The sequence below is a fragment of the Streptomyces sp. NPDC017529 genome (genome assembly GCF_044329785.1).
In the GTDB taxonomy this organism is placed as follows: domain Bacteria; phylum Actinomycetota; class Actinomycetes; order Streptomycetales; family Streptomycetaceae; genus Streptomyces.
In genome coordinates, this window is the sequence record NZ_JBIRJY010000035.1 from 1 (window position 1) to 44,916 (window position 44,916).

The 44,916-nt window shown below is 68.4% G+C and carries 31 protein-coding genes and 8 pseudogenes; 12 read left to right on the top strand and 27 right to left on the bottom strand.

Annotation, left to right across the window (positions count from 1 at the left end; translation table 11 throughout):
• Positions 1-653 precede the first annotated feature (653 nt).
• From ACH4K4_RS37580 to ACH4K4_RS37590, 3 genes are read left to right on the top strand one after another with little or no spacing between them, the layout of a single operon-like run.
• Entirely contained in the window at positions 654-1,592 is a 939-nt protein-coding gene (locus tag ACH4K4_RS37580) for a hypothetical protein (RefSeq protein WP_398174498.1), read from the top strand.
• A complete protein-coding gene (locus ACH4K4_RS37585) occupies positions 1,589-2,278 on the top strand; it encodes a hypothetical protein (protein ID WP_398174501.1) in 690 nt (229 codons plus the stop codon). Before ACH4K4_RS37580 ends, ACH4K4_RS37585 begins: the two co-directional genes overlap by 4 nt.
• A gap of 37 nt (positions 2,279-2,315) precedes the next feature.
• Positions 2,316-4,994, top strand: a complete 2,679-nt coding sequence (locus tag ACH4K4_RS37590) for a Helicase associated domain protein (protein ID WP_398174503.1) — start codon at positions 2,316-2,318, stop codon at positions 4,992-4,994.
• Between the two features lie 100 nt (positions 4,995-5,094).
• Here ACH4K4_RS37590 and ACH4K4_RS37595 read toward each other — a convergent pair whose 3' ends face one another.
• Both ACH4K4_RS37595 and ACH4K4_RS37600 read right to left on the bottom strand, forming a co-directional pair.
• Entirely contained in the window at positions 5,095-6,222 is a 1,128-nt protein-coding gene (locus ACH4K4_RS37595; RefSeq protein WP_398174506.1) for a hypothetical protein, read from the bottom strand.
• 56 nt (positions 6,223-6,278) lie between these two features.
• Positions 6,279-6,500 carry a hypothetical protein gene (locus ACH4K4_RS37600; protein WP_398174509.1) on the bottom strand — a complete coding sequence of 74 codons (222 nt, stop codon included), beginning with the start codon at positions 6,498-6,500 and terminating at the stop codon, positions 6,279-6,281.
• Between the two features lie 194 nt (positions 6,501-6,694).
• On the opposite strand from ACH4K4_RS37600, the gene ACH4K4_RS37605 reads away from it, so the two are divergent.
• Entirely contained in the window at positions 6,695-7,756 is a 1,062-nt protein-coding gene (locus tag ACH4K4_RS37605) for a hypothetical protein (protein ID WP_398174512.1), read from the top strand.
• Between the two features lie 101 nt (positions 7,757-7,857).
• Here the strand turns inward: ACH4K4_RS37605 and tpg are convergent.
• Positions 7,858-8,160, bottom strand: a pseudogene (tpg, locus tag ACH4K4_RS37610) (telomere-protecting terminal protein Tpg); the annotation flags it as partial.
• A 262-nt stretch (positions 8,161-8,422) separates the two neighbouring features.
• On the opposite strand from tpg, the pseudogene ACH4K4_RS37615 reads away from it, so the two are divergent.
• From ACH4K4_RS37615 to ACH4K4_RS37635, 5 genes and pseudogenes are all read left to right on the top strand, one after another.
• Positions 8,423-8,667: pseudogene (locus ACH4K4_RS37615) on the top strand (helix-turn-helix transcriptional regulator); the annotation flags it as partial.
• A gap of 320 nt (positions 8,668-8,987) precedes the next feature.
• Positions 8,988-9,098 (top strand): annotated as a pseudogene (locus ACH4K4_RS37620) (IS5/IS1182 family transposase); the annotation flags it as partial.
• Positions 9,099-9,280: 182 nt separating this feature from the next.
• Positions 9,281-10,375, top strand: a complete 1,095-nt coding sequence (locus tag ACH4K4_RS37625) for a hypothetical protein (protein WP_398174579.1) — start codon at positions 9,281-9,283, stop codon at positions 10,373-10,375.
• 174 nt (positions 10,376-10,549) lie between these two features.
• Positions 10,550-11,120, top strand: a pseudogene (locus ACH4K4_RS37630) (transposase); the annotation flags it as partial.
• Between the two features lie 103 nt (positions 11,121-11,223).
• Positions 11,224-11,511, top strand: coding sequence for a hypothetical protein (locus tag ACH4K4_RS37635; protein WP_398174515.1), 288 nt, complete (start codon positions 11,224-11,226; stop codon positions 11,509-11,511).
• 4 nt (positions 11,512-11,515) lie between these two features.
• Here ACH4K4_RS37635 and ACH4K4_RS37640 read toward each other — a convergent pair whose 3' ends face one another.
• The 9 genes and pseudogenes from ACH4K4_RS37640 to ACH4K4_RS37680 all read right to left on the bottom strand — a co-directional run bounded on the left by ACH4K4_RS37640 (position 11,516) and on the right by ACH4K4_RS37680 (position 22,037).
• Positions 11,516-12,487, bottom strand: coding sequence for a hypothetical protein (locus ACH4K4_RS37640; RefSeq protein WP_398174518.1), 972 nt, complete (start codon positions 12,485-12,487; stop codon positions 11,516-11,518).
• 166 nt (positions 12,488-12,653) lie between these two features.
• Positions 12,654-13,265 carry an SMI1/KNR4 family protein gene (locus ACH4K4_RS37645; RefSeq protein ID WP_398174521.1) on the bottom strand — a complete coding sequence of 204 codons (612 nt, stop codon included), beginning with the start codon at positions 13,263-13,265 and terminating at the stop codon, positions 12,654-12,656.
• 291 nt (positions 13,266-13,556) lie between these two features.
• Positions 13,557-14,687, bottom strand: coding sequence for an RHS repeat-associated core domain-containing protein (locus ACH4K4_RS37650; RefSeq protein WP_398174524.1), 1,131 nt, complete (start codon positions 14,685-14,687; stop codon positions 13,557-13,559).
• Between the two features lie 854 nt (positions 14,688-15,541).
• Entirely contained in the window at positions 15,542-17,746 is a 2,205-nt protein-coding gene (locus tag ACH4K4_RS37655) for a hypothetical protein (protein WP_398174527.1), read from the bottom strand.
• Entirely contained in the window at positions 17,743-18,465 is a 723-nt protein-coding gene (locus ACH4K4_RS37660; protein WP_398174530.1) for an ABC transporter ATP-binding protein, read from the bottom strand. The genes ACH4K4_RS37655 and ACH4K4_RS37660 overlap by 4 nt, the downstream gene beginning before the upstream one ends.
• A 124-nt stretch (positions 18,466-18,589) precedes the next feature.
• Entirely contained in the window at positions 18,590-18,940 is a 351-nt protein-coding gene (locus ACH4K4_RS37665) for a hypothetical protein (protein WP_398174533.1), read from the bottom strand.
• A 534-nt stretch (positions 18,941-19,474) separates the two neighbouring features.
• Positions 19,475-20,630, bottom strand: a pseudogene (locus tag ACH4K4_RS37670) (UvrD-helicase domain-containing protein); the annotation flags it as partial.
• A 65-nt stretch (positions 20,631-20,695) separates the two neighbouring features.
• The gene (locus tag ACH4K4_RS37675) at positions 20,696-21,343 is read right to left on the bottom strand and encodes a hypothetical protein (protein WP_398174536.1); all 648 of its coding nucleotides are present in this window, start codon (positions 21,341-21,343) and stop codon (positions 20,696-20,698) included.
• A gap of 148 nt (positions 21,344-21,491) precedes the next feature.
• The gene (locus tag ACH4K4_RS37680; RefSeq protein ID WP_398174542.1) at positions 21,492-22,037 is read right to left on the bottom strand and encodes a helix-turn-helix domain-containing protein; all 546 of its coding nucleotides are present in this window, start codon (positions 22,035-22,037) and stop codon (positions 21,492-21,494) included.
• A gap of 129 nt (positions 22,038-22,166) precedes the next feature.
• Between ACH4K4_RS37680 and ACH4K4_RS37685 the strand changes: the two genes are divergently transcribed.
• Positions 22,167-23,027 carry an alpha/beta hydrolase gene (locus ACH4K4_RS37685; protein WP_398174545.1) on the top strand — a complete coding sequence of 287 codons (861 nt, stop codon included), beginning with the start codon at positions 22,167-22,169 and terminating at the stop codon, positions 23,025-23,027.
• An 11-nt stretch (positions 23,028-23,038) separates the two neighbouring features.
• On the opposite strand, the gene ACH4K4_RS37690 is transcribed toward ACH4K4_RS37685, so the two are convergent.
• The 10 genes and pseudogenes from ACH4K4_RS37690 to ACH4K4_RS37735 all read right to left on the bottom strand — a co-directional run bounded on the left by ACH4K4_RS37690 (position 23,039) and on the right by ACH4K4_RS37735 (position 36,647).
• Positions 23,039-24,373, bottom strand: coding sequence for a hypothetical protein (locus tag ACH4K4_RS37690; RefSeq protein WP_398174548.1), 1,335 nt, complete (start codon positions 24,371-24,373; stop codon positions 23,039-23,041).
• Between the two features lie 1,018 nt (positions 24,374-25,391).
• The gene (locus ACH4K4_RS37695; RefSeq protein ID WP_189787542.1) at positions 25,392-25,718 is read right to left on the bottom strand and encodes a helix-turn-helix transcriptional regulator; all 327 of its coding nucleotides are present in this window, start codon (positions 25,716-25,718) and stop codon (positions 25,392-25,394) included.
• Between the two features lie 127 nt (positions 25,719-25,845).
• Positions 25,846-26,850: pseudogene (locus ACH4K4_RS37700) on the bottom strand (tyrosine-type recombinase/integrase); the annotation flags it as partial.
• Positions 26,811-27,221, bottom strand: a complete 411-nt coding sequence (locus ACH4K4_RS37705) for a hypothetical protein (protein WP_398174551.1) — start codon at positions 27,219-27,221, stop codon at positions 26,811-26,813. The gene ACH4K4_RS37705 and the pseudogene ACH4K4_RS37700, both read right to left, overlap by 40 nt.
• A gap of 1 nt (position 27,222) precedes the next feature.
• Complete coding sequence (locus ACH4K4_RS37710; RefSeq protein ID WP_398174554.1) at positions 27,223-31,623, bottom strand: hypothetical protein; 4,401 nt, start codon at positions 31,621-31,623, stop codon at positions 27,223-27,225.
• 190 nt (positions 31,624-31,813) lie between these two features.
• A complete protein-coding gene (locus ACH4K4_RS37715) occupies positions 31,814-33,085 on the bottom strand; it encodes an ABC transporter permease (protein WP_398174557.1) in 1,272 nt (423 codons plus the stop codon).
• The gene (locus ACH4K4_RS37720) at positions 33,082-33,798 is read right to left on the bottom strand and encodes an ABC transporter ATP-binding protein (RefSeq protein WP_398174560.1); all 717 of its coding nucleotides are present in this window, start codon (positions 33,796-33,798) and stop codon (positions 33,082-33,084) included. The genes ACH4K4_RS37715 and ACH4K4_RS37720 overlap by 4 nt, the downstream gene beginning before the upstream one ends.
• On the bottom strand, positions 33,795-35,114 hold the full coding sequence (locus ACH4K4_RS37725) for a peptidoglycan-binding protein (RefSeq protein WP_398174563.1): 1,320 nt from the start codon (positions 35,112-35,114) through the stop codon (positions 33,795-33,797). Before ACH4K4_RS37725 ends, ACH4K4_RS37720 begins: the two co-directional genes overlap by 4 nt.
• A 4-nt stretch (positions 35,115-35,118) precedes the next feature.
• On the bottom strand, positions 35,119-35,904 hold the full coding sequence (locus ACH4K4_RS37730; RefSeq protein WP_398174566.1) for a hypothetical protein: 786 nt from the start codon (positions 35,902-35,904) through the stop codon (positions 35,119-35,121).
• A gap of 260 nt (positions 35,905-36,164) precedes the next feature.
• Positions 36,165-36,647 (bottom strand): hypothetical protein, encoded by a 483-nt coding sequence (locus ACH4K4_RS37735; protein ID WP_398174569.1) that lies wholly within the window; start codon positions 36,645-36,647, stop codon positions 36,165-36,167.
• Positions 36,648-37,254: 607 nt separating this feature from the next.
• On the opposite strand from ACH4K4_RS37735, the gene ACH4K4_RS37740 reads away from it, so the two are divergent.
• Complete coding sequence (locus ACH4K4_RS37740) at positions 37,255-37,386, top strand: hypothetical protein (protein ID WP_398174585.1); 132 nt, start codon at positions 37,255-37,257, stop codon at positions 37,384-37,386.
• A 367-nt stretch (positions 37,387-37,753) separates the two neighbouring features.
• On the opposite strand, the pseudogene ACH4K4_RS37745 reads toward ACH4K4_RS37740, so the two are convergent.
• The 5 genes and pseudogenes from ACH4K4_RS37745 to ACH4K4_RS37765 all read right to left on the bottom strand — a co-directional run.
• A pseudogene (locus ACH4K4_RS37745) lies at positions 37,754-37,882 on the bottom strand (TetR family transcriptional regulator); the annotation flags it as partial.
• A gap of 295 nt (positions 37,883-38,177) precedes the next feature.
• Positions 38,178-39,764, bottom strand: a complete 1,587-nt coding sequence (locus tag ACH4K4_RS37750; RefSeq protein ID WP_398174573.1) for a class I adenylate-forming enzyme family protein — start codon at positions 39,762-39,764, stop codon at positions 38,178-38,180.
• Between the two features lie 649 nt (positions 39,765-40,413).
• Positions 40,414-41,058, bottom strand: coding sequence for a hypothetical protein (locus tag ACH4K4_RS37755; RefSeq protein WP_398174588.1), 645 nt, complete (start codon positions 41,056-41,058; stop codon positions 40,414-40,416).
• Between the two features lie 138 nt (positions 41,059-41,196).
• Positions 41,197-41,472 (bottom strand): annotated as a pseudogene (locus ACH4K4_RS37760) (hypothetical protein); the annotation flags it as partial.
• A gap of 529 nt (positions 41,473-42,001) precedes the next feature.
• Positions 42,002-42,910, bottom strand: a complete 909-nt coding sequence (locus ACH4K4_RS37765) for a ribosome-inactivating family protein (RefSeq protein WP_398174582.1) — start codon at positions 42,908-42,910, stop codon at positions 42,002-42,004.
• Between the two features lie 698 nt (positions 42,911-43,608).
• Between ACH4K4_RS37765 and ACH4K4_RS37770 the strand changes: the two genes are divergently transcribed.
• Positions 43,609-44,262 carry a hypothetical protein gene (locus ACH4K4_RS37770; protein WP_398174576.1) on the top strand — a complete coding sequence of 218 codons (654 nt, stop codon included), beginning with the start codon at positions 43,609-43,611 and terminating at the stop codon, positions 44,260-44,262.
• Positions 44,263-44,916: the final 654 nt, after the last annotated feature.

Below are 44,916 nucleotides of genomic sequence, written 5' to 3' on the forward strand. Positions count from 1 at the left end.
CCCGCGGAGCGGGTACCACATCGCTGCGCGATGTGCAAGCGCAGCGGTTCGCTGCGCTCACCGCACCCACCGCGGAGCGGTGGGTGATCCCCTGCGCTGCGCTTCGGGGATCGGTGGGGCCGGCCGCTGCGCGCCCGGCGGCCGCGCGGTGCGCGGCCCGAGTTGGTCGGGTGTGCCTGGTGCGGCTTGTGGGGCCTCCTGTGGGGGTGTTGCTGAGTGCTGCGCACTCCGGGGCGGGTCCGCTGCGCTCCCCCGCCCTGACGGTCCGTTACGGCTGCGCCTTCACTTCCCGAAGACCCGCTCCGCGGGTCCGGCTGGCTACGGGGATGGGGGTCGCTCGTTCGAGGCCGGGTTTCAGTGTAGCGTGTGCAGCAGAGTGATGCAGCATGTAGCGTTGGCGAAAACACGGGACACCCCCGGAGCGGCCGGGGGTGATACCGGAAGGAAGGTTGGTATGGCACGTGCAAACTTTCCGATTCTGGAAGCGTTACGCGGAAGCGGTCGAGAAGGAATTTCGCGCTAGTGAGTTCTCCGGAGGATCATTCTCGGTACAGCGCGGACCGGGCAACGATGAAGCCTTTACCGCTTCCTGGTCCTGGGTGAAGCCGGTGCATTTCCTTGCTGGCCCGTCGGAGGATCAGCCGGGTGTCACCTTGTCGTGGTCGTCGCGCCAGGGGCCTTCGGGAGACTGGTCGTACACGGTCGTCGGCGAGTCCGGGCGTAAGGACTCCGGGCTGCTGCCCGTCCCCGCTCTGGCAGCTCCCACTGCGATCGTGGGGCTGATGACCGCGCTCTGGCGTGGCCGGCACCAGTTGCTGCGCGCCACGGACGACCTGTGGGAGCGGGCCCGGGAGACGGAGTCGGCCGTCGAAAGTGCCCGTCTGCTGAGCGAGGACAAGTACGACCTCGACTACCAGCTGGACGAGGAGGAAGGCGAGAGCTTCGACCAGTGGCAGTCCGAACTGGACGGCACCAGCACTCTGGAAGGGCACGCGCCCGTGGCGCGGGCCGAGACCGAGCCCGGGCCCGACAGCGACCTCCCGCAGGACGGTGGGGAGCCCACTGACCTGATCCGCTACCGGATCGTGGCGCTATGCAATGACCCGGCGCACCCGGGCGCTGCCATGGTGACGAACTATGCCTACGGGCGGTCGGTTGAGGAGGCCGTCGCCAAGGCCCGGAAGGTTCTGGAGAGGCCGGATGGCCTGTACGGGGACCAGGGCATGTACCGGGTGGTGCAGGTGGCCGAGGAGAGTCCGTCCAGCGAGCTGCGGCAGCAGGAGGAGGCGCGCCAGCGGTACCTCACCACCATCCTGGAGAACGCCACCACCACCGTGCGCAGCCGAGAGCCGGACAACCCGGATGCGGAACTCCTCAGCCTCCTGGACGACTTCTTCACCCGCGCCGTCGTCTTCCCCGACCCGCACATCAACGGCGTTCACCCCCGGCTCCACCAGGCCACGTTCGGCTGGACCAGCGAGCCGCCCGGGATTCAGCACGCCAGTGACCCCGGACGGGCCCTGGCCCTGTTCCTCCTGGCCTACCTCGACCACCACGGCCTGGCCGTCACAAGCCCGAGGAGCGAGCAGTGAACGGGCACCAGGACACTCCCGCGCCTGCCGGCGACCTGAGCGAGGACCCCGTACGGCGGGTGAGCCAGTACCAGACGGCCGGCGTGAACGCCCGGCTGCGAATGTTCGCGCTCCTGGCCGCCCAGGGCGTGCCCGCGAACGAGGCGGACGACCTGGTCGCCGCACTGGAAGCCGGAGCAGTCGCCGGGGCGCAGTGCGAAGTGGTCGGGCTGGGCGGCAGGGCACCGGCCTCCCTGGGCGCAGATTTCGCGGACGGCTGGGACGACGGCGTGACGGCCGTGAGCAAGGCCCTGGTGGGCATCGCCGACCGGGACTGGTCACGGCGTGGCGGCCGGTCGGCCGGGGCTGCGGAGCTGGCCGTACACCTCGCGGACGTGCGCCAGCGTGAGCGGGCCGACCTGGAGCGCCTGCAGGCGTTCGTCCGAGAGACCGTGCTACCGCGTACCCACCCGTACACCACAGCGCGGCGCCGGGCACTGGAAGCCCTGGGCGAGGCCAGCGGCCTGTGCACCGCACGCACGAGGAACGCCGACGGGGACGTCATCGTCTGCACGCTCGATGCCGGGCACTACGACCCGGACGACAAGCCGCCCTTCAAGGACGGAAAGCCCGGCGGCTGGCACAAGGCCGGTGCGTCGATCTGGAACGACTCCGGCGCGGCCTGCATTCCGCACGCGGCTATCTGAAAGACCACAGGAATTCCGGCACCGGGAAGGCAAGGAAATGTCAGCGATTCCGCTCAAGGAACACCAGGTAGACCAGCGGGCCGCGTTCCGTAAGTGGGTAGGATTCCCTGCAAGATCGTCTGTGCCTCCGGAGGGTGAGCGGGGCACGATCGTGTCCGCGACCGGCTCCGGCAAGACGATCATGGCAGCCGCGAGCGCCCTGGACTGCTTCCCGGGCGGCCGGATCCTCGTCACCGTGCCGATCCTGGACCTGCTCGTGCAGACCGCCCAGGCGTGGCGGGCCGTGGGGCACACCGCGCCGATGGTCGGGGTGTGCGGGCTGGAGAACGACCCGGTGCTCAACGAGCTGGGGGTGCGCACTACCACCAATCCGATCCAGCTCGCCCTGTGGGCCGGGCACGGGCCGGTCGTCGTGTTCGCCACGTACGCCTCGCTGGTGGACCGGGATGACCCGGAAGACCCGTCCGGCCAACGGAAGGTGCGCGGGCCGCTGGAGGCCGCGCTGGCGGGCGGGGAGCGGCTGTACGGGCAGCGGATGGACGGCTTCGACCTGACCATCGTGGACGAGGCCCACGGAACCGCCGGGGACCTCGGGCGGCCGTGGGCGGCCATCCACGACAACCAGCGGATCCCCTCTCTCTTCCGCCTCTACCTCACCGCCACCCCGCGGATCCTGGCCGCGCCCCGGCCCCGGAAGGGCAAGGACGGCAAGGAGCTGGAGATCGCCAGCATGGCCGACGACCCGGACGGGACCTACGGGCGGTGGCTGGCCGAGCTCGGCCTCTCAGAAGCCATCGAGCGGGGCATCCTCGCGGGTTTCGAGATCGACGTGCTGGAGATCCGCGACCCCTCCCCCGCCCTCGGGGAATCCGAGGAGGCGCAGCGCGGCCGGCGCCTGGCCCTGTTGCAGACGGCGCTGCTGGAGCACGCCGCGCGGTGGAACCTGCGCACCGTGATGACGTTCCACCAGAGCGTTGAGGAGGCCGCGGCGTTCGCGGACAAGCTGCCGCACACGGCGGCGGAGCTGTACGTCAACGACGCCTCGGACGAAGACCTGGCGGCCGCGGACCAGCTCCCCGCGTCGTCGATCGACGCACAGTTCTACGATCTGGAGGCCGGCCGCCACGTCCCGCCGGACCGCGTGTGGGCGGCGTGGCTGTGCGGCGACCACCTCGTCAGCGAGCGGCGCGAGGTGCTGCGCCAGTTCGCCAACGGCATCGACGCGGCCGGCCGCCGGGTGCACCGCGCCTTCCTCGCCTCCGTACGCGTGCTCGGAGAGGGCGTGGACATCACCGGCGAACGAGGAGTCGAAGCGATCTGCTTCGCCGACACCCGCGGCTCCCAGGTCGAGATCATGCAGAACATCGGCCGGGCGCTGCGCCCCAACCGCGACGGCCGTACGAAGACCGCCCGCGTCATCGTCCCCGTCTTCCTCCAGCCCGGCGAGAACCCGACCGACATGGTCGCCTCCGCCAGCTTCCGCCCCCTCGTAGCCGTACTCCAGGGCCTGCGCTCCCACGACGAGCGCATGGTCGAACAGCTCGCCTCCCGCGCCCTGACCCGCAGCAAGCACCAGCGGCGCAAGGTGCACGTCAAACGCGACGAGCAGGGCCGGATCATCGGCGCCGGCACCGAAGGCGACGGTGAGGACCAGGAGCAGGACGACACGGACGCGGCGGCCGAGTCGGCGCTGCTGCACTTCTCCACCCCGCGCGACGCCACCACCATCGCAGCATTCCTGCGCACGCGGGTCTACCGGCCGGAGCCCCTCGTATGGCTGCAGGGCTACCAGGCCCTCATCCGCTGGCGCGCCGAGAACAAGATCACCGGCCTGTACGCCGTCCCCTACGACATCGAGACGACCGTCGGCGTCACCGAGGACTTCCCGCTTGGGCGCTGGGTCCACCAACAGCGGAAGGCGTTGCGGGCAGGTGAGCTGGAGCCGCGGCGCAAGGAACTCCTGGACACCCCGGAGGCCGGGATGGTGTGGGAGCCGGGCGAAGAAGCCTGGGAGAACAAGCTCGCCGCGCTGCGCTCCTACCGGCGAGCCACCGGACACCTCGCCCCCCGGCAGGACACCATGTGGGGCGAGAGCGACGCCGAGGGCCTGATGCCCGTCGGGCAACACATGGCCAACCTCCGCAGGAAGGGCGGCCTGGGCAAGGACGCGGAACGGGCGGCGGAGCGCGCGAAGCAGCTGACCACGATCGACCCGGACTGGAACTGCTCCTGGCCGCTGGACTGGCAGCGGCACTACCGGGTGCTCGCCGACCTCCTCGACGCCGACGGCCCCACCATCCTGGCCGAGATCCAGCCCGGCGTGCTCTTCGACGGTGACGATCTCGGGCGGTGGCTGGAGCGGCAGGCGAACGCGTGGGCGGAGCTGTCGGAGGAACAGCAGCGGCGGCTGTCCGAGCTGGGCGTCAAACCCGCCGAGCGGCCCGCTGCGGCCCCGGCGGCCAAGGGCGCCGGGAAGACGGCCGGGAAGACGGCAGCGGCCTTCCAGCGCGGTGTTGCGGCCCTCGCCCAGTACATCGCCCGCGAAGGCCACCACCGCGTCCCCAGAAACCACACAGAGCAGCTCACCCTCGAAGGCGAGGACGCGCCGGTGACCGTGAAGCTGGGAGTGTGGCTCTCGAACACCAAGAGCCGGCGGGACAAGCTCACCCCCGAACAGCGGGAAACGCTGCGGGAACTGGGCGTCGAATGGGCCTGACTCGGTACCTGCGACCTCATCGAACAGTACGGGCCGCCCTCCGAACAGGGCTACTACTGAGACAGTCACCCGATCGGGGAAGCACGTTCGGCGCCACGGCTCAGGCGAGGCTCCGCGACGCGATCAGCCGGTTGGTCAGCTCTACCGTGGCGAGGTACCACCAGAAGATCCAGTCGAGGAATGCTTCGTCGTACTCGCCGCGCTGGTCGGCCCGGCGGTGGCGCAGGTCGAAGCGGTTGGCGATCTCGAACAGCGCGCCTTCGTCCTTCCCGAGGTGCTGCTTGATCAGGGCACGGCGTTCCTCAAGGATGCGGGCGAGGTTGAAGATGGCTGATCGCTTGCTCTCGGCTGACGTGTCACGCCCTCGGAAGAGGGCGATGGCGTGGCGGACGCCGGCGGTGGTGTCGGGTGGGCTGTCGTTGAGGGCGCGGTGCACCAGCTGGCTTCGGGCATCGTCGGTGACGGCGACCAGGCGCCCGAGGTCCTCGCCCTCGGCGGCCAGTTCGTAATCGATGTCGGCCTCGCGCAATAGCTGGTTGACTTTCCACCGGTACAGGACGCGTGCCGGGCCGTTGTGAAACTCCGAGTGGTGCCATCCGCAGCCGCTGTAGGAGTGGAAGCGCCGTGTACGGGGGCGGCTCACCAGGTCGTGGAACACCTCGATCAGCCCGTAGAAGGTGTCTTCGCCCCACGTCTCCGGCGCCAGCGGCCACAGATCAGGGATGCCAAGTCGCCTGTCGATCACGTCGGAGGGGTCAGGCAGCTCGCTGTGATCGTCGATGCATTCCTCGCCGAAGGCTTCGACCAGGTAGCCGTTGTCGGCGAACTCGCCGATGAGCCGTGCGAAGTCCCGTCGGGTGTCCCGCACAGTACTGCCATCGTGAGCGAGCCCATTGCCGCGGCGCTGCGGCCAGTACGGCCGGGGCGCGGACGCATGCCTGAGCTCGGGCGCCCGGCGGATGAGTTCGGTGAACCAGTCGTGCTGGTCCATCACGGTCCGTTTAGTGCCCCAGCCGGTGGCGGTGGTCGCCCAGGGATCGGATGTTGGCGCGGTGTGGTTGGGCAGGTCCTCGAAGTCGGCGACTGCGGTTGTGCCGGCCAGGGCCTCCGTCATGAGCCAGATAGCCCGGTCCTGCCAGAAGCCCGCGGACCGGAGCACGCGCTCGCCCTCGGATATGAACAGCGATGCGGGCCAGCGGAGTTCGTAGTTGCTCAGATCCAGACTCATCACAACATCATCACCCATAGGAGATGTGTCCCGCCCCTGGGCGATGAATTCCCGTATCAGTTCCGGATGAGCTCCTGGAACTGCGGACATCCCACCGCGTGCCACTCCCGGACGAGGACTTCCCCGGCAACGACCACGACCTCCGCGTGCCACGGCAGACAGTCGTGGCACGCACGGATCTCGTACGAGTTGCCGTCTTCGTCGAACGCCTTGAGATCGACGGAGCCGACCGGCGCCCGGTAGGTGACGTCCTGCTGCGGATCGGTGCCTTCTGCCATGGCGGCCAGTATCTACCAGCGCTCAGGTGGCCTTCGGGGCAAGGAACGTGACCCGTCCGCCACGATCGTCAGCGGGACCGCACAGGACTGCCCGCTTTGCCGCCACACCTGCAGGAACGCTGCGGGAAGCGGCGAGGGCGTTGTCAGTGGGTGGCCATAGCCTGGCGAGACGGGAACCGCAGAGAGGCACGCCTATGAATGCCAGTTACTACCGGAGCCAGCTGGACAGAAAGAACAGGGCTCGCGCTGACGCGGAGAAGAAGGTCGGCGAGTTCCGCAAGAAGGAAGCCGACAAGCGCGCGAAGGCCACGAAGGAGAAAGCCGCAGCCGCCAAGGCGAGCAGTCAGGGCACCGTCAACAGCAAGCAGCGTGCTGCCCAGCGGTACGAGGACGAGGCCAACAAAGCTGGCCAGGACGCCAGCACGTGGAGCGCCAAGGTCGGCAAGCTCTCGAAGGAGGCAGCTGACCTGTCGGCCAAGCTGGCGAAGGCGGAGCAGGCTGAGCGGGCGGCCGCGGAGAAGGCTCGCCAGCGTGAACAGCAGAAGACGGAGCGGCGTGCCGCGGCTGAGCAGCAGAAGCTCGAGAGCCGCCTGTCGACGACGGAGGGTCAGGTGCGCACGGTGATGAGGGAACTGCGGGCGCCGAAGCCGGAGAAACTGCGGGTTCTGCTGCTGGCAGCCGCCTCCGCCGGTGACCTGCGAGTCGGCCAGGAACAGCAGAGGATTCGCGCGGCCGTGCAGAGTGCCACCCATCGGGACCTTGTCGACCTGGATCTTCACCCGGCCGCGACGGCGGATGTCTTCCTGGACGCACTGACCCGGTTCCGTCCCCACGTCGTGCACTTCTCCGGTCACAGCACGCAGGACCTGATCGCATTCGAGAAAGGCGAGGACGGCTTCCACGAAGGTGCCATCGTCAGCGCCGGCGCCTTCGCCCGGGCCATCGCCGCCGTGGACGACAAGCCGCTGCTGGTCCTGCTCAACTCCTGCCACTCCGCAGCCCAGACCGGGAAGCTGGTCGACACCGTGCCGTTCGCCATCGGCATGTCCGACAGCATCGGCGATGTCGACGCCATTACCTACGCCGCCCGGTTCTACGCCGCCGTCGCCGACGGCCAGTCCGTCCAAGCCGCCCACCTGCTCAGCCGGGCGGCCATCGAAATGAACGGCCTGCTCGACCGCGACCTGCCGACCCTGGCCTGTGCAGCGGACGTCGACCCGAGCGCTACGAAGCTGGTGACGCCGCCTCCGGAGTAGGACGTGGGCATCTCGTGCATGAGCATCCGATCCCCTGCTGTGGATACGTCGGCGAGCCCGGACCGATCGGTCCGGGCTCGCAGGCTGTTCGGGCGCTGTTGCTACAGGTCGGACTCGAGATGCTCGATGTCCGTGAAGCGGGCTTCCTCCAGTTGGCCCGCGCGGTGGCCGTTGTCCTGGAAGTACATCTCTTTGAGTGCTTCGGCGGCGCCCCGCTGGAGCTGCTGACCGCTGGCCTCCTGCTCCTGGGCATCGAAAAGGCGGGCGGCGTAGCGGGGCGGCAACGCGACGGTCAGGTGCCGGAGGCGGTCCTCGTCCGTCGTGCCGATGAGTGCGGTGTAGCCGGTGCGGGCGCGGGTGTCGATGACGATGCCGCCGGTTGTCGCTGCCTTCTGCCGCGCCTGGGGAGGTCCTGCTGGACGGCCTGGAGACCGCGCATCCGTCTCAGCCGGGGAGCAGCCGGAAGCGGGCAGTGGGGCCGGACAGGGTGTTCCTCCGGCCGGCTGCGCTGTCGTCGGGTCAGCCGAAGCCGAGCGTCTCGCGTGCGAAGTCGGCTGGGGCAGCGGCAGGACGGGGAACCCAGCACGCGCACATGCACGCCCTACCCTCCGCTACCTCAAACCCCCACGGCCCCGTGCAAAACACCCCAATGATCGAGGACGCTCCATGACACCGCCCGATCCGGACCTCGACGCGCTACGGCGACACCTCGCGCACCTGCGGGCCGCCCGCGGGTGGAGCTACGACAAGCTCGCCGCCCGCAGCGGCCTGGCCCGCCGCACCCTCATCGACATCGAACAGGGCCGCACCACCGGCTCCCTGAAAACCTGGCACGCCCTCGCCCACACCCTGAACACCCCCTCGAAGACCTCCTCGGCACACTGTGCCGAGGACACCACCCACCAGCGCCGGACAACGGACAACACCCCGACGCCAAAGCCGTCACCACACAGCAGGCGACCACACCGCCACCCGGCCCCCACCCGACCCACCACACCCTGACCCGCGAAAACACCATCCGAGCCTTTACACCCGGACCACCACCTCCAGCACACCAACATCAATCCCTCCACACCCCGCACAACACCAGCCCACACCCCACCCCGGCCCACCCGCACCCCCAACAACCCATCCCAGAAAACCCACAACACCCCAGCTCACACCCCGCCCCTCACCCCAACCACACCCCCCGAAAATCACAGCAGGTCTGGCCGAGCACAGCCGGGACGTGACCGTGCTCGGCAACGGTGCGTACGCCCATACGGGCCTGGTCGTCCCGCACCGCAAACGTCGTGGCCGACCGCTGCTGCAAGGCGAGGAAGAGGACAACGACGGACAGCGCGGCGAACTGACACTTTACCCACTTACCCGGCATGCCAGCGGCTTGCTCACGCGAGCATGCGGGCGGCTCTCGGTCGACGGTGCACAATCAACCGATCGCCTGATCGAATCATCGGGCGTCGAGCAATCGGGCGAGAATGGGAGTGCGGTGTGAGTGGGGCTGGGGAGCGGGACGGGTCGTCCGTGTCCGACGAGGAGTGGGAACGGTTCTTGCGTGAATCGGTGACGGGTGCAGCCGGGGCCCCTGTGGAGCCGTCGGCGCGTGCCCGTGAGGTGCAGCGGCGGCTGCGGGAGCGTCCCAGGCAGGCGGAGGGCTGGCGTTCGTACTCACCGGCCCGGCCCCGGCGCAGCAGAACAGGCTGGTACGTGACCGGGCTGGTGGCGGCTGTGGTCCTCTTGGTCGTGGGGGTCTTCCCGCAGCAGGTCGTCGGCTGGTTCGGTGGCAGCGACGGCGGGCGGGACGGGGCGCCGTCGGCCGCCGAGTCGGAACGCCTGCGGGAGGCGCCCGGCGCCGGGACGGCTTTGCGCCCTACCCTCGCCGAACCGTTCCGGGGTTCACCTGCCGCCCGCTGGGCCGACGGAGCGGCAGGGATCACGGTGCCACCGGCCAGGGCGACCGGCTGGATGGACGCCGCTCAGGTCGAGCGGGCACTGCGGCAAAGCCGTGACTTCCTGGTGGCCGCAGGTCTCGACTCCGGCGTGCTGCGTGGCGAGCGGCCCGCGACGGCGATCGCGCTGCTGAACCCGCACCAGACGGACGTCCAGGAGTATCTCCGTAGAGCCCTGTCGTCGACGGCGCCCGCTCCCCAGGCCGACCCGTTGCTGTTGTTCAGCCGCTTTCGGCCGGAGCAGGCCCGGCTGGTCGGTGACGTGGTCAAGACGCGCGGCCGGCTCACATACCAGGAAGGGAAACGGGGGGCGGTCGAGGTGACGGCGGACGTCACCTTTGTCTACCCGGTCACCCCAGCGGGCGACGGCGGGCGGGATGCCGAGGTCGTCCGTACGATCGTGCGGCGCAAGGTGGTGATGAGCTGGGACGACCCGGCCAAGGTCATCACTGAACCGGGCACGATGTCCCTCGTCTCGTACGCGCTCGATATGACCAACGGCGGCTGCTCCGCCCCGACCGGCTACTTCGTGCCGCCCTTCGGCACAGCGCACGAGCAGCCCGCCGACGAGGCCCACCGGGTCGACCCGTACGACCGCAGCAAGCCGATCGACTCGAGCAATCGCACGACAGCCATGGGCAGCGACTGCGCGACTGCCACCCGCTCCTAAAGCCGGCCGTCGCGAGGGCAGCGCCGAGGCTCAGGGCCGATTGACGATGACGAGGACGTAGGTCAGCCCCACGACGCACGGCGCCAGGCAAGCGAAGGCCACTCGGCGGGCGGCGTTGCGCTGCCCGCCGGGCCAGCACCCAGGACGAACCCAGGGACAACCCGTCGCGGCAGCTTCCCGGACCGCGTGTTCACGTTCGACGAGTTCGGGCCGCTCGGTATCCGCACCACCGCCGGGGCCGGCCGGACTCCGCCAGTCACCCCGAGCGCCATCCCGCGACCTACCACCACACCAACGGGGTGCGGTACTTCCATGGCTGCTATGCCGTCGGCGACGACTGGTTGTGGGGCGTCAACCGCCGCAAGAGCGGTGCGGTGAACGCCCTCGCTGCACCAAGGCCGATCCTGGCCGCGCGCCCGGACGGCGCCCCGATCTGCGTCAACCTGGACAACGTGTCCGCCCACAAGGGCGACAAGATCCGTCGCTGGGCGAAGAAGAACCGCGTCGAGCTGGGCTTCAGCCCGGCCTACGCCTCTTGGGCCCACCCAATTGAAGCTCATCTCTGGCCACTGCAGCAGTTCACGGCCGCCAACTCCAACCACCGCAACCACAGTGTGCAGACCCAGGCCCTGCACACTCACCTCCGCTGGCGCAACGCCAACGCTCGCCGCCCCGAGTCCTCGCGGCGCAGCGTCGCGAACGCGCCCGCATTCGCATTCGCAGCGGGAGGAAATCGGCAGGCTGACCGTCTTCGCCGAGTCCTTCGCGACCCACACTGTCTGAGCGCCGAGCTGGCCAGCCTCTTAGCTGGCCGGTGCTGAATGAAGAGGACAGTTTCCTGGTCGGGGGTGCGGGACGTTGAGGTTGGACACTGGCTGCAGAGGCAAGGACCAGGCGCGGCGGATGGTTTTGATCAGTCGACGGGCGCTGTGCGGGGAGATGCCGAGTTCCTGCCGTGCTTCGGCCAGCCGTTCTGCATCACCGTCCGGGCCGTGGGCGGCGGCTTGTTGGGCACGGTGGGCGAGTCGGCTGGTGCTGAAGATGTCGAGCAGGGTGAGGGAGAAGTAGGCGTATGCGGAAGCTTCGTCGATGAGCTGGCGGGCATCGTCGGCCAGCTCACCGTCGTTCAGCCGTGAGCGGTCATCGCCGGTGTGGAAGGCGAAGTCCTCCAGGGCCTGCTGCAGGGCGCCTTCCGTGCACGGACAAGGGGGTGCGCAGGTAGCCGCACAGGGTGCGGAAGGCGCTGAGGATGCCGCTGGTGTCGTCGGTCCAGCGCTGGTTGCTGAGCAGGGTGCGGAAGCCGGCGAGGGTTTCGGAGAGCTCTTCCATGATCAGGTGGCGGGAGATGACGGTGAGCTCGTGGGACTGCGACTTGTCCTGCATCTCCTTGATCTGCAGCCCGTAGCGCAGGAGGTCGCGCAGGACGCCGCCGGACAGGGCGTGGGCGAGGGCGGCGTAGGGGCCAGCCAGGGTTTCGGAGCGTGTGGTGAGGATGGTGCGCGACTCGGCGAGGGTGCTGGGCTGGACGTGGAGGATGTCGTCCAGAGAGCTGTCGGTGACATCGCGGTGAGGCAGGCCGCGGCGCACGAAGGCGGCTCCGACGTCTTCGGCGACCGAGATCAGGTAGTAGACGTGAGGCACGCCGAGGATGGCTTTGATCTCGCTGAGGAAGGCCAGGGCCTGGGGGGCGGAGCCGAGGCGGTCCACCTCATCGATGGCGATGACCACGGCTTTGCCCTGCGCGGCGTTCTCCGCGGCGATGCGTGCCAGCAGGGTGCGGAAGTCCTCCACCAGGGCGGGGAAGTTCGGGGGGATGGTGGAGATGGAGGACATGTGGGAGGTGCCCAGGCTCAGCATCTGGGAGGCGCCGGTGGTCAGCGCGTGCGAGGAGGTCTGGGTGGTCTGCAGGCGGTAGAGGTGGTTGCGGCAGCGGGTCACCAGTTGCGGTTCTGCCGGGCGCGGACGCCAGTGTCCCACACGGGCCAGGAGGGCCCCGGCCACGATGCCCGTCAGGCGCAGCGGGTTTTCGGGGTCCGCCAGGAGTGCGTAAGTGCTCGGGTTGCGGACGAGGATGAGCAGGAAGGCGACTCCGGCAGCTGTGTCGGAGGCCACGGCCGTGTCGGTGACGGGCGCGGCCTCCGGAGTCATTCATCAGGGGCGGTCTGGGGCCGGTTTTGGGGTTACCGAGAAGATGCGTAACCAGCAACGTGTACCTCTGTCCCCCTTGGAGCACACGTCAGATTCCGGTTTCGGTGAGGGAGGAACCCTTCGCAGTGTTTCAGTCGTCAACGTCCGTTTGCGCGTAGGGGTTGGCTTCTCCGGTCCAGGGGTTGATCCCTTGGGCGCGGAGTCGCTTTTCTTCACGGCGACAAAGGAAGGTGATGTGACTTTCGCCCCACAGGTCCGTGCCGCTGAGTGGGCACTCGGCGAATTCAGCCCTGAACATTTTCACCAGGAATTCCGCCATGTTGCATTCGTAGACGGTCCACGGAGTGTCCGCGTGTCGCCCCCAGACGGCTACGGGCCACTGGTCCGGGTCATTACCGGTGGTCAGCCAGCACAGGATGTCGCCGTTAGCGTCTACGCCCCATGCGATCAGCGGGACGGCATCTGGGCCGCCGACGGGAACTGGCTCCCATTCGCCGCGTGCGTTGGCCGTCTCTTGCGCCATCTCTGACTCAAGGCCGTTATCGCCTGTCGTCCGCGGCGAAAGTACCGCCAGGAAATTATTGAGGCCACCTTCTCCGTAGACCGTGATGAATCTGCGGTAATCGCCTGGAAGGCGTGTACCCCAGGCATTTTCAACGTCTACCCAATCGATGCCGCTGTCTCCTGCGCCGGCGTGCGGGGGCATCACACGGATCAGTTCACCCCACGTCGCTTCGTCCATTTCTGCTTCTCCCTTTCTTGTCATCGTGTTCCTCCGGTGGGAACCGGGTTCCCTCCGGAGGTGAACAATCCCAGATTCTTCCACCCGCGCTGGGGGCTGAAGAGTGAGTTCGGCACCGGTTCATCGAACGACAGGCCGCCTGCCCTGCCGTCCGGGAAGGACCCATGCGCCCGCAGGTGGAAGGCGACCGGAACGGTGCGGGGCCCGGAGTACTCAGGTGTCACTTGGTATTCGACAACCTGGCCGGCTTTCACGGCCTGTTTGACCCGTGACTCGAAGCTCACCATGTGGTCAACCAGGCGTCCTTCCCCGCGCGGAGCGGCAGCCGTTCCAGGCGAAGCTGTACGATCCCGTCCCGGTGACGCCGCCCGTGTGGTTGCGGGACCACTCGTCGTAGGTCAGGGCTCCCCCGCCGGCGCCGATGCTGATTGCGGTACCCCACCCGACGGCTTCCCAGATTGCGATGCCTCCGATTACCGGAGGGATGACGTGTCCGCTCGGGTCCGTGTGGTCCACCGGGTCTCCGTTGCCGTACACGTAGCGGTTGGCCTGGGCCGAGGGTGTCGGCTGCAGTCGCCAGGTGTCGCGTGAGGCGAAGGCGCCGGTGTTCGGCTGGTACCAGCGGGCGGCCATGTTGACCTCTTTGGTGGACGGGTCGGTCCAGCCGGACTGGTAACCCAGGGACGCGGTGGCGCCTTCGTGGGCGGTGACCGTGCCGAAGGGGTCGTAGGCGGTGGAACCGGTGATCTCGGAGCCGTCCGGGAACAGGCCGGCCACCAGGTCGGTGTGCTGGTCGGTCAGTGCGCGGCGTGCGCTCTCGCCCTTGCCGCCCATGGCGAGCAGGGCGCCGTCGGGGGTGCGGCTGTAGGTGTGCATGCCGTCGCCGACGAGGTTGTTGGATCCGCCGTCGTGGGTGAATTCGGTCTGTCCGCGTCCGGTGACGCGGTCCAGGGAGTCGTATCCGTAGCTGGTGCCGCCGTCGGTGATCCGGCGTTCGAAGGCGTCGGTCGTCAGCTCACGCGCCGTGCCCGATGCGGGGGTGGCGGAGGCCAGGGTGCCTCGGGCGGTATAGCGGTAGGTGGTGTTGCCTTCCTGGAGCAGCCGGTTGCGTTCGTCGTAGCTGGCGGTGGTGCCGCCGTTCTTGACGCGATTGCCGGCTGCGTCCCACTCGTAGGTGGTGGTGGCGTCGCCGCTGGTCCATGAGGACAGGCGGCCTGCCTGGTCGTAGGTGTAGGTATTGTCGCCGGCGCCAGCGGTGCCGCGGGGCGTCTTGTGGGTCAGGCGGCCGTCGGGGTCGTAGGCGTAGTGGACCGTGATCGGTACCCCATCGCCGTCGTAGCACTCCGGCCGTGTGCTTTCCGGGAAGACCACGACTCGTACCCGCAGGAACCCCGCGCCGGGCAGCAACCCGACGCTCCCCACCGGACAACGGCAGCTGGCTTCCAGCCGGTTCGCCGCGTCCGGCCGGGGCGAAGGCCTGGCGAAGCCACGCGTGACCGAGGCGCGAAGCCGGCGGCCAGGGCGGGTGAGGGGACGCCGGGCGGGTCCATCGCGGTGCCGATTGCCGCACCAACCGGGGCGCAGCCCCGTCCCGGACTCATTAGAGTCGGCGGCATGGTGACACCAGCACTGTGAGCCCGCACATGGAGTGGTCAAACCTTCGACAATCCCACCAGGGACACGCTGCTCGACCTGCTGAGCGAGATGAACCGGCGCCACCGCTGCGTGACCGTGGAACGCCTCTCCACTGAGCCGCCCGGCCAGGACTGCATGCAGGTCCGTCTCAATGACGACTGGAGCTGCCGGCTGGAATATTGGGGCGGCGGCCCCAAGCAACACTTCCAGGCCCACGTGCCGGGCCCGTTCGAGATGGCGGGGCACGATATTGCGGCCCGCGTCCTCACCTCCTGGGCCTTCGACCTCCCCGGATGGAAGGAAGCCCTTTCGTGGGTGCGGTGCCAGGCCCCTCACAGCCAGCCATAGGCACACAGAACGACCCACTCCTCACCGGCGCCGTGCAAGGCCCTGCCCTCCCGGACTATAGGCCGCACGAACTCGACTCACCGGACAAGAGCTGGCCGGACAGAACCCGGCATCCGGGCTGAGCTCCGCGGCCGAGCCCGGCCCGGTCCGCCATCCAGACACTGTGTTTGGATAGCGCTGGCCGAAACGGGCTGCCAAATTGTCTCGTGGACGGACAACATGGTGGGCGGCCACGTTATGTGGCCGCCCACGGGGTTACGCGGTTTGTTACGTACATGGTGCCGACTGTGCGGTCAGTCGGCTCGTGGTCGCCATCTGCCGGCGGTGCGTGTGGATATCGAGGCGGCCCAGAGCCAGAACAGAACAGCCAGAAATTCCACAACGACAATGCCGGATCCGAGTACGGGCCATGACATTTGTGCACCACCACCGGGGCGGGTGAGCGGGCTGCCCAGCCATACGGCGGCGAGGGCGCCCAGGCAGCCGGCGAGCAGGAACGGCACCAGGATGGCCCAGGCAGCCACGGAGTAGAAGACCGTACGCCGACCGGTGAGCACGCTGATCGGCGCCACGGTGGAGGCGAAGCGCAGGAAGTCGGAGAGGTTGTTCAGCGCAGCTCCGAGGGCCAGGAAGAGCACGCCGGTAACACCGAGGAACATCACCCAGGTGGCGAGGCGCTCCTGGGGCGCCGCGCCTTTGAGCCAGTCTCCTCCGAGGACGTCCACGTCCGGTGCCACGGACAGTTTGGCGTATGCGAGGTGGCGGAGCCGCTCGACGGAAAGATCTGATTGGTCGGTCGATACGGCGACCAGGAGGGCCGGGATGCGGTCCGCCGTCACGGCGGCGTTCTGCGGGAGCACCGTGGCCTTGTCGGCTGCCCGTCCATACCAGCGGATCAGTTCTTGCAGGGCGGGTGTGCCGTCCGATGCCTGGACGGTGCGTTGCTTGCCGTCACAGGCCAGGCCCAGGGAGATGAAGGCGGGGCAGGTGCCGGTGAGGGTAGGTACGCCTCCCGGCCCGGGGGTCAGGCCGATGACCTGCGCTCCGCCGGGCGAGATGCGCTGGACCGCCGTGGTGAAATCCGCCGCGCGTTGTGGGGTGAAGGTACCGCGGGCCGTGACCACCTGGTCGCCGATTCGACTGTGGGTGGTGGCGGCCGCCTGCATGTCGGGGTTGAGCCGGGAGGACCACAACTGGACCTGGGCAACCAGGCCGATGGCGACGATCACCGTGGCGACCATACGGGTCACCACTCCGGGACTCGTGGCGCTCCAGCGGCCGGCCACCAGCATGCCGGGGGACCCCACCTTGCGTGCCAGCCGGACCAGTGTCCGGCCAGCAACGGTGACCGCGAGGGCTACGACGGCTGGCAGTGTTACCAGGGTTCCAATGACGCCGATGGTATAGACGAGCAGGTACAGCGGCGCGAAGGCGTCTCCGATGAGGTCGGTGCCACGTACGGCCAGCAGGAGCATCACCGGGCACAGGAGGGCCATGCGCGTGGTGGCGCGTCCCTTGGCTGCTTTCGGGCGTGTCGAGCCGGGCCTTGCACTCTTCGGCTGCACCAGGACGACGGCGGTCAGCACAGCCGCCACCGCGATGGCCACGGTGGCGGCCAGGACCCAGGCCCAGCGGTGCAGGTCGGAGGCCGCTAGTTGGAAGCCGACGACGGGAACGCGCAGGTCGCTGAAGAGCGGGACGGCCAGGACCAGCGTGCCGAGCCCGGCGCCTGCCAGGACGGGCATCAGGCTTTCGCCGATGTTGACCCAGGCGCGGGCGCTTCCGGTGGCTCCCATCGCCTGAAGGAGTGCGGTCCGTCGGTCGCGGCCGGCGGAACCGATCCGTGCGGCGATCACCACGAGGACGGCGGCCGGTGCCAGCACCAGGCCGATCAGGGCGGGTGCGAAGGTCGACAGTGGCTGCACCCACAGCTTGTCGCCGACGGCGGCGGGGGCGTCGTCGCGGCCGAAGCCGGCGATGGGCTGCAAGAAGGGAGGCTTGCCGAGATGCTGAGTCGGACGAATGTAGGCGAGACGTTCGCGGGGCACAGCGAGCCCCTCGGGGGTGATCTGTTCGACGGTTTGCCCGTACCGGTCGTGGTCTCCTGACTCTTTTAACGCGTCCGCCAGTGCCGGCGACACGGCGGCTTGGCCGGGCTGCGGCCAGTGTTTCAGCCCCGGCGGAAGAGGCGCATCGTGGGTCAGTGGTTCAATGAAGATAATTGAGTGCTGTGTGTGCCCGACGGTGTCGAAGAGGCCACGCCACAGGGCGACGGGTTTTTGACCGGAGCCTTCTTGCACATATTGGGGGGCGCGGGCCTTGCCGCGAAGGTCCCGACCGTCGTAGGTCGCGAATCCGGCGACCAGGGCTCCCAGAGAGACAGTAAGAATCAGAGTGGCGCAGAGCAGAGCAGTGAGGCGTACACGGCTGCCCTGTGCTCCCCGACCGGCGGCGGCGCCGATGCGCAGCAGTTGCCACCACAGGCGGTGTCCGGTCATCGGCCCGCCTTCGGCTGGTCAGCCAGGCGGCCTTCGTGCAGGGCGAGATGGCGATTGGCCCGGGCCGCCACCGCGGTGTCGTGGGTGACCACGACCAGGGCGCAGTTCCAGCGTTGCGGGATGGAGAAGAGCAGGTCTGCGACGCTTTCCCGGTTGGTTTCGTCCAGTGCCCCGGTCGGCTCGTCCGCGAGCAGCAGACTCGGCTGGTTGATCAGGGACCGCGCGACAGCGGCACGTTGGCGCTCGCCGCCTGACAAGGAGTCAGTGGCCACTGCGTCGGTCGGGACGCCCAGGTCGGATAACAGCCCCGCGGCGCGCACGTAGGCTTGCTTGTGGCTGACACCGGAAAGCATTGCGGCTAGGGCCACGTTCTCGACCGGTGTGAGCTCTGGGAGCAGTTCCCCAAACTGAAAGACCATGCCGGTCGAGTCGCGCCGGTGCCGAGCTAGTTCGCGAGTCCCCATGCGGGTGATGTCGCTGCCCTGGACTTCGATGCTGCCTTTCTGCGGTTTGATCAGGCCGAGCATGCAGGACAGCAGCGTGCTCTTGCCGCTGCCGCTCGGCCCGGTGATTGCGACGGATTCCCCTGGCTCGGCTCGGAGCTCGACTCCGTCGAGCAGTACACGCTTCGCAATCTCATACCGCAACCCTCGCACTGCCAGCACTGGTCCCGGCGCCGTTCGGTGCGTGTCCTGTTCTTCCTCAGCTTTGCTGCCCACGGTGTCCTCTCCTTGACACGACGAACGGGCCGACCACCTTCCCGTGGCCGACCCGTCGCTGACCATTGCGTTGGGGGATGCGGGAACCGATGATCGCGTTCCGGTCCCCCTGGAGCTCTACAGGTCAGTTGGCGACGTAGCCGCCGCACTCGTCCGGCGCCCACTGCTCCTGCCGGCAGGCTCGCGCCTGCAGGATCTTGTTGCCGGAATTGCTGACAACCACCGTGCCGGAACCGCTCTTGTTCCACATGACGTAGTTCTCGTCGCTTCCAGCGCGCTGGTACTCACCGTAGACGGCGCGACTGTCGGCCTTGGTGTCATAGACGTGGAGCTTTCTGTGGTTCTCGCTGCTCCAGGACTCCACCTTGGCGGCGTCGATGTGCCACGCCGTCAGCGCGAACGCCGGCGTAGCGCCGAGGAACGCCCCCGCCCCAAGAATGCCGACGGCTATGCGGGTTGCTATACGCTTATTCATTTCCCCTAATCCCCTTTTTTCGCTTTTCGCCGCCCGTGGAGGCAACTGCCCTTACCCAGCGCTACCAGTCAGTGGCGGAGAGGTGAGCATATGCCGCCTGCATGACGAGAAGTGCCACTGTTGAGCCATTGCAGAAATCACTCTTTTTGGGAACAAATAGTCCACCAGTTAGTCCATAGAGGGATAAAGGCATGCATACCTCCACAACGGACGCGGCCTGAAACTTGACAGAGCCTCATCAACTAAGGCAGGTCCGCATACTGCTCCTTTGTCGGGTACTGGGAGCTGGGCCAGGCGCCGAACGGCGGGTCCGGGGGCCACCGCCCGGGCGTCACCACGAACGGGCCCGCAGGCGAAGATCCCGGTGCGGGTGCGCCCGGAACCTGCGACCAGCGTCAAGGTCATGTGCAGCGGATTTCCCAACAACTTCGCGGTCGGCCACACCGGCCGACAGCGCGGGACTGCTGCGTCCGTCCCCATTAAGCGAAGCGCGACAGCCTGCTGGCACGGCGAGGTTTCGGGCCTCGGTCGCGGTCAGGAGGTGGCGTGGGCTTGGCCCTGGGGGTGGTGGTGGATCCAGGTCAGGCCGCCGAGGTCGAGGTGGTGGCGGGCGCGGGTGACGGCGACGTAGGCGAGGCGGGCGTCGGCTGCGTCGATCGGCGGGGGTACGGGGCGGCCGTGCTCGTCTTTGTCGCCGGTGTCGCGCGGCGGCTGGAAGTCCTCGGCGATGCGGACGGCGGGCCATTCGCGGCCTTTGGCCTTGTGGGCGGTCGAGACGGTCACCTCGGCCTGGTCTTCGGGCACGAGCTGGTGGACGGCGGCCAGGATGGCGTCGGTGCCGTGGGCCTCGACCAGGTCGACCAGCGGTTGCAGGTCGCAGCCGGCCGGGTCGTGGGCGGCGTAATCCTGCAGTTCGCCCCAGCAGGGGAACAGCACCAGTTCCGGATGGTGGGTGCGGCGGCCCTCTTTGAGGTCGCGGGCGGCCAGGGCCAGGGTCCGCAGGCTCTCCCCTCCCCCGGCCAGCGCCACGCGGTGGCCGAGCGTGAGCTGCTGCAGGACCTCGCCGAGGGCGCCGACGTTGGTGCGGCACAGCACAGCGTCCGCCCCGTCTGCGGTGCCGATGGTGGTGGGCACCGTGTCGCTGCCGGTCAGGCGCGGGGGTGCGCCGGCGAGGCTGAGCCAGCGGTTGGCCTCGCGGGCCAGGTGGGGGCCGAAGCGGAAGGAGCGGGACAGGGCCAGGGTGGTGCCGTCGAAGCCGGTCATGACGTCTTTGGCGCCGCGCCAGTGGTAGATGGCCTGGGCGGAGTCGCCGACCATGACCAGTTGGGCGTGCTCGCGCTGGGCGGTGAAGACCTGTTCGACGACGGGGTTGGTGTCCTGGGCCTCGTCCAGCAGGAGAAAGTCGGCGTCCAGGCGGGGGTGGGTCAGGGCCCAGATTTTCAGGTAGTGGTCGTGGTCGAAGCGGACGATGCCGTCGTCGGTGCGTTGCAGATCGGCCCAGGCTTTTTGGGCGAATGGGGTGAGGTAGTGGGCGAGTTCGGCGTGCAGTGCCGCCTCTTCCAGGCCGCGCAATGGGGGGGACGTGGTGGTGGGTGAGGGCGGGGTCGGCGGAGTGGCAGAAGCGGGTCACGGTGCGCAGGACGGCGTAGGAGAGGGCTTTGGGGGTCAGCAGGCGCTCACCGATGGGCACTCCAGGCCATCCCTTCTGGAGGGCAGACCATGCATTAGAAGGGATAGTGTTGGCAACGTGCCTGGTCAGGACGTCAGGTCGTAGTAGTGTCGGAGTCCGTCGGGCTCTCTGCGTGAGCAGGCGACCTGCGACTTCTCGCCCTTCTGATGCAATTCCCGAGGGTCCGCATAACCTTCGAAGATCGCGAAGGCGTTGTGCTTGTACTGCCTCGTGCCGGCGACGACGCCGAACGGCTGGTGTGCGATATGCCAGGCCAGCGTGCGCCGGAACTGCCGGGTGTCGAACCACCAGGGCTGAACCGGTCCCGTGTCCGCGTCGTCCCCGGTCTCGTCTGCGGCCTCCTGGCCCAGCTCGGCATCGTCAGCCGCCTCGTCATCGGCGTACTCATCGACGAGGGGCAACGGAATGTAGGTCGCGCCCTTGATAGTGAAGAGGTCATTGAGGTGCTGCTGGAAGTTCTTCAGCCGCAGCGTCACGTCGCTGAACAGGCCATAGCCGGCCTTCTCTCCGATCCAGGTTCCGAAGAGGTGCGTGGGGTCATCGTTGATCTGCTTGAGGACGACGACCGCCTGGTGCACGACGTCCAGCACCACCCACTCGGCTTCGTCGCCCGTGAGCTTGCGGCCTTTGAATACCCGGCCCTTGATCTTGTAGCGGGTGCGGCCGTCGGCTCCAGGCTCGATGAAGGCGCACTCGCGGCCGAGCTCCCGCACTACTGGCGGGAGGGGGTTATTCCGACCCTGCACTATTCCCTGATAAGGATCTTGAGAATCCCCACGCATGGTCGCCTCCTCACTTGCTCCAGGCTTCACGAGGGGCTGTGGCAGAGCCGAGAGTCCGGAGCCTTGTCTTGCCGGTCAGTCAGTCGTTACGCGGGAGCTGCGTCTCGGCGGGGAACAGGATTGGGCTGAGCAGGTGGCGGGTGCGTTCCGGTGAGGGTCCGTGAGTCATGCGGGCTGTGATCACCTCGCGCACCTCGCCGATCATCTCGGTGAGTTCGTCCCGGCTGAGCCAGAGTGCGTGCTGGCGGAAACCCACCGAGTCGGCGACCGGGTCGGCCCCGTCCCGGTCGAGGTAAGCGTTGAACTCGGCCAGCAAGGTGGCCATGGCCACGGCGAAGCCCCGCCGGTAGTCCTCCGGCGACAGCGACGCGGCCGTTCCGGCGTCGATCACGGCCCGGTCGCGATGCAGCTGGTAGCGGCGCTCGACAGAGCCGCGCACCCGCTGTTCGCCCTCCACGGCCAACAGTCCGCCGTCGGCCAAGAGGCCGACGTGCCGGTAGACGGTGGCCTTCGAGACGTCGGGCAGCAGGGCGCAGAGCTCTGTGGTTGTGCGTGTCCGCCCGTCGTGCATGGCGTGCACGATGCGCATCCGTACCGGGTGCAGAAGGAGCTCAACCGTGTCCATGGATGTATATTCTCAGCCTCAATACCTTTCTCAAAATTGAGACCACCGAGAATGAGGTCACCGACCATGTCGCACTCGTCACCCGCTCCCGGTCCCCAAGCCGCCTTGGCCGAGCCTCCGCTGGGGCGCTTGTACGAAGTCGGGGGACGGCGGCTGATGCTGCACCGCACCGGTACCGGGGGCCCAGCCGTGGTGTTCCTGCCGGGGGCAGGGCAGGTCGGCCTCGACTACCTGAACATCCACGACCGGGCGGCGGAGCTGACTACCAGCGTGCTCTACGACCGCGCCGGCACCGGCTGGAGCCAAGGGGCCCAACTGCCCCGCACCGCCGCGGAAGTCACCAGTGAACTCCGCGACCTGCTGCGTGCCGCCGGCGTACCTGCCCCGTACCTGCTGGTGGGCCACTCCCTGGGCGGGGCCTACGCACGCCACTTCGCCCAGCGTTTCCCCGACGAGACGGCCGGGCTGCTCCTCATGGACCCCTTCCACGAGGACCTCCACGACCGCGCACCCCGACAAGCGCGAGAGAAGCTGGCGCAGCTGCACGCTCAGGAGATTCCGGAGCTGACTCAGGAACAGCTGCAGCAGGCCCGGGACCAGGCCGCACCACTCTTTGCGAAGTGGCCCGTCGCTGTCCGTCGGCCGCTCATCGAGCACCACGTCACGGCGGCGTGGAAGGCTGGCCTGTACGAGGACCGGAACCTCTACGACGTGGTCTCCGGCGAGCTCCGGCACGCACCGGACCTGCCCGATGTGCCGCTGATCGTGCTCACGGCCCTGGGGCACGATGCGGCGCAGGCGCATCTGTGGCCGGAAGGAGTGCTGCGCGAGATCAACGACGCTAAGACCACGCTGCACACGCAACTGGCCTCCTCGGTCCCGCGCGGCGAGCACCGGGTCCTGGAGAATGCCGGCCACGGCTGGCTCCACGAGCAGCGCCAGGACGCCGTGTTCCAGGCGATCGCTGACCTCCGCGACAGAGCAGCGTGACGCATGCGCCATCACCCCTTATCCTCCCGCTTGTGGGCCTCGTCCTCGGCCCGGGCGGCGAGGTACTCGGCCCAGTCACGTCGGGCGTAGGCAACCCAGCGGAGTGCGGTGTGGCGGTGCATCCCGGTCACGTCGGCGAGGATCGGACTGGGGAGATCAGCAGCGAGGGCAGCCAGCGCCCCGTTGCGCGCGGTGCGAACCGGGATGCCGTGCCGGTTGAGTTTCTGGGTCATGCCGTGCGTCGAGATCGGCTTGCCCGGGAAGAGCCACTGAGGACCTGGGTGGGCTCGCGAGAGCTGCGGCCGGAGTTGCGGCCGTTCGGCAAGTCGCCGAAGGAGCTCGGCGAGCCGTGGAGGCAGCAGGACCGGATGGCGGCCCAGGACCAGGTGGGCGTGCTTGTCACCGAACTTGAGGAGTTCAGGCGTCAGGTGGCAAAGACGTTCGGTGGACAGACCGAACAGCAGAGTGATCGCGCCGCCAGCGCGGACGTCCGTCGGCAGGGCGTCGTCGGTCAGGCAGCGCTGGAGGAGCAGCCAGCGATCGTCGTCGTCGAGCAAGTCCTGGGGCTCCTGGCTCGGGATGGAAGGGACGGTCAGTTCACGGGTGAGCCGACGGCTCGTGGTCCATTTCAGGAAGTAGCGGACCAGGTAGCGCCGCTGGCTGGTGGCCCCGGCGATCCAGTCGTCGATGTGCTCCTGGGCAAGGTCGGCGAGGACCAGGCCGCGTTGGTCCGTCCAGGCCAGGAAGTCCAGGGCGACGCTGACGCGGCGCCGCAGGTCGCGGTCGGCGGAGGCAGGATGGCGGCGCATGGCGGCCCGCTGACGGGCGCGTCGGAGCAGGAACCAGTGCAGGAACGGGCGGGCGAGACTCGCGTGCGCGGCCGGCTTGGCCGCGAGCTCGTGCTCCAGCCAGCCCGGGATGCGTTCGAGGTCCTCATTGCGTTCCTCCAAAGCCCCTGTGTGTACGAGGAGTTGGCGGATGTAGCGCTGGTTCCTGCTGGGCGGGAGCTCGTCCAGCAGCTCGTGGCTGAGCTCGTGGCCTTCGGACGCCAGCCGGGCGAGGAGCTTGGTGTTCGGACTCTCCTTGAGCCACTGGATAGCGGGGAACGGTGAGGGAGCGTCCGCCAGCGCGGCCGCGAGCGGTTTCAGCTGCGAGGTGATCGTGCCGTCGGGCCCGGCCAGCAGGGCGTTGACCCGCTCGGCGAGGACACAGTGAGCGCATCGGCCGCGGCTGTGGGGGTTGCCGGTCCGGCCGCACTGCTTGCAGGTGTAGTCGGCGGCGAAGCCGACACATGGTCCGCAGACATCGGCGCCGTCGTCATCCCGCGCGATCAGTGGCTGGACCATGCCGCAGCGAGGGCACTCGGCCGGTGAGCGGAGCACAGCGGTGTAGCAAGTCATGCAGACCGGCCCGATCGGCCAACGGGTGTTGACCGGCTTGGTCCGGCCGCAGCGGGCGCACGGCTCGCCGATGCGACGACGCTGGTAGCAGGTGGCGCAGACCGGCTGTCCCTGTTCGTCGCGACTGGCGCAGGGGCGGACTCGGCTGCAGATCGCGCAGGTCGCGTCGGGGCCCTGGTAGCAGCCGTCGCAGAGGTCCGGCTGCCCGTCGCGCGCGTTGCGGGCGATGCACTTGAGCTGTCCGCACCGACCGCAGAGCCGCCGTGGTCGGCGATGGCGGTTGTAGCAGAGGTGGCAGAGTGCGCCGTCGTCGTCAACGAGGGCGGCGGCTGCGGTCTTTCCGCAGCTCACGCAGGTGTGCATGGGGCGTTTCCAGCACTTGATGCATAGCCCTCGGCCGTCGTCCCGTCGTACCACCGGGTGGCGGAGCTGCCCGCATTCAGCGCACTCCTCGAAGGTGGTGGGGTCGGCGCGGTAGCAACGGTTGCAGATCGGGCCCTCGGGGCGCCGGGCGACGACGCGCTGGCCGTCACGGTGGCACCGTGCGCAGGTTTCGCGTTGGCGGCTTCGGGCGTCGCACGAACCGCAGAGGCGCCCCTCAGGACGGAGTTGCCGCAGGTCAGACCGGATCTTTTCGCAGTGTGCGCATCCGGGACGGACCACAAGGTGCCCGGCATCGTGCAGAACTTCAGCGAGCCGAAGCAGGACCGGCGGACAGAGCGAGCTGCCTGACGTCAGCGCATTGGGGTGGTCCGCGAGGTGTCCGGCCAGTTCTTCCAGGTAGCGAGCTGCCCCGCGGGTGGGGATCGGCACCGCGGTCACCAGCGCGGCCTCGGCATCCTGGCGGACGAGCGACGGCAGAGCCGAGGTGAGGTGGCCGACGGCGGCGGCCGTCGCTACCTCCAAGCGGGCTGCCTGCGCGGCGAGCCGGGCGACGGTTGACGGAGCAGTCGGAGAGGATGCGCTACAGTCCTTCCGGCCGCCGGATCGAGGTCCGGCGCACGGCCGGAAGCGGGCCAGGCGTCTCGCCGCCGGCGGTCTTGCGTACCTCTTCGTTGACGACCTGGACCTCGATGAGGTCGTTGGGCTGGCATCCGAGGATGTCGCACAGAGCCGCGAGGGTGTCCATCGACAGCCGCTGCGGCGGCTGCGTGACCAGGCGGAAGACCTGCTCTCGCGAGAGGTTGACGCCCCGCTCGGCCAGCAGCGGCACCAGATCGGTGGTCTGGAACATCTCCCGGTCGGCCATGAGCTTGCGCAGGTTCCAGCGGTAGCCCATCTTCTTGATCACTTCGGGTCCTCCCAGATGCCGGGAATCGCTGGCCCAACTTCTTGTGCAGCAGCCGGTTGCGGTACTCGTCCGAGACGCCGGTATAGAGGGCCGTGGTGCTGGCATAGCCGTGACCGGCCTGGTCCTGAACGAATCTCTCCGGGTAATCGAATTCGGTCAAATGTGTGATATAGGAATGTCTCAGGCAGTGCAATTCGAGTTCTCCGGGCAGGTCAGCGGCTTGCCTGGCGGCTTCGAAGGCTTCGTTCGCCGACCGGCGTGACAGGCGCCCGGCGCGTTCGGTGACCCAGATCGCAGGATGCTTCCCCACGTTGAACCGGGGCCGGACCTCGGTCAGGTAGTGGTCGAGGTCGTCGACGATCCAGTCCATCTCGGGGACGGTGAAAATGGTGCGGCGCTTGGGCGGGCTGCCCTTGGAGGACTTGCCCCAGCGCACGAACACCGCTCCGTGGCGCCTGTATTGCGGAGCCTTCGCGTTCCGCCGCAGGTCGGCGAGGTCGAGGCCGACGTTCTCCCGGCGCCGCATGCCATAGGCGTAGTAGGTCTTGATCAGGGCGGAGTCGCGCATCGCGGTCAACGCACCTTTGCGGCCGCGCTTTCGGATCTCCTCGACCCGCCCGTCAGCAGCGTCGAACAGGTCCTGGATCTCGTCGTAGGTCAGCGGCCGGCGACTCGGGTCGCCCTCGTACTCACTGACGTGGGTGACGGTGTTCCACTCGTGCAGGATCTGAACCGGCACCTCGCCGAAGCGCTCCTGGCAGACGGACATCCAGCCGTAGCGCGGGTCAGTGATGTACTCGCAGAACAGCCGCAGGTGGTTCTGGTAGTTCCGGCCGCTCGACACCGTGAACGTCGGTGTCTTCGTCCGCAGATGGTCGATGAACGCCTCGAACTCGGCCGACTGCCACTGCCACTGCCACTGCCACGGGTACTGGTTGGAGTACTCGGCGAACCGGCGGACCAGTGACAGCCGCGGCTTGATGGTCCCGTCCCACTTCAGGAAGCGGGCCCGCTGCTGCTTGGTCCACCCCTCCAGCATGGCCTCGAACACGGCAGGTTCGGGGTCCAGGTAGGAGATCCCGTCCACGAGCATCAGGTGTGCCGCGCTCGGAGCCGGTGTGCGGTGGCCCATGCAGCGCCGGTGAGGAGCAGGCAGGTCGCGCCTGCTGCGGTTGTCCTCGGCGCGACGTCGGCCCACGTGTCACTGGTGTCGGCGTTGAGCCATGCCAGCGTGGCCAGGAGCCACAGGGGCAGGCCGGCCCAGGCCAGCGATCCCGCCACCCAGCGCAGCGCCTGGGCGGTGCTGCGCCCCGCCGTGCGGAATGCCTGGGCGGCGAGCAGTGCCTGGGCCAGGAAGTACGCTTCGCCCAGTACGAGCCCTGTCCAGTACGAACCTGACAGCCAGGCGTTGGCGGGGACGCCGATCAGCATCGCGGCGATCCCGGCCGCGGCCCACACCGCTGTACAGGCCCTGATACAGGTACGTGCTCGTGTGGTGGGCACCTCAGTCTCCGTCCGGGGCAGTTGTCATGTGGGGCGTCTTGTCGTCACAGAAGATCACCCGCTTCGGTGTCTCATTGGTGGTGGTGAGCGGCGGGACCGTCATGTTCCATGGATTTCCGCCGTTGCCACGCACTGCGATGTCGCACTTTCCGTAGGCGTTTCCCTTGTCGGAGGTCACACCGGGAACATTGGAGAAGTCCGCGAAGTTTCCGCGCTGCACCGGCCCGGTCGCAGGCTTTCCCGTCTGGTCGATCATGCGATCGTTGTGGTAAAGGTACAGGTCCGGCATGTAGCCCTGGTAAACGAGACCGTAGCCCGGTTTGTTGTCCCCATTGGGAACGGCCTGGGTCGACTTCACCGAACCGTCCGAGCAGAACGCGACGGAGATATTCTGCCAGATGGGCGGAGCGGCGTACAGCAGGGATCCGGAGGCGCCAGGGATGTCCAGTTCCCTGAAGAACATGTTGTAGAAGTCACCCGCGGTGTCCGCGACCTCTTGCGGGAGTTTGCCGCCGTCGGCCGCCTTTTGCAGTTGGCCGACCCAGGCCTTCATGTTCTTGTCAGTGCTCGGTGCGCCGCCCAGCGGACGGTAACCGTCGACGCCGCCGCCGATCGTCTTGACTTTCAGGCACTGCCCGGAACGGTCGATGGCGGGGGTGCTGTGGTGCGGCAGGTACGCCCGCGCCGGAGTCCAGCCGGTCTCCAACGGGTTGTGCACCCGCGTCTTCTTACCGGTGACGGTGTTGGCGTCGAGGGCGTCGTACGACAGGTCCGGCATCGTGATGCCGCTGGACCGGTAATCGGCGACCGTGGCCTTGACGAAATCGGCGACGAAGGGCGCGATCCGCGTATTGCCCACGCGCCAGTTCACATCGAAGTCCTCGGAGTCTTCGACGATGGTGCCGTCGTCACCGACGACATATCCGGCCTCGATGTGTGTCTTGTTCTTGTAGTCGAGGTCGGACGCGAAGGCGTCGGCGGGCTTCTTGCCGCCCGGCAGGGGGTTGGTGAAGCCCATCCATTGGGCCTGGGAGGTCATGCCGGTCAGCGAGGTACCGGCATCGGCGACCTTCTTCGACCACGCCCGCATTGCCGCGAGGGTTTTCGCTCCGAGACAGTCCTTCTTGGCGGTTCCGGCAGCGCAGGCCGGGAATTCGGTGAGTCCCTTCACGCGTGGCTTGCTCTTGTCGTTCCAGGGCGCTCCGCCGACCGTCTTGTTTCGCGCCCAGTCGTAGAGCGTCTGCCGGTCACGGATAGGGGTGTTGAATGGGCTGGGCGTCTTGGTGTCCAGGTTCTGGTGCGGATCGATCGTGGATACCGCGTCGAAGGTGTGGTGGACCCACTTGCCCTTCATCGGCGCGACGGCGACGGCGTCGAAAGCGATGTCGGCGTCGCCGGTACCGCCCGGGGTGATGCTGGTGAGCCTGACCTTCGGGTTGCCGTCGAAGAGGAACGCGCCGAGGGTGACCCAGCGGTTCTTGCCCTTGCCTCCCTGGTTCAGCTGGTCGACGACCTTGGTCCGCTTGCCCTTGGCGGTATCGATCTCGTACGCGGCGGCCCGGGTCTGTGCCCCGTGGTCGGGGATGTGGACCATGACCTTGGCCGGTCCGGAGACCTTCTGGTCGAAGTTCCAGGTGCCGGCGACCTTCATCCGGCGGCCCTTGGCGTCGTCCTTGCGGGTGTGGGCGAACCAGAAGTGGCCGCCGTAACCGGCGCCGAGCTGCTGGAAGTCGATTTTCGCCGAGTCGGTGGCGAAGTCGAGCTTGAAGGTACCGCTGTTCTTCTTCGGCTGTGCGCATCCCGGCCGCATGACCGGGGTGCCGTCGGGAACGTCGTCGACGATCAGCGCGTTGCCGGGCAGGCCCGAGGTGGAGCAGTTGGGTGGGTAGGCGGTGCCGTCCGCCTCCTCCTTGTACGTGTCGTTGAAGCGCAGCAGTTCATTGCCGCACTGCCCCTTGTCACACTTCTTCCACGTGACCGGCTTGTTCCACCAGCACTTGAGGTCCTTGCGGTTGCAGGCGCCCAGGCCCGGCTCGTTCTTGTCGTCCGGGCCGATCTTGCTCGGGTCGCAGTCATTGTCGGCCGTGCAGAACAGCCCCTCGGGCGGCTTGACGGTCGTACGGTCCCTGAAGTTCATCCACCATGCCTGGCGGAATCCGTGCACCATCTTGCCCGGGGACTCCAGGGCCTCCAGCGGGCGGGCGGCCCAGCCCAGCACCTTCTCCTGGTAGGGCCAGTCCTGCGGGTGGGCGGCGTCCTTGTAGTTGTCGCCGCCGGTCGCGCTCTCCAGGAAGGGCCGGCGGTTGGCCTTCCACAGCGGGTTGGCCGGGTTGTTGGTGAAGCCCACGCCCCACTTGCCGCCGTTCTTGCCCGCCTCGGACTTCGGGTAGTACCCCGAGTTGTAGGCCCACAGGGCGAAGAACCAGTTCTCCATGTATTTCGGATCACCGTTGTTGACGGTCAGACCGTCCTTGTGCGTCTGGTTCCACTTGTCGGCGAGGATGTTGACCCCGGCCGCGATGTTGGCCGTGTAGTCCAGCGCCGCGGCTTCCTGCTGCAGCTTGGTCTTCAGCTGCTCCTCCGGCTTCTCCTTGCCCTGGATGCGCATGCCGTCGGTGACCTGCGTGATGCCGTAACCGCAGTCGGCCTTGTCCCAGTGGATGGCCCACGGGTCGTTCTGCTGGCCGTTGGCCGCGTACTTGATGCCGTAGTAATTGCCGATCAGCGGGTTGCCCGTGACGCCCGGCACCACGACCCGGGACGCCTGCCACATGTTGGACTCCTGAGCGGTGACGCCGAGCATCACCTGCGCCGGAATCCGGCCGCCGCCCTCCAGTTGCAGGAGCGGGAAGAGAGACTGGGGCTTGTAGGCTCCCATCCCGAGGTTCTTCCAGTTGGCCGGGCGCGATATGTGCTTGTTCAGGTTGTTGGTGATGGCTTGGTCCACCGCCCACTCGATCTGCCGCGGCTTGGGCTGCAGGGCCTGCTTGCGCGGGTCGTTGCGGGGCACGGAGCAGTACCGGTCCGGCTCGGCGGTGTCGTCGAGGGAGCTTGCCGTCCGCGCGTGGAAGGCCGCGGTGCGGGCCGTGGCGGAGCCGGCCGGGGAGGTCAGCGCCGGAGAGGGCTCGGCGCCCTGGGCCGGGTTGCCGACCGTCTGGTCGCCGGGCTCGACGCGGAACTCCGCCTTTTTGCCGGTGTCCAGCACCTTCAGGTCCACGTCCGCGGAGCGCGGCGCGGGGGCCTGCTTCTCAGCTGCCCGGGAGGGCTTGTCGTGCGACCACTCCGTACGGGTCACCAGCGCCTCGCCGCGGGTGGTGGCCCGGGCGTCCTTGGACACATCAGTGCGGCGCGCGACCGAACCGGGCAGCTCGTCCGCTTCTTGTGTCTCGCCGGTGATGAAGACCTTGCCCGTGGCGCTGCTGGAGAGGTCCATGTCGTGCAGCGGGCCGCGGGCCAGCACGGCCGGCTTGACCCGCCGGGCGTCGGCCCGGTCGATGTCACCTGCGGTGACGCGCCGGGCCTCACCCTTGTCCTGCTCCCGGCCCCCGGCAGCGGCGGCTGAGCGGGTGGCGGGAGCTGTGTAGGCCGCGGGGCTCGGGCCGGATGTGCCGGTGGGCCGGTCCAGGTAGGTCACGCCGCCCTCGGCGTCGGCCTTGAGCTGGAAGGGGATCCGGTCGGTGTGGGCGACGGTGCGGCGCCCGCCCGATTTGTCGATTTTCACCAGGCGGTTGGAGTCGGCCGCCACGAAGCCCTCGCCCACCGGTACGGCCGAGGTGATCTGACCCTTGAGTTCGACCGGGGCGCTCAGCTTGCCGGTGGCGGCGTCAACCTCGATCAGACGGGTGGCGTTCTTGTCCTCGCCGCCGTCCTGGGTGAGCACCGCGGTCTCGCCGGTGCCGCAGCCGGGGCTGAAGTAGGCCAGCGACGCCTGCCGGTTCAGCTTGGTCACCGCGCCGGACGCGAGGTCGACCACGGCGGTGAACGCACCGCGGGCCATCAGTTCCGGCTTGTTGGTGAAGGTGCGCGGCGCGTACGCCACCACGGCCCGCTTGCCCGAGCCGGTCACGCACGCGTTGCCGATCCACATGTCGGCGTTGAAGCCGGGTTCACGCAGGGTCGCGGCGGTGCGCCATTCGTATGCCTTGTTCTGGTCGGCGACCAGGACGTGGAACCCCTCGGTGTCACCGCTGGTGGTCCAGGCCCGGTCCTGGGATTTGTGCCAGTCCTTGCCCAGCACGGCGTCCCGGTCGGCGTTCTTCACCACGGACGACCGCTGCGGCTCCGAGGTGTCCTGGGGCTGGTCGTCGGCCCGGGCGACGGTCTGCAGGAGAGAGGAAAGTAGGGCGGCGGTGACCGCCGTGGCGAGGGGGGCTCGCCATCTGCGTGTGAAGCGATGTCTCAAGAAATGTCCTTGGTTGTCCGCGGCCGGGCCGCGGGCGTATCCGTACGAGGTGACCTGGGCGGGCCGGGGGCGGTCTCGGGCAGCGCAAGGACGCCGTACGACGGCGGGGCCGGCACTGCCCGCAGCGCGCCGTGGCCAGGGCGGAGAGCAACAAGATGTGGGGGTTTCGCGAGGAGGGTCGGGGCCTGGTTCAGCGGCGCAGGGCTTCGGCCGGGGGGATGCGGGCGGCACGCCAGGCGGGGTAGATGCCGGCCAGTAGGCCGGTGGCCAGTCCCAAGGCGGGTGCGGACGCGACGGCGAGCGGGTCGATCACTGGTGTCCACTGCCGCAGGGCGGAGACGGCCACGACGGTCACGGTGCCCAGGGAGGTGCCGACCAGGCCGCCGAGCAGTCCAAGCGCGGTGGATTCGGAGAGGAACTGGGTGGTGATGTGGATGCCGCGGGCGCCCAGGGCGCGGCGCAGCCCGATTTCGCCGGTGCGTTCCATGACGGCGACCAGGGTGGTGTTGGCGATGCCGACGGTGCCGATTACCAGGCAGACTCCGGCCAGGAGGAGGAAGAGCTGGCCCAGGTCGCTGCCGACGGCCGAGCGCAGGGCCTTGGGGGTGGGGGGCGAGAGGGCTCGGAAGTATTCCGGGTGTTCGGGGCGCAGTGCTGTGGGGGCTTCGTCGGCGATCTGCTGGGCGGCGCCGAGGCGGGTGGCGATGAGCATCGTGGCGCGTTCGTCGGTGGGCGGGCCCCAGATGTGCTCGGCGGTGGAGCGAGGGACCAGGACCGACATGAGGAGTTCTGGTCTGCGCTCGATGTCGTCGATGACGCCGATGACGGTGAAGGCGGTGTCGCCGATGAACACGGCGGGGCGGGTCTGCAGGGTGGTGATGCCCAGGCGGGCGGCTGTCGTGGCGCCGATGACCGCGACCTTCTCGTGCCGGCGTTCGTGGAAGGTGTCGAAGGCGCGGCCCTGGGCGAAGGACGGGTGGGCGGCCTGCAGGACGCCGGGGGAGGAGGCGACGACCTGGGCCTGCGTGTCATCACCTCGGGTGTGACTGGGGGATGAACGCACGCTTTGGGTGCGATCGAGGCGGACTTTCCAGTACACGCCGGCTGCGGTGACACCGTTGAGCCGGCCGATGCGCGCATCGGCATCGGCGGGGAACGCGAGCGGGATACGGCTGGGGTCGGGGCCGCCCATGTCCTTAACGGAGACTTCCGTGGCGATGAGTTCGTTGAACCGGGAGTCGATCTGGGAGGCCGCGGTGCCGGTAAGGCCGATCACCGCGATGAAGGAGCCCACGCCCAGAACGGTTCCCAGGGCGGTCAGGGCCGAGCGTGCCGGTCGTTGCAGGACGCCGGCCAGGGCTTCGGAGACGGCATCGCGTACGGACAGGGAGGAGCGGCGGGAACGGCGCGGCCTTCTCCTACCGGCTTCCGGCGCCTGGTTGGGCGAGAGCGTTTCGTTCACGGGGCGGTCCTGGCACGGGGTGTGTCGGTGAGGATGCCGTCGCGGATGGTGACAGTGCGCTGCCCTCGGCGGGCGACATCCAAGTCGTGGGTGATGACGGTGATGGTCATGCCGTCGTGGTGAAGGGCGTCGAGCAGATTCAGGATGGAGGCGGCCGTCTCGGAGTCGAGGTTGCCGGTGGGCTCGTCGCACAGCAGCAGGGAGGGGCTGGAGGCCACGGCACGGGCGATGGCGACGCGCTGGCGTTCCCCGCCGGAGAGCCGGGTCGGCAGCGCGGCCCTGCGGTGCGCCAGGCCCACGCGGTGCAGGGCGCGTTCGGCGCGAGTGCGGCGTCGGCGGCGCGGGACGCGCTGGTAGAGCATCGCCAGCTCGACGTTTTCCAGGGCGCTGCGGTGGGGCAGCAGGTGGAATGCCTGGAACACGAAGCCGATGCGCATCCCGCGCAGGCTGGTGCGCTGGGTGTCGTTGATGGTGCTGGTATCGATACCGTCGAGCAGGTAGCTGCCGGTCGTGGGCAGGTCCAGCAGCCCGGCGATATTCAGGAACGTGGATTTTCCCGATCCGGAGGGTCCGACGACCGTGACGTACTCCCCCCGCTCGATGCGCAGGTCGCACGCCTGAAGTGCTGCCACCGGCGGTGATCCGGGGTAGGTCAGTCCCACACGGCGGAACTCGACCACCGGCGGCGGCCCGCCGCGAGATTGCGCTGTCACCGCGGCTGTCCTTGCTCGGTATGCCGGGTGTCGACGCCCACCACAACCTGGTCGCCTTCGGTGAGCCGGGCGCCGTCGGTGGGAGTGACCTCGACGAACCCATCGCCAGACATGCCCGTGCGGACCTCGATGCGACGGTTGCTGCCGTTGGGCGTCCGCGCCGTCACCGTGGTGCGGCCGTCCGCACCGGTGGAGATGGCCGAGGACGGGACGGCAAGCACCTTGGTCCGGGAGGAGGCCGCCGCAATCGTCAGGCGCACCTCCTGGCCCGCCATGGTCGCCGGAAGCCGGCCGTCTGGTTTGACCTTGACGGTGTATTCGTCGGCTCCTGCCTTGTCGTCCTCGCCGCTCTTGGTCTTCTTCGCCTTGGGTGCCTGGGCGACGGAGACCACGGTGCCGGTCGCCCGTTCGCCGCTGGTTTCGGCCAGGATCTCCACCTTCTGTCCCGGGTTGATGAGTCCTTTTTCGTGCAGGCCGATGCCGCCGCTGACCAGCAGGTCGCCGGCGGAGATGGTCATGAGGGTGCCACTGGCCTCTGCGCCCACCTCGGCGGTGACCGAGTCGGCCCGTGCGGACAGGGAGTTGAGGAAGACCACTTCGGACATGGCCACCATGGGGTGGGTCGAGGGGGCCGGGGGCGTCGCGGGCTTCTTGGCCTCCGGTTCCTTGTTCTCGGCAACCGGACGTGGCGTGTAGCCCAGCGCGGCGTACAGACCGCGTACCGCGCGCTCGGTGCCGGCACCGAAGTGTCCGGGCCGGTCCGGGGCGGTGGAGTGTCCGACCGAGGCGAGCGCGTGCTGCAGCTGCTGCACGTCCTGGCCGTCGTCGCCGGGCTTGAGGTCGCGGTAGGCCGGCAGCGCGCCGGGAAGCGCGAACACCGGGCGCCCTGAGACCTCCAGCAGTACACGGCCGAACGCCACCGGCTCTCCGGCCTTCGCCTTCACCTTGGTCACCACCGAGCGTCCCGCGCCGTCGCCTCCCGGGCCGGCAGAGGACACCTGCACGCTCTGCGAAGCCGTGACCTGACCGCGCGTCACCACCGTCTCGGCCAGAACCCTGCGCTCGGCCGCGGCAGTGAGCACGTCGGCAGGCGGTGCCGCTGTGTCCGCCGCCACCTGCGCCGGAGACTTGATCCACGCAGCCGCAGCCATCCCTGCGGCCCCGAGCAGAACGGTGCCGCCGCACACCATCGCCAGCATGCGTCGCCGCCGGCGCAGCGCTGACCGTGCGGGAGCAGAGCCTTCCGACACCTGCTCGGTGCTGCCCTCGCCGGACGCGGTGGGCAGTTGCTGGGTGTCCGTGTCTGGAACGGTCATGCCGTTACTTCGCCCCGCCGAGCACGCGTGCCGCCTTCTTGATGGTGTCGTCCAGGCTCTTCCGGGCCTCGACGAGTCCTTCGATGTTCTTGTCGATGGCCTGCTTCTGCAGTTCGGATTCGGCATCGAACCAGATCTTCGCGACGTGCGTCCGATCGCGGCAGGCGATATCAGCAGTCGCCGTGGCAATCTCCAGCTTCGTGACCTCCGGACTGGAGAACCGGGATTCATCGCTGGCGTCCAGCGGCTCCTTGTAGTTGTAGCCGTGTTCCTTCATGCACGAAGACCACGCTGCGAAGGCCTTGATCACCTTGCTCTCGCGCTTGGAGCGGGTGAACGCGTCATTGGCGATCTCCTGCGCCTTGGCCGTGCGCTCCAGGGCGCCGTCCGAGATCTTCTGATTCGCCTGACTAAGGCAGCCGCTCTTCGGAACGGCTTTCCCGCCGACTTCGGCAACTCCCCCGTTCAGCGCCTTCCCCTCGGCCCCCTCCTCGGTGGTGTCCTCGACCGCGCCCTGGCTCATGACGCGGTCGTAGGCGGCCTGCTCGGCCGCATCCGGCTTGTATCCGCGCTTCTTCGCCAATACGGCGTCGTGTATGCCGTAACGCCAGTCGGTCAGCGTCTTGGGACCCAGCTTCGGAAGATCAGGGGCGGGCCGCCAGTCAAAACCCAAGTCCTTCATGCAGTCGCCGACAAGGAGCGTCCTTGCCTTCTTCACCTGCTGCTCGTCGTCATCCGTAGGCAGGTAGGCTTCGATCGGAAGCGTCCACGTTGCGGGATCGGCTGCCACGAAGTTCTTCTTCGGCAACGGGGGCCGGTCCGCCGAGCCGACTTCGTCGGACCCAGCAGGCCCGCACCCAGCAGCCGCCAGAGCCACCAGCAACGTCGGAAAGATTTTCCGTACGCCTGAGTTCTTCAAAGCTTCCCTCTTCAGCATTGCATTGCCGCGGTCGCTGCGTCACGAGCGAACCGGGCGGTCGTTCTGCGACCAATCGCTCACCGTGGCGGCAGGAGCAGGACGCTCCCGCCGCCGCGAGGCCGGCCTCTGACTCAGCTCCACCTGAAGGAAGCGTTGTTGTTATAGGTGTTCTTCAGGCGGGACATGAAGCTTCCCGCGCCCAGGCGGTCAGATGCACCCTTGTAGCCGCTGTTGAAGTACATCGTGGCGGAGTACTTCGAGTGGGCATTTGACGCAGAAGCAGCATTATTCTTGACCGATTTCCCCGCCCCGGTCCCCCCAGGGCAGAACCTCAGCGGGTTCCCCGAGGGCCCGTCCCCGACGCCAATGTATACGTGGCCGAAGTCATAGACCGAGTAACCGATATTACGGAACGCGCCCGTGTGCCCGGAGTTGTAGAAAATGTGGAACTTGAAAGTCGAGTTACCGGGAGTCTTGTAGCACGTTTCCATGCTCAACAAGTTCGACTCTTCGTTGCTGCCCGCGTAGGCGGCAGGCGCCCCCATTCCCCCAATGACGGCGGCACCAACCGCGCCGCAAATCGCCAAACGAATATTCCGGTTAGAGTTTTTCACCGTGAATCTTTTCTGCAAATTTCCAAATATTGAGCAGCCGCGTGAAGTGCGAGTTGATCCGTGAGCGCAGGCCCGTTCTGTCGCAGCTATGCGCCATCGAAGCGGACACGCCGAAAACATGCCTGCCGGAAAACGGCATACGCGAAATCCCCACCCGTCGTCCCGGTGTGCACCGGAGGTACGACTGCGGCCCTGTGGTCGGCAGGGCCGCAGTCGACATTAGGTGCAGGTGGCACTCATCCCAACCGGGCAATGCGTGTGCTATGCGTCAAAGCGGACACAAGATCGACATCGCAGAATGGGGCTCGTCACGGTTACGTCGCTTTTGACTACAAACCCGCAACGGCGCAGTCACAAACTGACGCACACCGGATCTGACAGCGTGTCCGACCTGGCCAGAACGTGCTTGATAGATCCGGTGTCGCGTGCAGCGGACGGCACCGGCGCGCCGTCGAACGCGTCATAGCCAGGTGTCCGTATCCCAGTCGGCGACCTTCAACGCGGTGGTCACCTGCAGTTGGGTGTCTCCTGCGCGAACACCGGCGGCATCGTCATCGCGGGCAGTCGCGCGGATCAGCCGGTCGCGGATCGCCCTCCGAGCTGCTCCATGATCTGGTCCACGATCGTTTCGCGCACCAAGCTCCGTTGGTCGCTGACCGTGGACCGGGCCGAGCGGGACGCCCTGCGCCGCCTGGCCGCAGGATGCGGCCACACCTCCGTCGAGTACCAGCCCGTGTAAGGCCGGACCGGCAGCCTGCGGCTGCCGGTCCGGCCCTGCGGTCCTGCGTGTCCTGCCGCCGCGAAGGACCGCTCCTGTACGGGCTCGCCCAGTGGCGGGGCCGGAACGGCAGCGAGGCCCGGCAGGCAGCATCGCCTTCGTGATGGGCGCCTGCCGGGCCTCGGAGCAGCTCCGGCCGGGTCCGGAGAGTGTTCAGCCAGCCGTCCTGATTGTCGGAGAGTGCGGCCAGGTACGGCGCGACCCGGACCTTCGGGTCGGCATCGAGGTGGCGGGCCAGCAGCAGAGTGAGGTCGCTCCAGTGCTGCAGAGCCGGGCCGCGGCGCGGGGGCAGGCCCCCGGCCAGGTCGAGGCCGAACAACGCGTGGGCGATGCCTTCCTTGCTGCGGAAGTGGAAGTACACCGCCCCCGCTGCCACGCCGGCCCGGGCGGTGATCTGGGAGATGGACGCGCCGCCGTACCCGCGCTCGATGATCACCTCGGCGGCTGCGGTCAGCATGGTGTGCCGTGTGGCCACTGCCCGCTGGCCCCCATCGCCTCCGGCAGGCCGAGCTGGACGGCTACTCCGCGTCCCAGGCGCAGATCCAGCCGGCTCCCCGCATCGCCTTACGGCCCTTCGCCGGGCCCGCCCCGGCCGTACGCCCGGATCCTCCGTCCCGCCGGCTGACCGCGCTACTGGATGCCTGCCACGAACTGGAGCGGGGGAAAGGGCGGCCGGTCGAGGTGCGCCACAAAAACTCTGTCTTCCCGGCGCACTTGACCCCGCATCGGCCGGTGATCCACAACAACGGAGCCTACGGTGTGTCCAAGGCCCCGCTCGTCCACGCGGCGCGCAGCGCCTTCTTGTCCACCTTGCCGACCTTGGTCGTCGGCAGCTGGTCCAGCAGCACCGTCTTCCGGGGCGTGTACAACTCCCCCAACTCGGCGGTCACCGCCGCGCTGACCGCCTCCGGGTCGACGTCAGCGCCGCCCTCGGCCGTGGCCAGGAATATCTGTACGGCCTCCCCGTACTCCTCGTCCGGCACACCCAGCGCCGCTGCGTTGCGCACACCGGGCAGCGTGAGCAGGAAATCCTCCAGGACCCGGGAGTAGACGTTGTCGCTGGTGCGGCCGGTGACGATGATGTCCTTGGCTCGGTCGACGAGATAGAGGTACCCCTCGGCGTCGAGATAGCCCATGTCCCCGGTGCGCAACCAGCCGTCGTGGAGCGCCGCCGCGGTGCGCTCCGGGTCTTCGTAGTAGCCGAGCATCACCGTCTCGCCGCGGACGCACACCTCGCCGACCTGCCTGACGGGCAGGGCCGCCGTGCTGTCTTCACCACGGATCTCGACCTCGACGTCGGATATCGCGCAACCGCAGCTGCGCCAGAGCTCGGGGCGCCGGGCTCCCTCCGAGGCGAGATCCTCCGCACCGAACGCGGTGATGCCGAGCGCCTCCGATTGCCCGTAGCCCTGGCTGAGTACGGGACCGAACACTTCGACCGCCTGCTGCAGCCGGCTGGGCGACGTGGCCGCACCGCCCACGACGATCCGCCGCAGCGCGGGCAGGACGCCCGGCTCGCACTCCGGGTGGTCGAGAACTGCGTACAGCATGGGCGGTACGAACATGGTGGCGGTGATCCGCTCCTCGCGCAGTACCGTCAGCGCCGCGCCCGCTTCGAACTCGGGCAGCACGACGAGGACGGATCCCGTCACCAGAGCCTGAAGCGAGGTGAGGTGGCCGCTGCCGTGCGTGAGCAGCGTGGAGGCGAGCACCCTGTCCGTGCCTGGGTTCATGGTCGGGAAGAATGCGGAGCCGGAGTCCTGCGGGGCGTCTTCCACCAGGTCCACCAGCACGTTGTAGAGCCGGTGGCTGTGCGCGGCGAGCTTGGGGCGGCCCAGGGTTCCGCCGGTGTAGAGGACGGTGACGGCTTCGTCCGCTCCCGGGCCTGGCACGCCTTCGGGTCGCACGGCCGGGCACTGGGCCGCCAGAGCCAGCAGGTCCGTGCACTGCTGCTCACAGGGGCCGAGGCTGAGTAGTACGGGGGCGTGGACGCTGCGGTCGGCCGCGTCGGCGGCCCGCCTCGCGAAGAGCGGGTCGGTGACCACGGCGCGCGCCCGGGACTGCTCGACCAGCGCGGCGAGCTCGCCGGGCCCCGGCTCGGGCGGCAGGAACACGACGCGGCAGCCGATGAGATGGACGGCGAGCTGCACCAGGACGGAGTCCACGCGGTTGGCCAGGAACAGTCCCACCCCATCGCCGGGCGCGAGTCCCTGCTCGCGCAGTGCATGCCCCAACCTGAACAGCCGCCGCCGAGCCTCCCCCCTGGTCAGCCGCTGCGCTCCCTGGACGAGAGCCTCGGCGTCCTCGTCCTTGTACCAGTGCTCCAGAATGCGGTCCAAGTACGTCCGCGGCTCGGATGTTTCCCGTGCGTTAACAATCACCGACACATCCAAACATGCTGCTCAGAAGCTGTGGCCTCACGGGGGGGGCCGCCTTCGTCCATCAGCTGGCGCAGTACCATGCCCATTCCTTGAGGAAAATTCGGTATTCGCAGGTCAGCTGAGCGCTTGAGAGAGCGCGCGGAACGCCCATCATCATGCGGGGAAACGCTCCCCGTGGTGTGGTCCCAGCAGGCCCTTGCGCGGAGACCGACGGGCCGACGGCAAGGTCGGCCCGACGCGCCGCGTGAACCACAGGCCGCTGCCCTGCGGGGGCGTGGAATGCCCATGACCAGAATCTTCCATAGACGGCCTGCCTGGCCCTACAGAGTGCACACGCCATCCTCACGTGCTCTTCAGCAGCCGAATCTTCATCCACGTTTTCATCAAGCCCGGCGCGAGGCCCGTATGGCGTGCAGCAGGGCATCTGCGGCCGGTTCGGGTTTGGCCATCTGCCACCAGGCGCGCGCGAGGTCGGTGTGCATCCGGGCCTTGCGCTCGGGCGTGGGGAACTGGCCCTCGCGCAGGTTGGCTCCGGCTTCTAGGGCGGCGCCGGCGTCACCGAGGGCCCAGTGGACGCCGACGGCGTACAGGGCGACGGCCGCCGAGGTCAGCGGAAACAGGCGCTGGCGCGGGGCCTGTGCGGGCAGGAGGCGGCCAGCGCGCTGGGCTTCGCCGATCGCGGCCAGGGCCTGACCTCGGTCTCCTGCGCGGGCCGCGCTGTACGCCTGGGTGCAGAGCATCTGGGCGTACGCGGAGGTCTGCGCGCTGTTGGTGAGTCCGGTGCCTTCGACTGGGCAGCGGCCTTGAGGATCAGGCGTTGGGCGGCGGCGGGTTGGTCCTGGTGGCGCAGAACGATGCTCATTTCGCGCGCGGCGGCCGCGGCGGCGAGCGGTGAGCCGGAGAGGTCCGCGTAGACGGTGGCGCGGTCGGCGGCCTGGCGGGACTGCTGGTAGCGGCCGATCTTCGTGAGGACCTGGGAGAGCAGGCTGTACGTGGTCGACAGGCGGGCCAGGGCCAGTTCCTGCCGGGAGCGGGCGGCCACGTGCGCGTCACCGAGCAGGCCGGGCAGCGCCTCCAGAAGCCGGGCGTGCTGGCCGGCGTCGAACAGGCCGCGGGCGCGGGCCAGGCGCTGGTCGAGGGGCGCGGCGGAGCCGCTGGGATCGGGGACGCCCGCCAGCGCGACGTCGACGCCGATCAGGAACTGCGCGGGGGCCGCGAGTCCGGCGGCGGCGAGCAGGGTGCGGCGGCGCATCGGGTCCTCCTCGACTCGTGGACCATCAGGCGACACCCTAGTGGCCGGTGAGCCGTCGAGGGCGAGCGACGCGGTCAGAACATCCGTCGGGACGCCCACCTCTTCGGCGGCGCGTCGCAGCAGACGCAGATCGGCGGGACAGTGGCGGGCTTCGAGCCGGGAGACCGTGGATGTCGAGCACCCCAGACACCCGCCAAGGTCCTCTTGCCGCCACCCCCGGGCGGTGCGTCCGATCTTGACGAGCCCGCCGGCGTGCCGGGCGGCGACAAGGGATCGGACCTGATCGGAGCACCACAGAGCGTCGCCGGACACAGCACCTCCCGCGCGCCAGGGGCCGGGGCCCGTTCCACGGTAGTGACCGTTCGTGCCCGCGTCGACGCCGTGTGCAGCATCCGCAAACGGTCTGCACAGCACGCAAGTTGACCTTTGTGCCGACTCGCGCGAAAGTGTCCTGCGCCTTTGCGGTTCGTGTTCCGGCTACCTCGCACCCGCTGCGACACACGGCCTGGCGTAAGCCCACGTCAGAGACCCTGCTATCAGGACACCGGCGCGAGAGGCCCACGGACGCTGAGCTGCGAGTCGGCACCTGGCGTACTGCCCAACCTTCGACCGCTGGGCGCAATCGATGAAAAGCGCCGGGGAATCTGCCGCCCGCCCGTACAGCTCGACTGCGAAGTCCGGGTTCCGCCAGCCTCGATGCCCGGCCGGGTGGCGGTCTTGCCGTGATAGCCGAGTGCTCGGTGCCCCCTGAGCTGACCGCTAATTCCTTGTTACTGAGGTTGTGGGCGTGATGTCGTCGTGGCGCTGCGCGGTCGCGACCCGTATGTCGACCCCGCTCAAGGGGTTGAGCCGCCCGTGCGTGGCCCGGCCTGGTGCGGCTGCCCCGGGTAGAGGTCCGGTCGGATGCCCGGCGCGGTGATCCGCGCCGGGCGCCCGAGCAGGGTCAGAAGTATGAGCCCTGCGCAAGGGTGTAGTGGAAGCGCCGGTTGAACGCCTCCAGGCTGTTGTATTCCCCGCCGCCGAAGCGAATGGTGGTGAGGATCGTGTCCGGCTCAGGGTTGAGGGCGGCGTGGAGCCACTCCGAGACGTCGCTCCAGTCGTTCTCCATGTTCACTTGGTTAGTCGACAGCCGTGTTGCCGACCCCGACGCGTAACTGCGGATGTTGTTGCCCACCGTGATGGCGATGTCCTGGAACCGGGCCGCTTCGGAGACAGCCTGAATCAGGATGATCAGTTGGGCCTGGAAACCAGCCTGCTGGGTAGCGGTCATCCTGTGGCTGTATCCGTGCACCGCGCGGATGGCGTCCGCGATCGTGTAACCGTTCATTCCCACTTCGGCGCGCCTGTAGCTGCCGAGTGCGTCGTAGGTCGAGTTGAAGCCGAAGTCGGTGACCGCGGCCGGAGTGCCGTTGCGCTGCAGGATGGCCTGCATCTCGGCGCGCTGGTCACGGAAGCCGACCAGGCCGGTCACGGAACCACTCTGCTGGCTGGGTGACCACACACCCATCGTGTAAAGGTTGTCGGAGCGCACGTAGAGGGCAGCGTAGGGCTCGTTGCCGTTCATGAGGCGTATCTCGACGGCGCGTGCCCCCTCCGCTCGCAGCCGCTCAGTGGCGCCGACGCCGTTCCCGACGCGGTGGCCAGCGGCGGTCCGCAAGGCGCCGATCATGCTCCAGTAGCGACTGTAGGCATCCTCCATGTTCCCATCCAGCAGGCTTTGGACGTTCCAGATGATCTGATGACGCGGGCGCGTCGTGTCGGCATGGGCGGAGGGGGCGGCCAGTCCAGCCAGGGCCAGAACGGCGAGCGAAGCTGCCAGTATGCGCGCGAGCGCGGCGCGCAGAGTTGACATCACGGTTGAGTCCTTCGGTAGGGGTGCGTTGGACGAGCGGCCGTGCCCCCAGCGGCGGCACGAATACGGGTGATTCGGGTAAGACCTCGGCTCGGCAGCCGTCCTGTCGGCGGATCCGTGCCGAGCAGAGATCACTGTGGAGACGGAGGACGATGAAGGGGATTGCCGTTCCCCAGCGGACATCCCTGAGCCTGCCGTGCCGATCTAACGGACACCTAACGTCGGCGCTAACACCCCTCCCGCCTCGGCTTCACCCGGCCGCACGGCCCGCCTCCGGCGCCCTGAAGAGAGACCGGATCCAGCTGCCGACTCGCAGCTCAGCGTTCTTGGGCTTCTCGCGCCGGTGTCCTGATAGCAGGGTCTCTGACGTGGGCTTACGTCAGGCTGTGTGTCGCAGCGGGTGCGAGGTAGCCGGAACACGAACCGCAAAGGCGCAGGACACTTTCAAGCGAGTCGGCACTTTGACCCGTATCTCGGTCAGACCCCTTGGGGGTCCGGCGCATCTCGTCGGTGAAGGTCGATCTGTACGCGGCGATCCGCCGTGACCACCGTGATGGTCTGTCGGGGCGTGCGCTGGAGCGCAAGTACAGGGTGACTCCCGGGCGGCCCTTCCTCGTCGCCATGTGAGCACAACCCTCCACCCGGCTCGGGAGTCATGTTGATCAGTGTCGTCACAGCTCCCGACCGAGAGGTACCCGATGTTTCTTCGCCGCGCCCTGACCACGGCCCTCGCCGCGGCCGTTCTTCCGGCGGCTGCCCTGGTGGCGGCCCCCGACGCGTACGCGGCCGGGCAGGCCGGAGAGGAACTGCCCAGCTGTTACGACGTCTCCACCGCGAACGGTGACTACGAGCAGAAGACCATCAAGCTCGTCCAGACCGACGCCGACGGCCCGGTCGTCCGGGGCGGGGGCTGGCGGTCGTTCCGGGCGACGGTGACCAACATCAGCAGCGCGACCCTGAAGACGCTCGACATGTCCGTCTACGCCTGGCGGCAGGTGGAGGACGAGGACCCGGTGATCGGCGGGTTCATCGCGTTCGAGTACAAGTCCAAGAAGACCGGCAAGTGGACTCCCGTGGACCGCGCGTCCTCCCGCTTCGTGACCGACGGCGTCGTGAAGTCCGGGAAGCCGGTGACGTACGACCTCCGGCTGCGCGCCACGGCCGACCTGCCGGCGCACATGACCTGGGGCGACGTCAGCGTGAACGCCTCCTTCGTGGACCGCTACCGCTTCCCCGACGGCCGGGTGATCTCCTGCAGGGCAGGCGAGACGGGCCAGAACAAGATCGACATCACGGACGCGACCGCCGCCCGGCCCACCGGCCCCGCCCGCACTTCGCCGCGGATGGGCTGAGAAGCGGCGCACCCGTTGCCGACTCGCAGCTCAGCGTCCGTGGGCCTCTCGCGCCGGTGTCCTGATAGCAGGGTCTCTGACGTGGGCTTACGCCAGGCTGTGTGTCGCAGCGGGTGCGAGGTAGCCGGAACACGAACCGCAAAGGCGCAGGACACTTTCAAGCGAGTCGGCGCCAGCCAGGACTCATACCCGACGTGCCCGCCCGTCGTCGCCGACCACCACAGCCCCGGCAGGTTGCGCTGCCGCCGGTACGACGCGAAGGCCCGCACGGGAAGGGCGTGCTCGAACGGCACCGCCCACGCGTCCGCCAGCGGGCGCCGTAACTCCGCCCCTCCGGGGCGACGTACGCGACCTCGAACTCATCCGCCGGCGGCCCGGCGGAACCGCCCGGCCGGACCTCTAACGCATGCACCACGTCCGGCTAACCCCGCCCCTCACCGCAAGGTAACTCTTCAGTCGGCAAGATCCCCCGCAAAGTGCAGCTTCAATCCGCAGACTTCGACGTCACTGGACAAAGGACTTGTCCTTTCTTCCCCGATCCTGCATGCGCGTGCTATGGCTAGAGGTTGTCCCGTATGGGGTGTGAGTTATCCCGTGAGGGCCAGGTTGTGCAACCGGGCGATGCCGAGCATGGCCTGGTGAACTCCGTCGCCC

Excerpts from the sequence above, each read along its gene's own strand:
- ACH4K4_RS37590 (WP_398174503.1), top strand. The coding sequence starts at position 2,316 with ATGTCAGCGATTCCGCTCAAGGAACACCAGGTAGACCAGCGGGCCGCG.
- ACH4K4_RS37595 (WP_398174506.1), bottom strand. The coding sequence starts at position 6,222 with ATGAGTCTGGATCTGAGCAACTACGAACTCCGCTGGCCCGCATCGCTG.
- ACH4K4_RS37600 (WP_398174509.1), bottom strand. The coding sequence starts at position 6,500 with ATGGCAGAAGGCACCGATCCGCAGCAGGACGTCACCTACCGGGCGCCG.
- ACH4K4_RS37605 (WP_398174512.1), top strand. The coding sequence starts at position 6,695 with ATGAATGCCAGTTACTACCGGAGCCAGCTGGACAGAAAGAACAGGGCT.
- ACH4K4_RS37645 (WP_398174521.1), bottom strand. The coding sequence starts at position 13,265 with ATGGACGAAGCGACGTGGGGTGAACTGATCCGTGTGATGCCCCCGCAC.
- ACH4K4_RS37655 (WP_398174527.1), bottom strand. The coding sequence starts at position 17,746 with ATGACCGGACACCGCCTGTGGTGGCAACTGCTGCGCATCGGCGCCGCC.
- ACH4K4_RS37665 (WP_398174533.1), bottom strand. The coding sequence starts at position 18,940 with ATGAATAAGCGTATAGCAACCCGCATAGCCGTCGGCATTCTTGGGGCG.
- ACH4K4_RS37680 (WP_398174542.1), bottom strand. The coding sequence starts at position 22,037 with ATGGACACGGTTGAGCTCCTTCTGCACCCGGTACGGATGCGCATCGTG.
- ACH4K4_RS37690 (WP_398174548.1), bottom strand. The coding sequence starts at position 24,373 with ATGGTCCAGCCACTGATCGCGCGGGATGACGACGGCGCCGATGTCTGC.
- ACH4K4_RS37725 (WP_398174563.1), bottom strand. The coding sequence starts at position 35,114 with ATGACCGTTCCAGACACGGACACCCAGCAACTGCCCACCGCGTCCGGC.
- ACH4K4_RS37740 (WP_398174585.1), top strand. The coding sequence starts at position 37,255 with ATGATCTGGTCCACGATCGTTTCGCGCACCAAGCTCCGTTGGTCGCTG.
- ACH4K4_RS37755 (WP_398174588.1), bottom strand. The coding sequence starts at position 41,058 with ATGCGCCGCCGCACCCTGCTCGCCGCCGCCGGACTCGCGGCCCCCGCG.
- ACH4K4_RS37765 (WP_398174582.1), bottom strand. The coding sequence starts at position 42,910 with ATGTCAACTCTGCGCGCCGCGCTCGCGCGCATACTGGCAGCTTCGCTC.
- ACH4K4_RS37770 (WP_398174576.1), top strand. The coding sequence starts at position 43,609 with ATGTTTCTTCGCCGCGCCCTGACCACGGCCCTCGCCGCGGCCGTTCTT.